Below are 57671 nucleotides of genomic sequence, written 5' to 3' on the forward strand. Positions count from 1 at the left end.
ACCTGCTCTATGCAGCGGTCTCCGCGAAGGATGTGTTCTATCTTGTAGGAGCCTCGCTCAAACGGCAGGCTCGGGCGACGAGTGAGCGACTTTCAGAAAGTCAGGCACGTGCGGTTTCTTCATATGCAGCCGCCTGCATTACGAACATGACCGAAGTGGCAACCGCAGTCGGCATGGATGTTTCCGACATCTGGCTTGCGCGGAAATACCAACGCATACACACAGACTTTGAAGATTGCCTGGTGCTGGCGGCGGCACAGCGCGCCCGGGTTGACTACCTTGTAACCAGCGACGAGAGTCTCCTTCGCCATGCGCCCGTGGCGGCGCTTTCGGTAGCAGACTTCCTTGCGCTGGTGGGGTAGTAGCTGGTCTCTAACGTGCATTTTCTTGCCACTCCGTCACAAGCTGGAAACATGATGTCTATACACTGAACCTTCGTCTCTTATTACCCATGTGCCACCATCAAGGGGTCATTCATGTTTGACATCTTCATGTCTGCACTTTCCACGTTGAATAACAATGTGCTGTGGGGCATCCCCATGGTTGTGCTCATGATTGGTACAGGCATATTTTTGTTTTTTGTCATCAAAGGTGTTGTATTTACGCGTTTCAATATTGTGATGCGCTATACCACCAAGACGCTTTTTCATCGTTCGGATAAGTCTGAGTTGGAACATGGTTCGATTTCGCCGTTTCAGGCAGTATGCACAGCGCTTGCAGGAACGCTCGGCACCGGCAACATCGTTGGAGTGGCACTCGCTGTTGCTACTGGCGGTCCTGGATCTCTTTTTTGGCTGTGGTTGAGTGCGCTTGCGGGTATGGTTATCAAGTACTGCGAAGTTACACTGGCGGTGGCCTATCGTACCCGCAATGATCGCGGAGAGATCGTAGGTGGCCCCATGTATTACATCTCGCGTGGTTTAGGCGCAACGTGGCTTGCCATATTGTTTGCAATTTTTGGCTTTCTGGCATCATTTGGTATCGGAGCGAGTGTACAGGCCAATTCACTTGCTGGCAGCGTAAATGCAACTTTTGGTATTCCGCTTCCCGTTATTGGCGTTGTGGTAGCTGTGTTTGCTGGACTGGTGCTTATCGGTGGCATTAAGCGTATCTCTCACTTTACTGAGGTACTCATACCCTTTGCAGCTATTTTCTACCTTGTTGGTGCTTTAGTAGTGCTCGTTATCAACGCTGCAGAAATCCCAACCGCTATCGCTCTGATTTTCCAGGATGCTTTTACAGGTACCGCTGCTATAGGTGGTTTTACAGGCGCTACGGTTATGTATGCATGCCGTATTGGTATGTCGCGTGGTGTATTTACTCATGAAGCGGGTATGGGTTCAGCACCTATTGCACATGCTTCTGCTGACACCGACCATCCCGCCCGTCAGGGCCTATGGGGAACCTTTGAGGTGTTCTTCGATAGCATCGTTATGTGCACCATAACGGGTCTTGTTATTCTTACTTCTGGTCTTTGGTGTGCCGATCCCATGATGTCTGAAGGCGCTATGAGCTCAATGGCTTTTGGACAGAGCATTCCTGGTGGTCAATATATTGTGACTGTTGGACTTATATTCTTTGCATTCGCAACCCTTATTGCGTGGTACTACTATGGTGAGAAGTGCGTCGAGTATCTCTTCCGCACGCATCGCGGTGGTCGCGTGGTAATTCGTATCTATCAGGTAGCCTATGTTGCCATGGTGTTTGCGGGATGTGTGGCCAATCTCGATGTGGTATGGGAATTTGCCGATTGCTTTAACGGACTTATGGCCATCCCTAATCTTATTGCTCTTATTGCACTCGCTCCTGCAATTCGCCGTCTCTCACAGGATTTTTTCCGAGATCCTGATCGTAAGCGTCCTCGTGATACGGACTACAGCAGCTTGTTGATATTTCATGATAAGTAGCAGGCATGAGGGAATAATTCGTGCTCTCTTTCGCGGCGATCTTTCTGATGAGACTGACGCTGACTTTATACAGGAGATATTCCGAACATAGACTATTCACTGAACCCTTTTAGTGAATACGGAAACCCTATTGAAATTAGTAAATACGGTTTTGATAATTTCCGGAATCACCGAGGAGAATGGCGAGACGTTTTTGCAATGGATAAGCTCAGTCAGTCGGGCTTCAAAGTTGCAACAAGGCAGAAAAGTGCACCAGACGGTTATTCAAACATTGACGTCACGATTGACGGTGAGTTGTGGGAGATAAAGAGCCCCCAAGATACGAAAGAATCAAACCCGGAAAGCCTGCGATTTGTTGAGGGAAACCTTAGAAAGGCTGTCGAACAGTTCCGCAGCCAATATGACAATAAGTCAGGGAAAACTAAATTACAACGGGCCTGCTAGAGTCGTCTTTAATTCATATTACAAATCTCTATCAGACGAAAAAATAGAAGCAGAATTATCAAATTGTGTTACTAAAGGCGTTGTCGATGAGGTTTTGTTCGTTAGAAAAGATAGGCCCATAAGAAGATTCAAAAAATAAGAGAAAGCCCAGTCCCTGTGCAGGGCCAGAGCTTCCTCTGATAATGCTTTTTATACTACATTCCATGATAGTTTAACTTCAAAATATCTAATTCCGGTTCCAAGAGTCGAGATTCGAAGCCTTGGCGAGAGTACAACAATAAACATATCCCGTGGGAGGAAGGGTTTGCCGTCCCGAAAACGGCCCTCTGGAAGTAGACACGCAACGCTTCTTGCCATTCAGAACTTGGCCCCGCACGGGACTTTTTTCATATCAAGCCGTCCTTTGGGGTGGCTTATTTCATGCCGCGACTCCGCACAGAGTCAAGACACATGCCACACGATGTGGGAATGGATCACAAATGGTCGAGAACAACTCACAGTAAATACAGCCTACAGAGGGAAATCAGAACGGTTTGCTTACCAGTCAGAATGCCACTGCTCCAAAATCCATATGTGAAGATACATACGATATGACTACAACTTAAAGCTATTAAAATGAAGGAAAGAAATATTTCTTGAGGAACGCAATGCTTTAGTACGTTTCCATTCCCATTAGTGAATCTCTTCTGCGCTATTTCTACTATCCAGAGAGAAAGGTAGGCCATCCAGGCATAGTGGAATTCAATAGACTTATGGGGGATTTTTCCGTTTTGGAAGAATCAGATATGGATTATCAGAAGTATTACGCTTTATGTCAAAATGACAGCTTGTTGAACAAAATGAGTCCGGGAACTTTCGCGAATCAGGCATGGATGGTGCTAACACTTCAAAGCACCGTGCTTATTAAGGCTTCTTTGGGAGTCTTTTTGTCTTATAAACCACGCTTATCGAAACGTTGCTTCGTACCACTTATAAGTTCTTTTGTAGTTAGGTAAGCTAAGACAACAAAAGAGCCCAGAAGGGCTCTTGGCAAGTCAAGAAGCTGTCTGAACAGCGCCCGAAGGTATTTTTGGCTAGGCCGTATTTTGACTTGCAGTGGCATCTTGACTGGTAATCAAGATGTGATTATTTTAGCACGACATTTCCGGAGGCAGGCTATGAATTTACGCAAAGCAACCAACTATAGTATTGGCCTTGACTTAGGAACTGGTTCTGTTGGCTGGGCAGCTATTGATGAAGCAGGCAATCTTCTTACATTCAAGAAAAAGGCAGCCTGGGGGAGTAGGTTATTTCCAAGTGCAAACCCTGCTTCTGTAGCGAGAATTCATCGTGGTCAGCGGAGACGCTATGAACGTCGCCGACAACGACTTGATCTTTTACAAGCACTGTTTTCAGAAGAAATGCAACGTATCGATCCTGATTTTTTTGTCCGCATGAATCAATCACGCCTTCATCCGGAAGATCGAGCAGAAGGAGGTGGCTATCGCTGGCCGTTCTTCAATGATTCGGATTTTACCGAAAAAGACTATTACAAGAGGTTTCCGACGATTTATCACCTTCGGTCATATCTTTGTCTGTCTTCCGAGCGTGCTGATATTCGTTTAATCTACCTTGCATTTCACAATATCGTTAAATGCCGTGGTAATTTCCTTTATGAAGACATGCCAAGTTTAAGTGCTTGCAATTCCGATATGACCAGTGTAATTGAACGTTTTAGTATTGCTTTGCAAGAATGGTGCGATAGCCTGGGATTCGTTTTTAGTAATTGCGATATTTCTGGACTCGTTACTGCCCTTCAAGAGGGATCAATTTCTAGACGAGAAAGACAGGAGCGCGTTCAGGGGTTATTGGGCATTTATTCAACCGAGGATTCGAAATATGCTAAGGCACTTGCCAAGGGTATTTCAAATGCAGTTGTTGGGCTTGAGGCCACGTTTTCTCAGATGTTTCCCATGGATTCCGAGGAATCGTATAAATTTTCGCTTGAGAGTGAGGAGAAGGTTTCAGAGTATATTGACGCCTCAGCTTGTCCAGATGAAGCGATTTCCTTGTTTGAATCTATTCGAGCGGTCTACTCAGCTTTTGTTTTGTCAAAAATACTGAGACATTCTAATGGGGGAACTATATCCCAAAGTAAGATAGCTGAATATGAGAAATACAAAACAGATCTGGCATTGCTTAAGGATCTTATTAAAACTTATGCACCGCAGTCCTATAAGGATTTCTTTGGCGGGACCTATTATCCTGGTACTAAGCGTTATGACCCAGTACATTCAGGACCGTATACAAGGTACAATCTTCAGCATGGATCCGGTTCATATCAAGAATTTAAAAAGGCAGTGAAAAAGCTACTTGATGAGACCGATGCAATTTTGGACTCTCGATATGGACAAATGCTTCAAGAGTTTGATGAAGAAGCGTTTTTATGGCGGTTAAAGACAAGTGATAACGGGAGCATACCGTATCAGCTTCATCTTGAGGAAATGACAGCAATCATTGAGCATCAGGCACCTTTTTATCCCTTCTTGCAGAAAGAGCGTAAAAAGTTAGAGTCACTTGTTTCGTTCAGAATTCCTTACTACGTTGGTCCACTTACAACTACAAACGCCGCAAAAGATAGAGATGGACACAATCGATTTGCTTGGGCCGAGCGTAAGGCGGGCAAAGAAGACGAACGTGTATACCCCTGGAACTGGGATAAAATAATTGATAGAAACAAGAGTGCTGAGAAGTTTATTCGTCGCATGACTGGCATTTGTACCTATCTCCAGGGTGAACCGGTACTTCCAAAATCCTCACTACTGTACGAAGAGTTTTGTATGCTCAATGAGTTCAATGGATCTCATTGGACACAAGATGGGGATACCCAACATCGTTTTGATGAACAGGATCGACAAGGCATAATTCGTGATTTGTTTAGAAAGCGCAAAGTAACTTATAAACAGGTTGAAGATTGGATGTGCCAACAAGGGCATTTCAACGTACATGTTTCAGGCGGACAAGGCGAGACAGGTTACGAGTCAAAGCTTTCTTCTTATATCTTTTTTAGCAAGGATATTTTGCATGTCGATGAAATCTCTCTGCTAGATTACCCAATGATTGAGGAGATTATCCTCTGGAACACTCTGTTTGAAGATCGTTTGATCTTGCGTGAAAAGATTGAAGAGAAGTATGGCGATAGACTTGATACAGATCAAATTAAAAAGATCTGCAAAAAACGTTTTACCGGATGGGGAAGATTATCAAAAAAGCTCCTGACAGGCATTAAAGCGAAAACGGATTTGGGCAACAAATCAATAATGGATATCCTTCGCGAGGGGAATTCAAATAATGGAGCACGAGCACATACCATGGTGTTTATGGAAGTGTTGCGAGATGATAAGCTGCGCTTTCAGGATTTAATTGACGAAGAGAATCGGAAGCGTATTTCGAGTGGGATGGGTCTTGCTTTGGAGGAGCTTCCTGGTTCGCCTGCTTTGCGCAGGAGTGTAAATCAAGCACTGAGAATCGTTGATGAAATAACTGGTATTACGAAGTGTGCGCCCGCCAATATCTTTATTGAATATACTCGTAATGACAATATGGAAAAGAAGGGTACCCGAACTAAGAGGCGCTATGATGCACTCACAGAGGCAGTTAGAGCATTTAAACGGGACAATCCTGATTTATGTCGGTCAGATCTGCTCAGTGATTTAAAGGAGACAGGATACGCAAATCTTGATGAGCGACTTACGTTGTACTTTATGCAGGGTGGTAAGAGCTTATATTCAAGAAAACCTATTGATATCCGCGATCTGGGTAATACTTCTCATTATCAGATTGATCACATTATCCCTCAATCATATATGAAGGATGACAGCTTTGAGAATAAAGCGTTGGTTCTAAGTGGTGAAAACCAACGTAAATCCGACGCAATGCTCATCGATGAAAGTATTCGCAAAGAGATGGGCGATTACTGGAGAGCACTTCATAATGCAGGACTTATAGGCAATAAAAAATACAACAACTTGATGCGGTCCACCATTTCTGATAATCAAATGAGGGGTTTTATTGCGAGGCAACTCGTAGAAACAAGCCAAATAGTTAAGTCTGTGGCACTCATGCTTGAATCGAAGTACCCTACTGCTCATATTCACCCTATTAAAGCATCGCTTTCTTCGCAGTTAAGGGATACGAATGGATATGTGAAGTGTCGTGAGGTTAATGACTATCACCATGCTCATGACGCATTACTTGCTTGTGAGATTGGTCGCTTTATTACATTACGACATCCTGACATTTTTAATGAGCCGATTAAATATGCTCATGCTATGAGAGAGTTCATAAAAAGACAGAATCAGATGCTCAAGCGTAGTACGCGCGCTCCAGGAAACGCACCTTTTATCATTGCGAGCTTTATGAAAAATGCCGTTGATGAGGAAACGGGAGAAATATATTGGGATGCAGCTTTTGAAACCGAGCGTATACGCAGGTATTTAGAGTATAAAGACTGCTATATTACTCGAATGCCCGAGGAGACAAGTGGCGAATTTTGGAAAACGACAATTTACTCTCCATACGGGGGCAAGCGTGCTGGCACAATTTCGCTCAAGCAAGGCCTAGCAGTTGAAAAATATGGCGGATATTCTTCGATTGAGTATGCTCATTTTGCCTTGTATCTAGCCAAGGATAAAAAGGGTAAAGATAAGCTAGTTCTAACTGGTATTCCGATTCCAGTGCTGCGCGATATAAGAATTAATAGTAGGACAATTGATGATTTCTTCCACGAGGATGCTCGGAATAAAGGGCTGGTATTTATCCGATCGGTACGTGATCGTTTGTTGAAGTATTCAAGAGTTAATGTGGGCAAGGATGAATATTATGTTCCTGCACTTGATGCACTTTATTCATCTAAACAGCTGGTGCTTTCTGCAAAGATGATTCGTATAGCTGCGTTGTCGTGTGATAAGGAGACTGAGGATAGTGCAATTGAACCTGACGATCTTGTTGAGCTATACGATGTATTGACAGAGAAATTAGACTATCTGTGCTCTAAGTTTTCAAATGTTTCTAAAGTGTTACTCTCAAAGAGAGAAGTGTATCTAAGGCTCCCAATTAAAGATAAAAGGGTGCTTATTAGTAATTTATTAAAGTTCTGCAAGGCTTCAACTTCGCGAGTTGATTTGTCTCTAGTTGGAGGACCAAAGCATGCAGGACGCATTCAGGAAACCTCATTAACAGCTTGTCCTGAGAAAGTAATTTTAATTGATCAATCGGTAACCGGAATGTTTGAGCGGAGGATGAAGCTTGAGCTTTAGAACTGTATTTATCGAGAGTAGCTGTCGTCTTTCCTATAAGAGTGGTTATCTTGTTGTGCGTAAAGAGAATGAACTGGTTAAAGTGCACCTTTCGGAAATCTCTTCAGTTATCCTACAGTCGACTCAAGTGTATATAAGTGCCTATTTGCTTTCGGAGCTTGCAAAAAACAAAATATCTCTTGTGGCTTGTGATGAGAAGTTTAATCCAATAGGAGAGTATTTACCGCTGTATGGTGCACATAATGTAAGTGGAAGATTATCTAAACAATTGACTTGGGGTGAGCCAATCAAGAAACGCGTTTGGCAGAGAATTGTAAAAGATAAGATTCGACACCAGGCAATATTTCTAGAAGAGCGCGATTATATTGAAACTTCTAAACAGCTCAAACGTATTGCTGATGAGGTACGGTCAGGTGATGTAACAAACCGCGAAGCTCAGGCCGCTCGTATATATTTTTTAACATTATTTGGACCCAACTTTAGTCGCGATGATGATAGTCCGGTAAATGCAGCGCTCAATTATGGCTACGCTATCCTGCTATCTATTGTTAATCGGGAGATTGTTTCACGGGGATATTTGACTCAATGTGGTATTTGCCACCGAAATGAGTACAACCAGTTCAATTTGGCATGTGACTTCATGGAACCGTTCAGACCGATTGTGGATCACATAGTAAGTGATTTTCTCGGTGGAGATTTCGATCGGGATATGCGGCGAGTACTAGGCGATCTTGCCAATTCAACATTACGGTATCGTGGCGGTATATATCGTTTAGGCTCAGTGGTATCGCTTTATGTTCAAGACTGTCTTAATGCGCTGAATAAAAAGATTGTAATTGAAGAGATTGAAGATTTTGCTGCACTATGAACGGGAAACTTAGGATCCGCTATATGAGGCTTATTGTATTTTTTGACCTTCCAGTTGAAACTGCTGTCCAGAAGAAGCAGTATCGCCAGTTTAGGAAGTTCTTAAATCAGGATGGATATCTCATGCTTCAGGAATCGGTCTATGCAAAGCTAGTTATTAATGAGGGGGCAGCTGGAGCAGCCGTAATGAGGCTTCGGAAACACTGCCCACAAAGCGGGTTAATTCAGGTGCTTAAAGTAACAGAAAAACAATTTTCTACGATGGAATATATAACTGGAAATCGGGATAGATACGATGAGGTGGACACTATGGAAGAGTTCTTAGTGCTATGAAAATATGTGGTATGGGTTTAGAGTCACCACTTGAGATCTATCCTGGCGAACCAACGATTTTGGAAATACATAATAAAGTCCTATTTTCACGTGTATGCCAATCATTGACTACATGTGACATAAGTTCTGCTCCTGAGTCATTTTCGGTCTGGAGTGAAGATGAGGAAGAACTACATATAAATACGGCATTTATAAAAATACAGACTCCTCTGGATTTACCCTGGGATGACAAAGCATTATCTGTGACACTTTACAGACTAGTTGAGCAGCGATTGTATGAGGAATTCGAAACAAGAGAAGAAATAGAGCAACTTGCGCGAGAAATAAACTCGCATATTAATGAGTTTTCTTTGCAGGTAGAAGGTAATTATGGGTTTACTATTGAATGGGATTTACGACGGTATCTGAAGGCTTTTGCGTTTAGGCCGATTGTTGATTCCTCGGCATCGATCTTTGATAACTTGATACTGTTTCTTGAAATATGTTCTGATATGAAAATAAACCAGTCACTTCTATTTATTAACCTCAAACTTTTTTTGTCAGAAAATGAGCTGAAAGAATTCTACAATCAGGTGTTTTTTCTCGGTTTGAGGGTACTAATGCTGGAGTCTATTCCAGATAATAGAGTATTCCTAAGAGAAAGAAAAAGATGCATTGACCTGCATTTTTTAGAAAGCTAAACCTTAATTATCAGTTGGATCCCTTCTTCTAGCAGAGGAGAATTTGCTCTAACGGTTTTGGAGCAGTGGCATTCTGACTGGTAGTCAAACTGCGTGGCGCTCTGGCTTGCCGCCGACGCGGTTTTGGAGCAGTGGCATTCTGACTGGTAGTCAAACGGACAGCATGAGGCTGAGGCAGATTCTGCGGTTTTGGAGCAGTGGCATTCTGACTGGTAGTCAAACTGGCCGGGGACCAGTCCACCAAGGCCACGCGTTTTGGAGCAGTGGCATTCTGACTGGTAGTCAAACCTTCCTGCGCAGCTCAGCGAGCACCTTGTTGTTTTGGAGCAGTGGCATTCTGACTGGTAGTCAAACAGCCTACGCCCTCGGAGAGCGGGCGGGTGTGTTTTGGAGCAGTGGCATTCTGACTGGTAGTCAAACTGGGCCATCCCAAATATCACGGTATGTAAGTTTTGGAGCAGTGGCATTCTGACTGGTAGTCAAACAGTCGTCGGTGCCGTACTTGCCGCCCGAGGGTTTTGGAGCAGTGGCATTCTGACTGGTAGTCAAACGGCCATGGGCAAGGCCATCAAGGACGTGACGTTTTGGAGCAGTGGCATTCTGACTGGTAGTCAAACCTGCGCGTCGAGTACCCGCCACGCCAGACCGTTTTGGAGCAGTGGCATTCTGACTGGTAGTCAAACAGGTTTTCTTGCCCATCACACCATCAATCGTTTTGGAGCAGTGGCATTCTGACTGGTAGTCAAACCCGACGTACTTGCTCGCTTCACTGAGGTTGTTTTGGAGCAGTGGCATTCTGACTGGTAGTCAAACGCGTCCTCAGACATTTGAAGGTTATCGTTCGTTTTGGAGCAGTGGCATTCTGACTGGTAGTCAAACATGATTGTCCGCTATCTACGCACTGGGAAGTTTTGGAGCAGTGGCATTCTGACTGGTAATCAAGCTTAATGTTCGTATACGCAAGTATTTACTTGCGTATACTTATATCTTTCAGTTTGGAGGTGTTAGCTGTGAGAATTGATCGAGTCATACTTGATGTTGTAGAACACTCCACCATGACGGGGGAGCAAGTGAGCGCTGCTCTTGGTAAGTCTCGTGCTTTTGTCTCAGTAGCAGGTGGCAAGGGTAGATCGCCGCGCCTCGATACTGTGGCGGATGTTGCTGACGTGTGCGGCGTGGATGTCGTGCTTATAGATCGAGAGACTGGAGAGAAGATAGGCGCTATAGAGCCACCAAGGAGGGGCCAAAATACATAGAGACATGGATTTAGTAAGAGACATACTTGCGACCTTGGCTGATGCTCCCGGTCCTGTCGATACTATCTTCTGGACCTCTGACAGCGTTTTGGAGCAGTGGCATTCTAACTAGTAATCAAACCGTTGGGGATATGAGTCAGGATTATCGTTTGTCTTCTCAGCGATTTGAGCAATAACAGATTGATGCTCCTATTTAGTGATTGCCCTGCTTATAGACCCTGAACACCAAGCTGGCGTTCTATAGAAAGTGACCCAAATTCCAACAAGGAGTTTGGGTCTCTAAAAAGCGTACTTTGTTCTTTCTTGCGCTATGAGCGCTTGATGAATGCGCAGTATCCCTTATAAGCTTCGTAAACGTCGGCTTTGTTGGAAACTTCCCACAGTGAGTGCATAGAGAGAACAGCTACACCAGCATCTACAACATTCATATCGTATTCGGCAAGAATGAAGGCAATGGTACCACCTCCACCTGCACCAATGCGACCAAGCTCACAGGTTTGGAAGGCAACACCAGCTTCATCCATAATGTCGCGAATCTCAGCAAGATATTCTGCATCGGCATCGTTTGATCCGGCTTTACCGCGCGAGCCGGTGAATTTGTTAAAGCAGAGACCATGTCCCATAATGGCGGCATTTTTCTTCTCAAAGCGATCTGCATAGAGCGTGTCAAAACCAGCAGATACATCAGAGGAGAGCATGCGCGAATGTGCCAGAGCTCGACGCAGCTTAAGGGTGCCGCCTTCACCAGCGAGTTCCATAATCTCAGCAATGCAATTCTCAAAGAAACGGCTTGTCATGCCAGTGGCACCTACAGAGCCAATTTCCTCTTTATCCACGAGAAGGGTAACGGAAGTGCGCTCAACCTCAGGAACTGCAAGTTGTGCAGCAAGCGAGGTGTATGCGCAAACACGGTCGTCTTGGCCGTAGCCCAAAATCATCGAGCGGTCGAGGCCCATCTCACGGGCAGCGCCTGCGGGTACTACCTCGATTTCAGCGGACAAGAAATCTTCTTCGTCGATGTCGTACTTCACTTTGAGAAGATCTAAGAAGAGCTTTTTGACAGGCTCTTTTTCTTCGTCTCCCTCTTCAATTGTGACAGGACGACCTCCCACAATAACGTCAAGGTTCTCGTGATCAACTGCTTCGCTTGCAGGTTTCTTCATCTGATCGCCGGCGAGATGAATAAGCAAATCAGAAACACAGAAGACAGGATCGGAAGCATCTTCTCCCACGCAAACATCCACCGTGGTGCCATCCTTTTTGCATACCACACCATGCAAGGCGAGAGGCGTTGCTACCCAGTGATAGGCTTTTACGCCGCCGTAGTAATGTGTGTCCAGGTAGGCCATGTCGCCAGCCTCATAGAGCGGATTCTGCTTTATGTCGAGGCGAGGGGAGTCAATGTGAGCTCCCAAGATATTCATGCCTTCCTCAAGGGGCTTGGTGCCCAGATTTACGAGCATTACTGTCTTTTTGTGGTTAACAGCATAGACCTTATCGCCGGCAGAAAGCTTACGTCCCTCAGCGACAACTGTTTCAAGATTGACATATCCTGCGTCCTCAGCGAGCTTTACTGTGGCTTGCGCACACTCGCGTTCAGTTTTATTTTCGCTGATAAACGCGCGATAATCTGCGCAAATCTGTTCAAGTTTTTCAAGTTCATCTTGGTCGTAGGACTTCCAAGCGTTCGGACGCTCCATGGCATACCTCTCTTATTTTGTATGGGAGAACTCCCGCCAGTAATCCGATTAAGATCTAAGGGAGATAGTAGCATGGCTCTGTGTTGGACTCTGTGTCGCTGGTTTCTACTTCTTAGCGCCACAAGCACAATATTGGTAGTCCACGTAGGTTTCTGTTTTATATGAGCCGTGATCTTCCTGGTGGGATCCAACCTGGACTTTCTCGGTTTTGCTGCGGTTTACGTAGTTGCCAATATATCCTTCGTTTCGCATTTTCTCGATAATGAGGCTCTTGAACGCGTCATAGTCTGCATCTGTATAGAACCAGTATGTCTCTCCATCGCTGTACCAATTTCCATCGGAATGCTGTGTATAGAGCTGACCTCCTCGAATGGTTTGTGTTTCGTAGTCGGGCACCGTAACCATATTGGATACCCACACTTGTCTGGAGGCCGTGTGATCTTGCCATGTATGCGTATGAGAGCTGTTCCCAGTATTATTTGAATCATCGCTCTTGCTTGCGGAAGTACCTGCTGCTTTTTTGTTTGTTGAGCTTTGCTTGTTAGACGATGAACCATTTTGTTGGCTGTTTGATAAATGAGAAGAAGTGGTGGAAGAAGCTTGTTTGTCTTTATTGTTTTCAGTTTTATCTGAGGTTTTCTCTTTTTGTTGATTGTTTTTAGTCGTTACCTGGTCTTTATTGTTGTCGGAGTCAGTGCTTGTTGTAGCTTCAAGGGCATTTTGATTCCAGTTATTGTCTGTTCCTGTATCTGGTATTGCAGGGAAACCAACAACAATTAACACCAACGCCAAGCATAAGCCGATTATTCCAGCTCCTGTCGCGATAGCTTGTTTCTTATGTGTCTTTAGCTGATCAAGGAGGTTTTTCATGAGGAGCACCCTTTCGTCAGGATCCCTATAGTGGGAAGTGTTTCTCGATACCCTCATCCTAGGAACCGTGTTTACGCTGATATAGTGTTTTTGGTAGCGTGAAAAAAGATTTGTCCTGCACATGATGTGATGCTTTACACCAAAGGAGAACATGCGATACGTATGATCGGTTTAGGAACACTTCTCAATGTTGTGCTTATCTTGGTAGGTGGGGCAGTAGGTCTTTTTGATGGTCGTCTTATCGCGCCTCATGTGCAAGAGGGCTTGCTTAAAGCAACGGGAGTAAGTGTTATCTTCATTGGCCTTGCTGGTGCACTACAAGGCATGCTCTCCATAAATAATGGAGAGCTCGTTTCTGGTGGAACAATGCTTGTTGTTGCAGCTCTTGCGCTTGGCACGCTTATAGGTGAGCTTCTCAATATCAACGGTGCACTTGAGCGCTTTGGGGTATGGTTGCGTCGCGTTTCCGGCAATACAGAAAACAAACGTTTTCTCGATGCTTTTCTAACAGCTACTTTTACCGTGTGTATTGGGGCAATGGCAGTTGTGGGTTCTATTCAAGACGGCATTCTTGGCGACTGGTCTACCCTTGCTCTTAAAGGTGTGCTTGACGCACTGATAATTGCCGCAATGACTGCATCTATGGGTGTTGGATGCCTGTTTTCAGCTATTCCTGTTGGAATTTTGCAAGGTTCTATAACCTTACTTGCACGTGCTATAGAGCCCATCATGACCGATGTTGCTCTCGCGAATCTTTCTGTGGTGGGATCGATTCTTATCTTCTGCGTGGGCGTCAACCTTGTCTATGAGCGTACCTTTAATACCGCAAATATGCTTCCCGCTGTTGTAGTTGCTGTTGCTCTTGCCTTTATCTAGTACCGAAAAAAATGAGGGTATGCGAATTCACTTGAGATGAGATTATCCAAAAATAAACTGTGTACTATCAAAACAGGAGCAAATACAGGTCACGGATAAAACAATTTGTGATGCAGCGATAATTTAATGTTGCTCCCAAAATGGACAATCCATACTTCTGAACAGGAGTTTTTCATGCAGTACCGGATAAACCCACGCAATGGTGAGAAAATCTCTGCGCTTGGTTTGGGCTGCATGCGTTTCCCAGGTCCTCCAGGACATCCTGACCATAAGCAAGCGCGAGCTCTCATTGCTCATGCATATGAGTTGGGTATCAATTATTTTGACACTGCCTATCTATACCCCGGTAATGAGGTGGCTGTTGGTTCGGCGTTAGGAGAGCTTGGCATACGTGACCAGGTCTTTATTGCTACAAAACTGCCACATGGTTCCTGCCACTCTCAAGAAGACTTTGACAAGTTCTTTTCTGAACAGCTTAGAAGACTTCGCACGAGCTACGTGGATTACTATCTCATACACAATGTAACAAGTCCTGCTCAATGGAAACGTTTGTGTGAGCTGGGTATTGAGTCGTGGATTGCGCAACAAAAAGCAGCTGGACGGATTAAACAGATTGGCTTTTCGTATCACGGTAGTAGGGGCGATTTCCCCGTCTTGCTCGATGCCTATGATTGGGACTTTTGTCAGATTCAATACAACTACGTTGGCGAGAATTACCAGGCTGGTACAGCAGGTCTTAAAGCTGCGGCAGAACGTGGGCTTGCCGTGTTTATTATGGAACCGCTTCTCGGTGGACGTCTAGCGGATAAGCTGCCCCAAAATGCTGCAAGTATTTTCGAGAAAGCTGCTACGCCTCAGCTTGCAACGCCGGCTGCATGGGGGCTTTCCTGGGTGTGGAATCACCCAGAGGTGACGATGGTGCTTTCTGGTATGAATACCATCGCTCAGCTTGATGAGAATGCAACCCTTGCCGATCATGCACTGCCAGACTCATTTACCCCACAGGATCATGCGGTTATCGAGCGTGTTCGAGAGGTGTTTGAACTCAGTAATCGAGTACCTTGCACAGGATGTAACTATTGCATGCCGTGTCCTCAGGGAATCAATATTCCCGGATGCTTTGCTGCGTACAATGCAAGCTTTGCATATGGATGGTTTACCGGGGTAAGCCAATATTTCACTGCAAGTGCTATCCGCACTACACAGCCCAAACTTGTGAGCAATTGTATTCACTGTGGTGCCTGCGCTCGCAAATGTCCACAGCATATCGATATCCCTGCGCGTCTGGTTGAGGTAGGACATCGCTTTCAACCTGGACCGATCGGTTGGGCGCTGGCGCGGTTTGCTCAACGTAAAAGGCAATAACAGACCGCGCGCATTAACTGTTCCGACTATTTAACGTATTCCACAACCTCATTCATTGGTCGACGCATCTTAGGATGCGGGCGGTGGCTCGGATCGTGCACGCCAAACTGAACTAAGATTGACACACCCCATTGCTCAGGATCAAACAACTGATGGTCAACAAGCACCTTGGTTAAGGCTTCACGGTTGTATCCCTCAATAGGGGTGGCGTCGATACCCATAACTGCTGCTGCGGTGAGCATATTAGCAAGCACAATATACGTTTGCTTGCTTGCCCAATCAAAGAGTGTGCGCTCGCTATCCAAAACATGAAGATCATTTTGTTGGAATGAGTTGAAATGCTCTTTGAGCGTCTCGATATCGGCGTCTGTCATGCCTTTAACGTGCTGATTAATGTTGTAGAACCAGTCACTTTCAATGGTGACACCGCGTTTGGCTAAGATAACGATTGTACGATCTGCGTTCTTCTTGGCACCCCAGGATGCTGCCAAAATCTCTGCGAGCAGTTCCTTGTTTTCAATAACTAAAAACTTCCATGGTTCCAAGCCAAAAGAGCTAGGAGAGAGTCGACCTGCTTCGAGGATAGTATTAAAAGCCTCGTCTGAAATGTGCTCTTCGGGGTTATAGCGTTTGCAGGCAAACCGCTTTTTCAAGGCATCAAGGAGAGTAGTGCCAGCGTTACGTGAAGAGGAATCCATACCTGACCTCCTTAGAGGGTTTACCAATTGAAATGGATATTCCCTTACTGTTCCAGATCTTACAACCTCGTTGAGGATTTTGGTGACTTCGATGCAGCTGATGCTGTCTTCAGTGCCAGCAGTATTTACCTAGTCTGTTAATAACTGGGTGCGTGTCACTGCTCTTCGGTCTTCTCGCTGGATCTCCACGGTATGATTGGCCTTATATTCAATCTCATGCGAAAGGGTCTGTATGCTTACAAGGCGCGTCATACCATGTCTTGATGTTAAAGATGGCCGCGTTGTGAAAGGCGTCAACTTCGTGGATTTGCGCGATGCCGGAGATCCGGTTGAGCTTGCGCGCGCCTATGACAGAGAAGGCGCAGACGAAGTAGTGTTTCTCGATATCACGGCAACGTCAGATAACCGTGCCACTACCATAGATTTAGCGAGTCGAGCAGCTGCTGAACTACGCATTCCATTTACCGTGGGTGGTGGCTTTCGCGATGTAGCAGGATGCCGCACGATGATTGCAGCTGGGTCAGACAAGGTGTCGGTAAACTCAGCCGCTGTTCGAAATCCAGATCTTATTACGGCTGCTGCTACTGCATTTGGCAGTCAGGCTGTTATCTGTGCTATCGACGCAAAACGAGTAGGTGAACCCGGACGTCCAGGAGCGGATCGTTGGGAAGTATATCTGGCAGGTGGACGTGAACCGACAGGTATTGATGCTGTGGCATGGGCGGAGGAAGCCGCGCGACGTGGTGCCGGTGAAATATTGCTTACCAGTATGGATCGCGATGGAACTAAAGAGGGCTTTGACCTTGCGCTTACTCGTGCTGTGGCACGAGCAGTACCTATTCCGGTTATTGCATCGGGTGGTGTGGGCACGCTCGAGCACTTCGCAGAAGGTATTCTGGAAGGTGAGGCCGACGCTGTGCTTGCCGCTAGTGTGTTCCACTTCGGTACTTTTAGTATCCGTCAAGTAAAAGAATACATGGCCAGTCAGGGCATTCCAGTTCGTCTGGATTTTTAAGTGTGAGAGGAGTGCACTGTTGTGGCAACACCAAAGAGAGAGATTATTTCGCCTGACCAAGTAACATTTGACGATAAGGGTCTTGTACCTTGTGTGGTGCAACAGTACGACACGGGCGAGGTTCTTATGGTTGCATGGATGAACGCGGAATCGCTTCGCCTTACGCTTGAGACAGGCACAACCTGGTTTTGGAGTCGCAGTAGACAAGAGCTTTGGAATAAAGGTGCTACCAGCGGTAATATGCAGAGATTAGTGGAGCTATGGGCTGATTGCGATTCAGATACCCTGCTTGCGCGTGTAGATTCGCCAGGCCCTGCTTGCCACACCGGTGCACGCAGCTGTTTCTTTAAGCAGTTTATGTATCCCGCGGGCACCTAAACATATTCAGTAGAAGCTGCAAATTACCGCATATAACGGAGGAAGTATGGGAGTTCGCACAGCAAACGTACACGAGGGCAATATCGGAGAAACCCTTACGGGGCTTGCAGCAGTCATTCATGGCCGTCGTGAGGCATCGCCTGAGGAGAGTTACACTGCCCGCTTGCTTGTTGGTGAGGAAGACTCTCTGCTCAAAAAACTAGCTGAAGAATCGAGCGAGATTATCATGGCGTGCAAAGATCGCGACCATGACCATATTCGTTATGAAATGGGAGATCTTGTCTATCATCTCATGGTAGTTATGGAGCGATACGATATTTCGCTCGGCGAGCTTGCCGGTGAACTTGACGCCCGTAGACACTAGCTTCTTGCTATCTCTTACGACTGTAATTGCGTACCATAGTACTGCTTAACACATGCGAAGGAGTACTTATGGCAAGGGATGCTTCTACACGTTCTACGGGTTTATCCGCACACTATTTGGATCCATCAAAAGCAGTCGCTTTTTTCGATATTGATGGCACGCTTGTATGGCGTGACTTTGAGGCTCTCGCCAGCGGTGGTTCAGCTGAAGGAGTTGTAGGCTCCTTTGGTGCAGCCCCTACGCCTGCAGTATACGATGCCTTTCGTCGTATGACAGCACGCGGACACGCTTCCTTTATTTGTACTGGTCGTCCCCTTTGTATGATTTATCCTTCGCTTCGTGAGTTGCATGCAACGGGAATTGTGGCATGTGCTGGTGCGTATGCCGCTGTTGGCAACGAGATAATTCGTGATGAGCATATCGACCCAGAACTTGTTATGTGGGTGTTAGAGCTTTTCTCCCAAACTGGTGCGAATGTTCTTATGGAAAGCAATACGCATAGCATTGAGCTATGTGCTCCAGGGGTTGCTCCGCTGTTCCCAGGGTCTGATGCTACAGAGTCCATTGCTGAGGTGGCAGATCTAGCTCATAGAGCACCTTTCGCAAAATTCTGTGCGATGGGTTTGTCTCAAGAGACGTTGGATCAGCTTCGTCCCGAGCTGGAAAAGTTTTTCACCATTTGCGATCTCCAGGGCGGGGTTTATGAGTTTTCCCTCAAGGGAGTTGATAAAGGCACCGCTATTACAGCGGTTCTTGAATATTTTGGCCGTTCTGACAATCGCATCAATACCTATGCGTTTGGCGATTCAGAGAATGACTTATCTATGGCGCCCGCAGTTGAAACGTTCGTAGCTATGGGAAATGCATTACCCAATGTACAAGCCGCAGCAGACTATATCACCGATTCTTCTGCCGACGATGGCGTGGTTACAGGCTTAGAGCACTTTGGGGTCATTTAACTGACCCCTTTAGTGGCTACTCCAATGGCATCGTTTCCCATGAGCCATCGGCATGCGGTACCTCAATTTCACGGTAGCCTGCGGCTGCGGCATAGGCGTATGCATCACGAATACCCCATGCTATGTCGGCGCTGGTATGAGCATCGGATCCAACGGTGATAGGAACTTCTGCTCGTTTGAATGCACGAAGAAGTTCAGGAGCTGGATAATAGCCTCCGACAGTTTTTCTCAAGCCGGCAGTAGATACCTCTATGCGGCGATGCGTGTCATGAGCACACTCTGCCATCCGCTTATAAAGCGGGGTAAGGTTCATTGTGGCTGGATACCCTTCGTTGCGGAAACGTGCGGCTAAGTCTGGATGGGCCATCGTGTCAAAGTTCAGGGGAGAGGCGCACGCTAAACACCAAGCATCAACATATCTGCGCCACACTTCATCAGCGCCTAAATCTTCCCAAATAGATAGATCGTTTACATCATCAATCCATCGACCATCAACCCAGTGAATTGATCCTAAACGTACAACTGCTCCTGAGCTCCAACGTTCTGTATTGGCTTCGCAACCCTCATACCAGTCACATTCAAATCCATAAACAACTTCAACAGATGGATGGCGCTCGGCGGCAGCGGCGAAATCGGCAGCACGACGAGATAAGTCTTCCTCATGAACACCAACCTCTTGCTTAGGATCCATTTCAGCAGGAAGGGTGAGATGATCCGTGGCAACAAGCACCTTGCATCCCGCTGCTTCGGCAGCAGCTACGTTGGCCTCAGGAGAATCTTGCCCATCAGAGTAAAACGTATGAGTATGACAATCTACGATTGGTGTCATGAATCCTCCTCGTTTTTCACCATGAACTACGTGTAGGATAGGACAAACCATCCCGGCATCTTTTATAAGCTTACAGTTTTACTAGCATTTCGACTCGAAATCTGAGGGTGCTATGAGAGAAGAGATTGCATCACTTCAAGGTGGTCTTATAGTAAGCGTGCAAGCCTATCCAGGAGAACCTTTACGAAACCCTGAGACGATGGCTCAAATGGCACGCGCTTGCGAATTGGGTGGTGCAGCAGGAATTCGTTGTCAAGGTCTTGCCGATATAGCTGCTATTCGAGAGCGTGTATCTATTCCCGTTATTGGCCTATGGAAAGCCGGTAAGGAAGATGTTTATATAACCCCAACTTTGCGCCATGCCCGTGCCGTGTGGAATGCAGGAGCTGATGTTGTGGCTCTTGATGCTTCAGATAATCCGCGGCCAGATGGTCGTACATTTGAAGAAACTGTTGCTGCACTCAAAGAAGACGATGTGGCACTTATGGCAGATTGCCGCAATATTGAGGATATTCGTCGTGCAGTAGCGGCGGGATGTGATCTTGTTTCTACAACCCTTTCTCATGGCACCGCTGCCATTGATTGTGGTCAGGCGGATGGTCCAGATATAGCTCTGCTTACTCAGGCGGCCAGAGAATTTCCCCAGGTCCCGCTTGTTTGTGAGGGACGCGTGCATACACCTGAAGATGTTCAAGCTGCACGCAAGGCAGGTGCTTGGGCAGTTGTAGTGGGAACCGCCATCACGCATCCAACCACACTGACGAGTTGGTTTGTGGATGCTCTGAGTTCGTAGGTTTGTGGACGCACTCAGGCGAAATATCAGGTAGTACTTCAGAGAATGGCAGAACGTGGGCTTGGAACAAACCCCTCAAAAATGACAGGCGCTCCTTCACTCTCTGAAGTAATCATGGCGTCCTTACTGCGAATGGTCCACGTTACAAGACGTACGCCTAGTTTGCTGCAAACAATCTGTACGGCGGCATTGTGTCTATCTTCAAATCGATATGATACAAAGTCGGGTCTTCCGATCGGGTTGCCCAACAGAGCTGAAGCACTCCAGCGTAAAAATAAGGATTGGTCTTCGGTCGTGTCGTCTTGAAGAAAATTCTCCGACAGCTGGCCACGGATAATGTCTGGCCGATGGACTCGCAGCCAGAGTAAAACACGCGGATCAAAACTCTCGATAACATAGCGCACATTGCGTTTATCGAGAGCCTTTACGGCCTGTTCGGTCAGTGCAAAAGCATTTGATCCATATGTTTTGAGCTCAATAATAATTGGTGCGGGCATCGTGGCAGCTGGTGTGGTGGCATCCCATTCAAAGATTTGGAGGACCTCGTCAAATAGAGGAATACGTTCATTGGTGCCGGCGAGGCGTAGCTTTGAGAGCTCCTTATACTCCATTTTTTCCACAATGCCTTTTGTGCCACACATGCGGAATACATCTGAGTCATGAAAGACTACGAGAGCGCCATCCTTGGTAAGATGCACATCCAACTCGGCACCAAAACCATAATCGCGTGCCTGCTCGAAGGCGGGGATTGAGTTTTCTGGTATACCCTGGGTTTTGTCATGCAGGCCACGATGCGCATAGCGATAGTGGCATATCTGTCGCCAGCGGTTTTCAATAAGTGCATCTTTACGCGGCGAAAAAGACCAGACGGTAGCAGCAGCTCCTGCCGCTGCTGCAAGAGTACCGAGTGTTGTGGTGGCTGCAATTTCTAACGGCCGCTTTGTTCGTGCCATGGCACTCCAACTTTCTGTAGCTATTCCTCAGAAATACGTTTTATGTCGAACGATGGGGCTTAAAACGACGTGTCAGTTGGCTCAGGATAATAACGGGCAAACTTACGATGCTGGTTTTTCTCGGTGAGCTCAACATCCAAGCGTCTACGTGGTGCCATATCGGCTGCGTAACGCTGAGGGTCATAGACTTTGCCAGCTGCGACCAATTCATTAACCTCACGCGCTAGCTCCGGATCGCGCACATAGCGACGTACCAATGAGACGGGGACAAGCGTATAGAGGATCTTTTCATCAGCTTTGAAGCAGCGCTTGCCTTTGCCATCTACAACGTCGGTAACGAGCGCGCGCATAGGGTTTACACCCGCTGCGCACACATAGAACGAATTGCGTCCAATGCGTGGGTTAACCTCGAGAAAGAGGATGCGCCCGGTGGCAGGATCACGCTTAATGTCAAAGTTTGCAAAGCCCTGATAGCCCACAGAGGAGAGCAGGCTGGCTGCACGATCCCAAAGATCAGGCATGGGGCGTGTAATCATAGCAACGGGGTTACCGAGCATTGAAGGCGCATGATCTTCCAGAAGAACCTGAGCTGATCCAAAAAGTTGTGGTTTGCCGTTTGAGCCCATGTAAATTGTGAGACTATCCATATAGGTATCATCACCGCGGATGAGTTCCTGTACGAGGAAATCTCCGGTAAAACCATCCGAGCGCAGCTGATCCCAGAGTTCATCAAGCTCAGACTGCTTTTCGATGAAATAGACCTTCTTAAACCCATGAAGGAGCTGGCCAGCATACTCGGAAGAGCGGGCTGGTTTAGCTACCAGGGGGAACGGAATTGCGGTGGGCGCAATCTCGTCTGTCCCGGCAAGTGAGACAACCTCAGTGAGTGGTGTATCTAAACCGTGTTCTGCACAGAGCTTAGCAAAGGTTGCTTTATCCGAAACCAAACGAATGGCCTCTTCGTTTGGGATGGGGCATACGCAGTTCTCAGGGAACGTGTCTTTGCAATGTGACAGCACGCTGATAAGAGCATCGGTATTGCCAATAACAACACAGGTAGCGTCGCTTTTTTCCTGTGCAAGTGCTGTTACTACACGAGAAACTTCAGTCTCATCTAGACGCTCCACGTGATGCACAGAAACAATGCTTGAATGGGCGACTGCAGCTATGGGCGCAGAGGCCAAAATGTGACTCTGCACATGAAAAGCCTCATGAAACTCACGAGCGAGTGCATAGGAGCCAATGTCGCCACCAAGAATGATGGGAACAAGATCTTTCCGTGGCTGGTTGCGGCGGGCTTGTTCTGCCTTAGCTTGTTTGCGTTCGCGCCGTGCTGCTATTACGTGGCGTGCGCTGCACAGTGCGCCATAAAATGCCTGTTTTATAGGGATGTCGCGATCGGGGGCAACCTCGAAAACCTCTTTGGAAAACTTCGTCTTAAACTCGTTGAGTCCCATGAGTGAGGGGGAGAAGTCGCTGCCAATGGCCATCATGTCGTAGTCGGTGCATCCAAGCTTGCCAAGCTCAACACATTCGAAGAGCACAAGTTGGTCTGTCACATGAAAACGCATGGTCTCATTGCGCGAGGCTCCGTAATAGCGTACTGCTCGTGTGCCGGAGATGGTTACGATAGACCACGTAACGACACGGCCATCAATACGTCCAGCAAATACTCGGCAATGCTCAGGCCCAAGCATTGAAATCATATCTTGATAGTCGGAAAGTGGCGCCGGAGTAAAGCCATCTCGCTTGCCTGTCTCACACATCACTTCGTGATACTCGGCAAACGAGGCAAGTGCAAGATCTGTTTCATCTGCACAGGTAGCAGGGCTCTCTCTTAAGGCTTTGCGTACATCACGACGTCCACGAGGCTTCATACGCGCAAGAATATCGTCCTGATCGCCAGCAAGATCAATAATGACGGTCCGATCATAAGGAATACCCGAAAGCACGGGGTGACACTCGGGCAAATCTGCCTTAACAGACATGCGGATAAAGGCAATATGACGGTCGCGCTTGTGGACATAGTTGCGAATAGCCTGCACAACTGCTTGCTCAAGTTCTGGTGTTGGAGTTTGGGCCCATACAGGAGCATGGTGTGCTCGCAGATAGTGATAGCCATGAGTTGCATAGTCGGTAAACGAAACAACGGCAATAACTTCACTCTTGTCTTCTATAGCAATGCAGCCCCATGGAGTGCGTCCATCAATGGTGGCTTGATAGTTTGACCATACGGCAGTCTGTTCTATAGGAAGAGGTTCAGACCATGTGCTTGCGATTGCCTCAAGCTCCTCGATGGTAATATCTTTGATTTGCATGCTATCCCTCATGTCAAGTATGTATGCTATGCAGCTTTGTTACTCAAGCGCAATATTCTACTCGGGTGTTACAGACTGCAGACGCAGGACGTCTTCAAGATAAGGGTATGCATGGTAAAACCAGAGTTTGCTCAAAGTAATCTGCAGCCAAAAGGAGGGTGTATGGCGCAAGCTTCTCACAATGAGCACTTAGCCAAACTTGCTTCTCAGGTGGCACAAGTTCCCACTGAGCCAGGCTGTTATCTCTGGAAAAATGCTTCAGGCGACGTGCTTTATGTTGGGAAAGCGAAGAATTTACGCGCGCGTATGCGTCAGTATGTGCAACTATCCGATGAGCGGCCGATGGTGCCGCGTCTTATGGCTGCGACAGATTCATTTGATTATGTGGTCGTAGGCTCAGAACATGAAGCACTTGTATTGGAGCGCAATCTTATTGCGCAATATCGTCCGCCATTTAACGTAGATCTCAAGGATGATAAAAGCTATCCCTTTATCGCCATCACCGAGTCTGATGTATTCCCAGCCATTAAATATACGCGCGAGCATCACCGGAAAGGCACGCGCTACTTTGGTCCTTATACCGATGCGCGAGCAGCGCGTGAGACGATAGATACTCTTCGTAAAGTAGTGCCAATCTGTCTTGCAACCTGTGCAGAGTGGAAACGTGCGAAACGCATGCTTGATAGAGATCCAACGCAGGCAGCAATTGCAAACATGGTACTTGCTGAGAAATGTCGTCCTTGCTTTGACTATCACGTTGGACGTGGGCCGGGTGTTTGTGCAGGCATGATAGATACGGTGGAATACGCTCGTCATGTGGCTCAGGTTGAGCGTTTTCTTGAAGGACATCGCTCGCAGATTGTTGGGGAGCTTACCGAACAGATGCAGCAAGCAGCGGCTGACTTAGATTTTGAACGTGCTGGACGCATCAAGGGAAGGCTCGAACGAATCCAGGCGCTCGATGACAAACAACAAGTGGTGCTTCCTTCAGCGGTAAACCTTGATGCTATTGGGTTTTATCGTGAGGAAACTATCAGCTGTGCCTGTGTGTTTGTTGTACGCGAGGGTCGAACAATTCGATCGGTTGAGTTTATCCTCGACAAGGGTTTGGATGTTGGAGCAGAAGAGCTCGCGGAAGGTTTTTTGAAGCGCTACTACGATGAAACCTCCGACGTGCCCGCAGAGGTTGATCTGGATTGTGAGCTTGCGGATGCTGCTGTTATAGCGGAATGGCTTACCGAGAAGCGTGGCCATGCTGTACACCTACACCGTCCTCAACGTGGTGAGAAACGCCATCTACTTGATATGGCTGCTACAAATGCACGTCATGCCCTGGTGCGTTACATGGTGAGAACAGGCTATGCAGACGATCGTACCAATCAAGCATTGCTTGAGCTGGAAAGCGCACTCGCGCTTGAAGGCCCACCTTTGCGCATTGAGTGCTTTGACATCTCTACGCTCCACGGGCATTTTACGGTTGCTTCTATGGTGGTGTTCACCAATGGACGTGCGGATAAGTCACAATATCGTCGCTTCAAAATTCAGACCCCACTCACTGAAGCCAATGACTTTGTGTCGATGTCAGAGGTGTTGGGTAGACGTTACGCACCTGATCGAATGGCTGATGAGCGTTTTGGAAAGCGTCCTGATTTAATCGTGGTTGATGGCGGTAAGCCCCAGCTTACAGCTGCGGTAAACCAGCTTCAGGAACTTGGTCTCGATATTCCGGTATGCGGCTTGGCAAAATCTGATGAGGAAATTTTTGTTACGTGGGACGAAGCGCCGGTTGTGTTGCCTTCCGGATCACCCTCGCTGTATCTCATCAAACAGGTTCGTGACGAATCCCATCGCTTTGCCATTACTTTTCACCGAGAGCTGCGTGGTAAGGCCATGACGGTTTCGGTACTTGATGATGTTCCTGGTGTAGGGCCAAAACGCAAACGCCTTCTCATGCGCCATTTTGGTTCTCTTAAACGTCTTCGTGCAGCCTCTGAAGAGGAGATAGCTGCAACAGAAGGGATTTCGGAAATGGTGGCTCATGCTATTTGGCAAGCACTTCATGAGTCACAAGATTTTTGATTGGAATTGCTTAATTATGATTAGTAATGATGAAAAATGACCGTTTATGACTGATTTTTGACCGTTTACCCCGCATTTGAACAATTTTGAACAAATCTGATTGAAATTGATTGATAATGATGCCACCGATCAAGGAGGATTGATGTTGTCCCAGTTCGCCCTGCACACAGTCTCCTGTGCTGCCGACCCATACATCCAATCATGATTGCTGAAGAGCGCCTTGCGCGCATTGTAGGAATGGTTGAGAGCATGGGTACGGCAAGCGTGAACGATCTTGCCGAAGCACTTCATGCCTCTGAATCAACTATTCGCCGTGATTTGGATAGGCTTGATCAAGAGGGTCGTCTCATTAAGGTGCGTGGTGGCGCTACGCTCAATAGATCCTCCATTCCAGGTGTTCTCCGCGATTCAACCATCACTGAGCGTTCGGCGCTTCATGTGAAAGAAAAAACAGCTATTGCAACCTATGCAGCAACTCTCATCGGTCCCGATGATTTTGTCTACCTCGACGCAGGCTCTACGGTTGATAAGCTCGTTGATGCGCTTGCCCCGACGCAAGCTCATTTTGCAACAGACTCTATTTCGCATGCCACAAAACTAGCGGCACGTGGATGCGATGTTGTTGTTATAGGAGGAGAGCTAAAAAGTGTTACCGAGGCTCTTGTTGGTCCCGATGCGTTGGCAACAATAGGGCGCTATCACTTTACCGTGGGCTTCTGGGGTGCAAATGGCATTACTGTTTCGGCTGGCTACACCACGCCTGATAGAAACGAAGCCATCATAAAGCAGGTGTCAATGGAACGAACCGAACGGCGTTATGTTCTAGCCGATGCTTCCAAGTTCGGGTGCCTGAGTCTCGTTGAATTTGGTGCATTTGATACAGCAACAATTCTTACTGCAGGTAATTTAGCTGAGGAATACCAAAACTTCGAAAACGTTGTGGAGGTTAGCGCATGATCGCAACTGTTACGTTTAACCCAGCACTTGACTACATTGTTCGCGTAAGCGACATGCGACTTGGAAGTATTAATCGCGCTACGTACGAACGGGTGCTTCCTGGTGGTAAGGGCATCAACGTTTCCATTGTGCTTGGAAACCTTGGCCATGAGAGTCGTGCATTGGGTTTTGTAGCAGGATTTACTGGCAATGAGCTTGTGCGACTGTGCCGTGATGCTGGTGTTTCTTGTGATTTTGTCCATGTTAACGAAGGTATGACGCGCATTAACGTAAAGGTTAAAGCTGCAGAAGAAACCGAACTTAATGGACAGGGACCCGCAATTTCAGCCGAGAATGTCGATGAGCTGCTCGCGAAGCTCGATCAGCTTGTTGAAGGCGACACGCTCGTTATTTCCGGTTCGGTTCCTACCATACTTCCTCATGACATGTATGAGCGCATCATGACAAGGCTTGATGGTCGTGGAGTGCGCGTAATTGTAGATGCTGAGCGTGATTTGTTAACGCGCGTTCTTCCACTGCATCCTTTCCTAGTAAAACCAAACAACCATGAGTTGGGCGACATTTTTGGGGTAGAGCTCAAGACCCGCGACGAAGTCATTCCGTATGCCAAGAAATTGCAGGAAATGGGCGCTGCTAATGTTTTCGTTTCCATGGCGGGTGAAGGTGGCGTCTTGGTTGCAGAAACCGGGGAAGTTTTCCAGAGTCCCGCAGCAACGGGAACTGTTGTCAATTCTGTGGGAGCTGGCGATTCTTCTGTAGCAGGCTTTATCGCAGGCCTTATGGAGACAGGCAGCTATGAGCAGGCATTCCACATGGCGCTTGCAACTGGTTCTGCGAGTGCCTTCTCTGAGGAGCTTGCTACCCGTCCAGAGGTAGAGGCACTGCTTGCGCGTAACGCGTAACAGCTCATCTGTAGACAATCTCGCGTTTGTTGTCCCCTGACATATGTCTGGGGAAGGGGACGCGTGTGTCGATAGATAGGAAATGAGAGGTGGCACGACCTCTCTTATGGAGAAAGGGAGTTGGAAATGAGGATTACCGACTTACTCAAACCTGAAGGTATCAAGATTGGGGGTGCCCCTGCTAACAAGGACGAAGCGATTGATGAACTCGTTGACCTTATGGCAAACGAAGGCAACGTTATTGATAAGGATGCATACGCCGCTGCTGTTCGCGAGCGTGAAGCACAGTTCTCTACAGGCTTGGGTGATGGCATAGCTATTCCTCATGCAAAGACCGATGCAGTTTCTGCTCCTGGGCTTGCAGCTATGGTGGTGCCAGGCGGCGTTGACTTTGATTCTGCTGACGGGGAGCCAGCAACACTGCTTTTCCTGATTGCAGCTCCAGCCGGTGGTGCCGATGTGCATCTTGAGGTATTGAGCCGTCTGTCTACACTTCTGCTTAACCCAGACTTTTGTGCAAGCTTGCGCGCTGCTCAAACGCCTGAGGAAGTCCGCGCTTTGGTGGATGCCGAAGAAGATCGTCATGTGGCAGAAGAACAAGCGAAGGCTGCTGGTGCAGCTGCGCGCGATGCTGCTGGCTATGACATCGTTGCTATTACGGCATGCCCCACAGGTATTGCTCACACCTACATGGCTGCTGAGTCTCTCGAGAAGAAGGCAGCCGAGATGGGCATCCGCATTAAGGTTGAGACCCAGGGCTCAGGCGGTGCCAAGAACATCCTTACTGCCGATGATATTGCTGGCGCTAAGGGCGTTATTATCGCTGCCGATAAGAACGTTGAGCTCGACCGTTTTGACGGCAAGCAGCTCTATAGCTGTTCAGTAACACGTGGCATCAATGAGCCCGAAGAGCTTATCAATATTATTCTCGAGAATCGCGCTCCGATCCATCAAGGATCGGGTGCTGCTGTAGCGAAGACCGAGAGTGCTGAAAGCGAAGGTATTGGTCGCCAGATTTATAAGCACCTGATGAATGGTGTTTCTCACATGTTGCCGTTCGTTATTGGCGGCGGCATTCTTACAGCCATTGCGTTTCTTGTTGACCAGCCCGGTCTGGGTACCGCTGCATATGGTTCCTCTATTCCGGCAGCTGCATTGTTTAAGACAATTGGTAATGAAGCCTTTGGTTTTATGTTGCCTATCTTGGCCGGCTACATTGCTATGTCTATTGCCGACAGGCCTGGTCTGGCACCTGGATTTGTAGGCGGTATTTTTGCAAAAGTTGGCTATGACTTTGCTTATCTGAGCACACTTGATTCCTCAGGTCTTGTTTCCGGCGGTTTTATTGCTGCATTGTTTGCTGGTTTTGCAGCGGGCTATATTACCTTGGGTATTGAGCGGGCATGCGATAAGTTACCCAGCTCTCTTGAGGGTATTAAACCTATGCTCATTTATCCTATCTTGGGTATTTTGGGTATTGGTGTTGTTATGCTGGCGCTCAACCCGATCTTTGCGCTTATCAACACCGCACTCAACAGCTTCCTGAAGGGCCTTGGTACCAGCAATATTGTTCTGCTGGGCCTTGTTCTGGGCGGAATGATGTCAGTTGATATGGGCGGCCCATTCAACAAGGCAGCATATGTCTTTGGCACCGCTGCTCTTGACCCTGCCAGCGGTCTTGGCACGACGGGTCAGATGATCATGGCTTCTGTTATGGTTGGCGGCATGGTTCCTCCTCTGATCATCGCTCTTTCAACGACCTTCTTTAAGAATCGTTGGAGCAAGACTGATCGCAGTGCGGGCATTGTGAATTACATCATGGGTCTGTCGTTTATCACCGAGGGCGCAATTCCATTTGCTGCAGCCGATCCTGGTCACGTGCTTCCATCTTGCATTATCGGATCTGCCATTGCCGGTGCCCTCTCTGCATTATTTGGATGCACTTCGCCCGCACCCCACGGTGGCGCCTGGGTAACACCAATTATTGGCAATGGTCTCATGTGGCTGCTCGCGGCAGCAGTTGGCTCGATCGTCGGTGCGCTTATTCTTTCTCTTTGGAAGCGTCCACTTCCACCTGAGGAAACTGGTCTTTCTAAGTAAACAGGTTTACAGAGCATGATAGCGGGGAAAATCTGTTTCCCGTCAGATGCAAGGGGACATCTTTAGGGATGTCCCTTTTCCGTTTGCGTGAACTTTATCGTATGCTTGCTAAAGAATCTTGAGAGGGGGCAATTGTGTCTACATCTGAAGTAGCGTCTGTCTCTGTACCCGATGTGGTTGTTATTACTGGTATGAGTGGCGCGGGCCGCACTGAGGCAATGCATGTTTTTGAAGATCTTGGCTACTACGTTATAGATAACCTGCCACCAAGATTGATAGCAACTTTAGCCGATCTTGTAGGCATTAACTCTGGCGTAGGGCGACACCTTGCCATAGTGTGCGATCTCCGCAGTCAAGGCCTTTTTGACGAGCTGCTTGACGTGCTCGATGAGCTTCGTTCTCACGAGATTTCGTACAGTTTGCTTTTCTTGGATGCTTCAGATGAAGTGTTGCTTCGCCGTTTTAGCGAGCGTCGTCGTCGCCATCCTATTGCCCTTGAAGGGGAGGCGCTCGAAAGTGCTATAGCGCGCGAACGTGCTCAGCTTTCTTCGGTGCGCGATCATGCAGACGTTGTGCTGGATACTTCACACCTCGCTACTTCAGAACTCAGAGCAACGCTTCATGCCCATTATTCTGAGCTTTCTGATCAGCGGCTGATGGAGGTGCGTGTTTTTTCCTTTGGATTCAAGTATGGTATGCCTGCCGAAGCCGATGTTCTTATCGACGTGCGATTTCTTCCTAACCCATACTACGATCCAGAAATGCGCCCTCTTACGGGTCTCGACAAGAAGGTCTCGGATTATGTATTAAGCAGACCTGAAACTAAGCATTTCCTTACCGCTTGGGAAGATTTGCTCGCTACCGTGATGCCGGGATATGTTGCAGAGGGGAAGTCTCGCCTTTCTATAGCGGTTGGGTGTACAGGAGGACAACATCGATCGGTAGCACTTGCCTGTGCAACTGCTGAATTTCTGACAAAAGAAGGCTATGAAGTAACGCTTACTCATCGCGATCTTGCACGAGCTGGGCGGTCATAGCTTATGGGAAAGCATATGCGAAAACGTGTCGTCTCATTAGGAGGTGGAACGGGTCAGCCACAGGTCATCCAAGCGTTGAGAATGCTCAATTACGCCATATCAGCCGTTGTTGCTATGGCGGATGATGGGGGATCTACTGGTGTGCTCAGGCGTGAAATGGGCATTGTTCCACCGGGCGATATCCGCAACTGTTTGGTGGCACTTGCCGCGGATCCCACGGCTCCGCTTGCCCGCTCGTTTCAACGTCGCTTATCAGGTCATGCATTAGGAAATCTTATACTTGCGGTTCTCAATGAAGAAGCTGGTTCGTTTTCTGAAGCAGTTGCCATTTGTGAGCGCATGTTGGGGTGTGTAGGTTCCGTATTCCCTTCGACGGAAGAGTTTATTGAGCTACGCGGTATTACACGTGACGGAAGGACCATCGCAGGCGAAGATATGATTGGCCATGGTCCTTGCACCCTTTCGCGTGTGTGGCTTGAACCATCAGCACCGCAGGCATTCCCACGTGCTGTGGAAGCAATCCTTCAAGCCGATCTGGTTGTTATGGGACCAGGCTCACTCTTTACCTCAATTCTTCCCAATGTATTAGTGCCTGGGATAGCCGGGGCTATTAAAGCTACCCATGCTACGCGTGTGTTTGTGTGTCCGAAGGCTGACACTCAATATGAAACATGGGGTCTTGCCGCCGATGAATATGTAGAGGCACTCTTTGATCATGGACTCGACGGCTGTGTTGATGCCGTTCTTGTACATCGTGAACCTCCCGAGGGTGGGGTGGTTACGCGTGCGTTTTGTGCACTTACAGCACAGGACTTAGCTGCTGGAGCGGCTCGTCGAGCATTTGAGGCAGCTAGAAGGTCTCCGCACTCCGAAGATGTACTCAAACATATTCATGCGGTACGTGCCCATGATGATGTGCTGGAGCATTTGCGCTCAATGGTACCTGTAGTGGTAACGCGTGATTTTTCTTTGGAAGGAGCACCTACAGCTCACGACCCTGTAAAACTTGCCCAAGCCATACAGGGGGTGAGTGAATGTCGTTCACAGCTGAGGTAAAAGACGAGCTCTCTCGTGTTGAGGGTACTTGTCCCGATTGCAATATTGCGCAGCTTTCAGCTCTTGTGCGAATTTGTGGGACGCTGTCATACCGAGGGCCTGGTCACTATTCTATTCGGATTGCTACTGAGACAGGTGCGGTGGCACGTACCATTATTAAACTGGCTCATAAAGCACTTGACTTGGACACCACACTTACGGTTCGTCGTTCTGTGTTACATAAAACGCGCAATTACCTCATTGAGATTCCCGATCAACCTAAGTTGCCCGTATCGCTTGTGCGTCTCGGCATTTTGGATACAAGCTTGCGACTCATGACTGGAGTGAGTGAAAAAATCATTGCCAAACCGTGCTGTCGCGCCGCGTATTTACGAGGGGCCTTTATGGCAGGTGGTTTTGTTGCCGATCCTCGAGGAGATTTTCACCTTGAAGTAGCCGTTACTGGCGAGAGTTTTGCTCAACAGCTGCTTGCAATTGCCGACTCTGAGGGAGTGTCTGCCAAGCTTAATCATCGTCGTGGTGCGTATGCGATGTATATCAAAAATTTCGGAGCTATTGTTCTTCTTTTACGAGCGATGGGCGCCAAACGTTCGGCGGCAGCAGTTGCTAATGTTCGTCGCATGAAATCAGTAAAAAATGACGTAAATAGGCGTGTTAATGCAGAGATAGCAAATCAAGCACGGTCAACTGGAGCTGCGGCAGACCAGCTTGCACTTATAGATAAAGCAGAGAAGCGCATTGGACTGGAGAAATTACCTCCGGCAGTCCGGGAATTCTGTGAGTTGAGGCGTGCCTATCCCGAGTTGTCATTGCGCGATCTCGGTCGCCAACATGATCCAGCTCTTTCTAAATCGGCGCTCTATCACCGTTTGCTCCGTTTGCAAGAACTTCTGAAGCAAATTGAGGAGTCTGATGTACAAGAAGATGCCGATCTGACAACAGAATGACTACATATTTATAGACAAAATCGTAAAAATGATAAGCTGTTTTAGTTTGGATTTTTGTTCACGTGTCAGAGACACGTCGAATAGCGGTACTATACGAATAGTGTTTCGTAGGCGGTGGTCTGTGCGCGGCGCAAAGGAGCGCCGGCGGGCCCCACGAAAGGAGAAAGCATGGCAGTAAAGGTTGCTATTAACGGCTTTGGTCGCATTGGCCGTCTGGCTTTCAGGCAGATGTTTGGTCACGAGGGTTCTGAGATTGTTGCTATTAACGACCTCACCTCTCCCGATATGCTCGCCTACCTCCTGAAGTACGACTCCACCCAGGGCAACTACGCTCGCGACCACGTGGTTACCTCTGATGAGGATTCCATCATTGTAGACGGCAAGAAGATCACCATCTACAAGGAGGCAGACGCTAAGAACCTTCCTTGGGGCGAGCTTGGCGTAGACGTCGTACTTGAGTGCACCGGTTTCTATACCTCCAAGGCTAAGGCCCAGGCTCACATCGATGCCGGCGCTAAGAAGGTTGTCATTTCTGCTCCTGCAGGCAATGACCTTCCCACCATTGTTTACAACGTCAACCATGAGACCCTGACTGCAGAGGACAACATCATCTCCGCTGCTTCCTGCACCACCAACTGCTTGGCTCCTATGGCCAAGGGCCTCAACGATCTTGCTCCCATCGTTTCCGGCATTATGACCACCATTCACGCCTTCACCGGCGATCAGATGCCGCTCGATGGCCCGCAGCGCAAGGGCAACAAGCGTCGTAGCCGCGCTTGCTCTGAGAACATCGTTCCTAACTCCACCGGTGCTGCTAAGGCAATCGGCCTGGTTCTTCCTGAGCTTAACGGCAAGCTCATCGGTGCTGCTCAGCGCGTCCCGACGCCCACCGGCTCCCTCACCAACCTCTATGCTGTCGTTGACAAGACCGTCACTGTTGACGAGGTCAACGCTGCTATGAAGGCTTATGCAGAGACCATTCCTGAGACCTATGCCTACAACGAGGACGACATCGTTTCTCGCGACATCGTTGGTGAGACTCACGGTTCCATCTTCGATGCCACCCAGACCATGGTTCAGGATCTCGGCAACGGCCAGAGCCTCGTTCAGGTTACCGCTTGGTACGACAACGAGAACTCTTACACCTCCCAGATGGTCCGCACCATCAAGTACTTCGAGAAGTTCATCTAATAGAACGCTCTCTTGTAGCTTGGGGGCGCGGTCGCAGCTCACAGGGCCGCGGCTGCGCCCTTTTTTAGTTAATCGTATTGCGAAGGAGAAATAATGGCCTTCACCAAGAAGACTGTCCGCGATGCGGATGTTGATGGCAAGCGCGTGCTTATGCGCGTTGACTTTAATGTGCCTCTGAAGGACGGCGTCGTTACTGACGATACGCGTGTTAAGGCTGCCATCCCCACCATTCAGTACCTCAAGGAGCACAACGCCAAGATCATTCTTATGAGCCATCTTGGTCGTCCTAAGGGCGATGGCCCCGAGCCCGAGCTTTCCCTTAAGCCCGCAGCCGATAAGCTCGCTGAGCTTACTGGTTATGAAGTCAAGTTCGTAGACGATACCTATGGCGAGAAGGCAAAGGCTGCTGTTGACGCTCTCGAGCCGGGCGATATTCTCGTTCTCGAGAATGTTCGTTTTGATAAGCGCGAGAAGAAGAATGATCCTGAGATTGCAAAGACCCTTGCTTCCTATGGTGACATCTTCGTACTCGATGCCTTTGGCACTGCTCACCGTGCCCAGGGCTCTGTCGTAGGCCCAGCTGCTTATCTTCCTGCCTATGCAGGCTTCCTGCTGGAGAAAGAGGTCGATACTCTGACCTCCATCTTCGCTGAGCCTGAGCGTCCATTCGTTGCTATCGTTGGCGGCTCCAAGGTTTCCTCCAAGATTGGTGTTCTCGATCACCTTATCGATTCTGCCGATACTCTCATCATCGGCGGTGGCATGGCTTACACCTTCTTCCTTGCCAAGGGTTATACCGTTGGTACCTCCCTCAAGGAAGAGGACTGGGTTGAGCGTGCTGGTGAGATGCTCAAGAAGGCTGAGGAGAAGGGCGTTAAGATCCTGCTCCCGGTTGACAACGTCGTGGCCGATCACTTTGGCGAGGATGCTGTAGGCGAGGTTGTTGATTCCGACAAGATCCCTGATGATCGCATGGGCATGGATATTGGTCCTAAGACTCGTGAGCTTTACGCTGATGCCATCAAGGGCGCTAAGACCGTCTTTTGGAATGGCCCGATGGGCGTATTTGAGATTGAGCAGTTTGCTGCAGGTACCGAGGCTGTTGCTCGTGCCGTTGCAGAATCTGATTGCACTTCGATTATCGGCGGTGGTGACTCCGTCGCAGCTATTAACAAGTTCAACCTTGCTGATAAGATGAGCTGGATCTCCACCGGTGGTGGCGCTTCTATGGAGCTCGTTGAAGGCAAGGCTCTTCCTGGAGTGGAGGCGCTTCTCGATGCGTAACCGTATGATTGCTGGCAACTGGAAGATGAATAAGACCTACACCGAGGGTGTTCAGCTTGCTCAGGACCTCGCTGAGGCTCTGAGTGATGGCACCGGCAATGTCGATGTAGTGGTCTGCCCTCCGACAGTTGATCTCAAGGGTGTGTCGACTGTTATCGATCAACAGTCTGCTCCTTTTGCTCTTGGTGCTCAGAATGTTTACTGGGAGGAGTCTGGTGCTTACACCGGCGAGACTGCCCCGAACATGCTCGAGGCTGTTGGCGCAACGTATTGCATCATTGGCCACTCTGAGCGTCGCGATTATTTCCACGAGACCGATGAAGATGTGAACAAGAAGGCTAAGACCCTTATGGCTCACAACATCGTTCCTATCTCTTGCTGCGGTGAGCCGCTTGAGATTCGTGAAGCTGGTACTCACGTTGCTTATGTCGTCGATCAGATCAAGAAAGACACCGAGGGTCTTGAGATTTCTGATCCCGCAAAGTATGTCGTAGCCTATGAGCCCATCTGGGCAATTGGTACCGGCAAGACCGCTACTGCTGACGATGCTCAGGAAGTTTGCGGTGCCATTCGCGCTACGCTCGCCGAGATCTTTGGTCAGGAGACAGCTGACGGCATCCGTATTCTTTACGGCGGTTCTGCTAAGCCTGAGAACGTTGCAGGCTTCCTCGAGAAGGAAGATGTTGATGGTGCGCTCGTAGGCGGCGCTTCCCTTAAGGCCGATTCGTTCTCCGCGATGGTTAAGGCGGCTATGTAATGAGTGATGTTCGTACTCCAGCCCTGCTGGTGATTATGGATGGCTGCGGTCTTGCTCCTTCGGGCGAGGACAATGCTGTCTCCAAGGCTCATAAGCCTTTCCTCGATAAGCTTTGGGCTGAGTGCCCACATACAACGCTCGGTGCATCCGGCGAGGATGTTGGCTTGCCTGATGGCCAGATGGGCAACTCTGAGGTTGGACACCTCAATATCGGTGGTGGTCGCATTGTCTTCCAGGAGCTGAGTCGTATCAACAACGCCATTGCAGATGGCTCTATTCAGACCAATCCGGTCCTCGTCGCCGCAATGGATGATGTTGCTGCCTCTGGTAAGACATTGCATCTGTTTGGCCTTACCTCTCCTGGCGGTGTCCATTCCATGCAGTCTCACGGTGAGGCGCTTGCCCGCATGGCTGCTGAGCATGGTGTCAAGCACATTCGTTGGCACGCCTTTATGGATGGACGCGATGTTGACCCGCAGTCTGGCGCTGGCTATGTAGAGCAGCTTGTGGATTATCTTGCAAAGCTCTCTGAAGAAACCGGTGTCGATGCTCGTGTTGCTACTGTTTCTGGTCGTTATTGGGCTATGGACCGTGATAACCGTTGGGAGCGTATTGAGCGCGCCTATGACGTTATTACTCAGCCTTCTGACGCTGAAGCTGACCCTGTTGCCGGTATTCGTGCTTACTACGAGCGTGATCCGCGCGGTGACGAGTTTATCGAGCCGTTCGCATGCCACAATGAGGGTGTAGCCGATGGCGATGCGGTTATCTTCTTTAACTTCCGTCCTGACCGTGCTCGTCAGATGACGCGCGCCTTTACCGAAGACGGTTTCGATGGCTTTGAGAAGAAGGTAGCTCCGAAGCTGAGTCACTTCGTTACCATGACGGAATATGATGACTCCTTCACCAACGTTGAGGTTGCCTTCCCTAAGACGTTCCCCGAGAATGTTCTGGCCGATGTTCTGGCTGATGAGGGCCTCCGTCAGCTCCATACCGCGGAGACTGAGAAGTATGCTCATGTCACGTTCTTCCTGAATGGTGGCGTTGAGGAGCCGAAGAAGAATGAGGAGCGCGTGCTTGTTCCTTCGCCCAAGGTTGCCACCTATGATCTTAAGCCCGAGATGAGCGAGCCTGAAGTTACTGAAGGCCTGGTCAAGGCTATCAACGAGGATCGTGCTGACTTCTACGTTGTTAACTATGCTAACTGCGACATGGTCGGTCATACCGGCGTCTTTGACGCTGCTGTGAAGGCCGTAGAAGCTGTTGATGATGGTCTTTCTAAGGTCATCCCTGCCATTCTTGCAAAGGGTGGCTTTGCTCTTATCACAGCTGACCATGGCAACGCCGATCACATGTTTGATGTGGTTGATGGTGAGAAGAAGCCATTTACTGCCCATACTACTAATCGGGTTCCATTGATTTTTGTCGATGAGAAGCCGGTAGAGCTTGCTGGTATTGAGGATGGGCGCCTCTCTGACATTGCTCCTACGATTCTTGCCATGATGGGCATTGATCGTCCTGAGGAAATGACAGGAAGAGTGCTTGTGAAGGAATAACTCCTTCAAAACTGTGGTAAGCTTCTAATTTGTCGTGTGAGGCATAAGGGGTCGGTATCGCACACGCGGTGCCGACCCTTTCGCAAAGGAGATTTACCTGTGAATCCGCTCAATATCATTTTGCTTATTATTTGGGCCCTGTCAGCCATTGTGCTTATTGCTCTTGTTCTTATGCACTCTGGAAAGGGGACAGGCGTTTCAGATATGATCGCATCTTCTCTGTATAACGCTTCTACCGGCTCAAGTGTTCTCGAGCGCAATCTTGATAGGCTTACAATTATTGCTGCAATCGTATTCTCTATTACGATTTTGGTGTTTATGTTCACGTTCCCCCAGGGCACTATTGTTTAAAAATTTTTCCAAGCGATACAAAAAAGTTCTTGCAATGGATGACATCGCTTGGTATATTATTCCCCGTTGACAAACGAATGTCGGAGTGGCGGAATTGGCAGACGCGCTAGCTTGAGGTGCTAGTGACTAACTAACGGTCGTGCGGGTTCAAGTCCCGCCTCCGACACCATTGAATTCATCAGCCCCTTTTGGGGCTGTTTTCTTATCTTGTCATTTTCCTACTTTTCGCTCATACCATTACACTCTTGGGTAAACCTATTTCTTATCGGGTGCTACTGGAGGTTTGTGGTGGGAGAGAATAGTTTTGTTCAGATTGATTGTGTAGGTAAACAGAGTTTGCCTGGCCTTCTCATACGTCTCCTCGAACTATCTTCCGATGGAATAGTTGTTACCAATGGTGCGCAGCGCAGGCTTATAGGACAAAAAGTGTGCTGTCGAAACGGTCGTCTACGCAGGTGGGCGGCCGTTTCCCATACCCTTAAATCTTGCTCACCCCTTTTAGCACTCGGACAGAAAGTGTGCTGTCCGAATCGGTGCCGTCGCAGGTAGGAGCCGGAAAATCGAGCTGTTAAATCTCTCGGACGGGAGGGCTCGATGAAAAGGGTGAAGTGCCCGTGCTGTGGAGCGGCGATGCGCAGGAACGGAAGGACCACGGCGGGCGCGCAGAGATGGCGCTGCGAGTCCTGCGGGGCATCGAGGACCGTCTCGTACGACGACAGTGCCGCCTGGCTCGAAGAGTTTCTGGCGTGGCTGCTCTCAAAGGCGAGGCAGGCAGACATGCCCGGTCAGGGGCGCACGTTCAGGAGGAAGACCTCCGGATTCTGGCGGGTGTGGCCCATGCCCGAGCCGACCGGTGAGGTCCACAGGGTGCTCTTCCTCGACGGCATCTGGCTCGACCGGAACCTCGTCGTGCTGATAGCCTACGACGGGGAGCATGTGGTTTCGTGGTACATGGCCGAGTCGGAAACCTCAAGGGCCTGGGAGGCGCTCATGGCGCCCATCCCGGCTCCGGACGTGGTGGTGTGCGATGGAGGAACAGGGTTCGCTTCGGCGGTCCGCCGGACATGGCCGCGCACGAGAGTCCAGAGGTGCCTGTTCCATGCGTTCTCGCAGGTGAGGAGGTACACGACGACGAGGCCAAGGCTCCAGGCCGGCAGAGAGCTCTACGCGCTTTCCATCGAGCTCATGCATCTGGACACCCTTCGGCAGGCCGATTGGTGGGTCGAGCGCTATCTTCAGTGGTGCGGGTTCTGGGCCGACTTCCTCGAGGATGTCTCCTTCATCGACGGGAGACGCGTATTCACACACGAGAGGCTCAGAAAGGCCCGCTCATCACTCTCGAGACTCGTCTCCCAAGGAACGCTCTTTACCTACCTTGATCCGACCCTGACCGCAGAGGGTCCACTGCCGCGTACCAACAACCCGATCGAGGGCGGCGTCAACTCACAACTCAGGGATGTCCTGCGCAACCACCGCGGGCTGTCACTCATGCGTCGGGTCAAGGCGGTCTTCTGGTGGTGCTACATGCACACCGAGAGCCCAAGACCGGCAAGAGAGCTTATCCGCTCCATGCCAACTGACGACGATATCGACTTCCTCTATAGGACCTACTCGCTATCACCCAAGAGAGAGGATGGGGGTCCAGAATGGGGTGATCGAGCCGTGTGGGAGGAGCTGCACCACAAGGACCCGTACCCGTTCTGGCTAGACTGACAGCACACTTTTTGTCCTATAAGCCCGTTTTTACGCAATGTATAGGATGAAATCATCAAAGAAAGAGTTGTGGCGAGGAGTGCGCTATGGCAAAAAGATGCTCAATATGCGGTAAGAAGATAGGCTTAATGAACCCTTACGCCCAATTCCGTGATGCATTGGTGTGCGAGTCATGTGCAAAAAAATACGGAGCACCTCTACCAAGCGATATTTGGTGGGCTCTCGTGGATACTGCATCAATCGCTAAGGTTACTGATTTAAGAGCAGATATTGAGGCAATCATTGCAAAGCATAGGTACTCTGAGCGCCTCGAAGCGTGGAGTGAAATCAGCAATAAGATAGGTTTATGGCTCATCAAGAACCCTGATGATGGGTGCTTGCTTGTATGGAAAAACGAGTTTGTAACAACATATGAAGCCCATCCGGGCGACGCACAAAACGGTATGTACTTCGACGATACGCATGGACGTCTGTACTGGGGAAGTGCATCGCCGAAGGATGTAAGTGTTCGTTCAATGAGATACTATTTTTGTCCCTACGGCGCAATTACTGGGTTTGAAATACTTGAAAATAATGAGCAGATAGCTCAAGGCGGTATTGGTCGAGCAGTTGTTGGTGGCCTGCTTTTTGGTGGAGCTGGTGCGATTGTTGGCGGTATAACCGGCAGAAAACAGCAAACACTACTCACTTCAATGAAAATCAAAATTGAGAGAGACGATCCATCCGATCCAGTAAAATTCCTTCCGCTCTATAGCAATGGCAAAGGCTTGGAAGGCGGCGCCGCCGAAAGCGTGCGTGAAGCTGCTCATTCCATTGCTACAAAACTTCAGCAGATAGTTACAGCAAATGAACGAGGTGTAACTTATCAAAGACGTAGAAATGTGATTGTAGAGATTGCTAACGGTGCTGAGCCGCTTGATCTTGTTGGAATTAAGCATCCTGATTTCCCTCCATATGTTCCAGCAGGGTCTTCAAAGAGTGCATTGCCCGAACCTACGAATGAGGCTCCAGCAGAACAGACAACGCCTGTTGCTGCAAAGGTTGAAGATCAAGATGATTCTGCTGCAGATACAACCGCTGAGCATCCTGGATTGTTCTGTCCTGTTTGTGGCTCACCCAACCCACAGAACGCTCACTTCTGCACCAACTGTGGCAATCCGCTTCCTGCCTTGCTCCCTTCTGACGTCACTCCGGTGAACGCGACTCAATCCGGAGTGACGTCATCCGAACAAGAGACCGACGAGGAACAAGCGGCATTACCTACCGATACCGTGCAAGATGAGAGCCCGGAGAAAGAAACTGTCTCTGAGGAACAGCTTTCTGATATTGATAGAATTCGTCGATATAAAGAACTGTTTGATGAAGGAATTCTCACTGAAGAAGAATTTTCTGCTAAGAAGCGCCAAATATTAGGGATCTAAGAGACTAATCAGTTGCCGCAGATGCTGCGAAAGGGGTTGCTATGTTCTGTAAGAAATGTGGGTCAGAGCTTCGACCAGGAGCGAAGTTCTGCGGTATATGTGGTGCACCAGCTCAAGCGCAAGAAGCCAATGCAGGTCAAGACATCAATGAGGATGTTGAGCAATCACAGGGAAACTTACAAACTCAGGCAGGTCAAGCGCGGCATCGAAGCCGCCGCCGCATGCCTATGGCACTTATCGTAGTCATCGTTATCCTGGCACTGGCCACCCTTGCTTCTGCTGCCTACCTTATCTACACGCAGGTATTCAACCCTAACCCACCTGCACAGGAGCAAGTTGTGGAAGATGTTTCGGATGATGAAGAGGATGCTGAGGCCGAAACAGAGGATGCTACAGAGGAACAATCTGAGGAAGCGCCCGCCGAGACAGAAGAAGCACCTGCTGAGGAGGCAGCTCCGGAAGAGGAAGCCGCTCCGGCAGAGCCCGTGTCTACCCATGATTATGAGAATGAATACTTCTCTATTGATGCACCGGATAACATTGCTTTTACAGGGTCTTCATCTGGAGGAGCCTACACGTGGTGGATATCTGGTCCTGTGGATGATGGCAATGGCAATTTGGTATGGCAAGGCGGTATGACGCAAGAGGTTACTGAGTATTACTCCAACGGCGGCGGCTTTACGATAACCATTGGCCCGAATGTTACGAGCGATCCTTATATGGACTATGGCACTACTTCTGGCGGCCTTCATGTACAAGTGAGCACAGCTGGCGGAAGTTCAATTTACAACAATTACTATGGGGAGCCGTCCAACCCTGAGCAGCTTCTCCACCTCACGGTCAAATAGCAAGGAGAAGCAGCATGATTAAGTTGGCAAGAAAAAAGACTCACGATCAGCAGCTGTCTGAAGGAATGCCTGCTGTTTCAAAAACTTCAGAGAGCCAAGACATGAAAGATGAAGGCACGCAACATGAGACAAAAAGCCTTCTACCTTACATTCTTAGTGGTATAGCGGTGGGTGTTTGTCTTCTCATCATCGGAACTGCAGGACTTGTGGCATACGATCGTGCCACCAATCCAATTTGGCACCCAGAAGAAGAGAGTGCTACTACTGATTCCGCTGATCAGGACGCTGCTACGGATGAAGATGCTTCCTCTGAGGAAGGCGAGGCCTCTACAGATGCAGCTACCACAGATGATGCTGCAGCAGAAGCTGTAAATGCCGAAGAAGCAACATCAGCTGAGCAAACAACCCAACATGCTTATGAATGTGACTACTACTACGTAGACGTTTCCGATGCCTGGAAAGATTCCTTTGAAGTCGAAGAACAGGGTGGAGAAGGGAACTGTACTTTCTCTATTAGTCTTGATGGTGGTTTATTGCCAATGACGACGGTTGCTATCGACCAATCTGATGCTCGTTTATCAGGTCATCAGGAGGATGTAGGAACTACTTCCGATGGACATACCGTTACTCTAGCTCATGCTGCAACTCCGTTTATCACTGGTAAGATTACACCGGAAGGCGGCGCAACTATCACCCTGAAATAATAGGGGCCCCGATGAAGAGAGGAGAAGCCATGTTCTGCCCAAAATGTGGTAAAGAAATACCAGATCAATCGACATTTTGCTCTCACTGTGGGGCAAGCGTATCAACAAATAATTCATCAAAAGGTTCCGGCTCGTCTGCAAATAACTCACAGAAACCTAAGAAAAAGACAGCTCCAATAGTTGCTATTGTTGCGGCGGTGGCTGTGCTCGCCATTCTTGCTTTTGTAGTTGTTCCAAATGTATTTGGACAGGGAAACCCTCAGACTTCTTCTAAAGAAAAGACTGAGCAGAAAGCTGATAACGATAAAAAGGCTGATAACAAAAAAGCCGATAGCAAAGATGAGGATTCTGAAGCATCTGATAAGAATTCGGACGGTACAACCAAGAAGCGTTATGAAGACTTCACCGTAAGCGACGTAAAAGTTGTTACTGAGGGAGTTAAAACGCCAGAGATTACGTTTACGGTAACTAACAATACTGATCAAATCGCTCAAAATGTTAGTGTAAGTGCAGAGGCTACGTATAGTTTCCTTGATAACTATGGAGACGAAGATACTGCTGAGACAGGCTTAGATGTTATCAGCACAGAAAATGGCAACTCATCGCTTCCCTACGTCTTTCCCGGTGAGAATGAATTCACGCTTGTTCCTTCGGACAGAGATAATATTGTTGCTACGCATTCCAGCGACTATACCAAGGAAACACAGAAATACACGTTGAAAGACGTGAGTGATGTTACTGTCAATGTTGATGGCGGATCATTCATTGATGCAAATCAATATGCAGTCTTGTCACCTGATGAATATGATGTTGATCTCAAGATGTCAGCCGGATCGGGCTATTCTCCAGAACTTACGGTAACCATTACAAATAACACCGACTACAAGTGGCGTAGTGTATCAGTTTACGTTGTCGCAATTGGCAAAGACGGTGAGCTTGCACAGGTTCCAAACGGTTCTTCAAATTCCGACGCATTTCATTGTGGACCACTTTCGGAGCAGTATTTCAATCCCGGTGAGAGCAAAGAGATGAGTGATGGATATTCTAGTACGCTCGATGTTGATCATTTCGAAGTTCAACGGGTGATTGTCCAAAAAGAAATGGGCAAGTCTTCAGATGACTAATAGGGTGCTGATCAGCAATCTCTTTTGAAATTGAGAGATGTAGCTCACTGAATTTACTGATAAGAGATCGAACAAAGAGAGGCGTCAGAATCTTCTGGCGTCTCTCTTTCATTTTGGGGTTGACGGAACTTCGAGAGGTACGACAACACGGGCAGTAAAAAGGCCATGCTTGCCTTCGGCTGAAAACTTGCCATCATGTTGAGAAGCAATCCTATCTACAATTGCTAAACCCCAGCCATGTTTATCGAGCCCGCGTGCTCGTTTGTATACTGTCCTCATTGTGGTGTCGTAAGGGTTTTGAACTTCAATAAAAAGGCAATCCGCTTGGTATGAAATAGTTGCAACGATTTCTCTGGTGTATTTGTTGCCACTCATTTTTTGAGTAGCGGTTATTGCATTGTCAAGCAGGTTGCCAACGATAGCAACAAGCTCAATATCTGATAGCCCATCTGATGAATTACCGCACTTACATGAAGGGATGGGTTGGGAAATACTCAATCTCAAGGGAATATGCAACTTCTGACAAACTGTTTGTTTGGCTGTGAGTAATGCATTGAGAGCTTGGCTTTCGCATAGGGAGCCTTTTGGTGGCGCTACTGCCTTGTCTACATTCGCCATGAGTGTGCGTGCAGAATCAAGATCTTTTTTCTCAATCGCATGATGTATTTCATCCAAGAAGTTATCTATGTTGTTTTGCATGATCGTTGCAACATTGGTTTGGTTGCGAATTTCAGCAAAATAGTTTTGCTGAGATGTGTAGAACTCGGAAAGTTTCTGAGCGCGAAAGCGTTGAATCTCGATGTCAGTAAGTTGATGCAAGAGGTGAGGGGTTATAAACGCTCCTACGATGCTACAGATTGAAGTGACAACAAGTAGCGTGGGAGTAAAGGCAAAGTGCTCTACGAGCAACCAAGAAAAAAGAGTAATGACAGCAAGACATACGACATAGCCCAAACATAGTAACCTCATCTTTCTGGGAGTGTTCTTAAGTGCTCTCCCTATAAAGAGAAGTGATGCAAGGAGTGTAATAAGGGTTACACAAGCATCTATGGACCATAAACTCACAGCTTACTCCTCTGTATTTTGAGACTCGTTTTTCGTGCTCTCCTGTAGACGCTGGATGTATGAAGCCGCCTCTTTCGTTTCGTCAAGGTCGAGCAAGCCATGTATTACTTGCAGATGGTTCCTCATATCGTGTCGCATACGTGACACTTTGGCAGTTTCTGCCTCAAGCGCTTGAGCTTCTTTCAGCTCTGCATCGATAAGGTTTGAAAGCGCTTCAGCATGAGCTTCGATACGCGCTGCTTCGCGCATCTGATAAAACGTACGTGCAATAAGAATGTCGAGCATTACATAGGTGCCGGTAAGAATTGATGCAACAACAAGAATTTCAGGCCTGTTTATCAGAGGGCTTGGATAAATTGCCAAAAGAACAAACATGCTCGGAAACTGTGCTGCTACAAAAGGAAGAAATAGAGACACGTCTCTCATATGAGCGGAATGGCTGAATATGCGCGGAGTATTTTGAGCATCCTGTGACACTTCCTGCACATCTGAAGTGTGTAACCAAAGGTGAGTAAGACGAATAACGCCCCATGCAAAAAGAACTCCAAGGACAAAACTAGCAAGACGAACAGTAAGAAATGCTGAGAAATGTATTTGAATTTCATAATATGACAGGGATGGAGCACCTTGGGTCAGAAAGCTCCAAAGCATCGTGCAAATTGGTTCTAGTAATATTTGGCCCTGAATTGGAGCAAGGGTGATAATAATCCGAGGAAGTACACCCAAGGAACGCTTCCAGAAAAACCATGGCAAAACAACTCGTAATAACAGCGAAAAAGGTGCAATAACAGGAGCGATAGGTGACTCCATAACTTGCAATATAGTAACGACGGTCAGAATAAGCGTCTGACCTGTAAGGAAAATTGTACGATGCCGCATAGGCAACGCTACGGCTTGCATCCACACGAATGGGAGGGTTGCCAAGAGGGTGGATATTTTCATTATCACTTTGAGAACCAAAAGATCCATGTAACCTCCCACGGCATACAACACCACAATATCCTATTATGTGTTAGTTGCTGCATGTAGGTCGGAGAGGTAAATGTATCGTTTGGCAATTCTTGAGGATGATTCCACTCAACTCGATTTGCTCGACAAGATTATTCAGACAACCAAGTATGGCTCTGAGATAGAAACAGCGCGTTTTTCAAATGCTGCTGAGCTTGAGCAAAGCCTTTTGGATGGCGCGAGCTTTGATATTGCCTTAGTCGATATTCGTCTTGCTGACACCGCATCAAATGAAAATATTGAGCCTGCTGAAACGGGCATAGATGTCGTGCATAAGCTGTTCGTTGCTACCAATACGCAGGTTATTTATGTAACTGGCTATGATATGTATCATTCAGATGTGTATAAAACACCCCATGTGTTCTTTTTGCTTAAGCCTGTTACGGCCGAACGAATGACACAGGCCTTAGAAGCTGCGCTGTTACAGCTTAAAAACATTGCTGAGAAGCCCTTACGGCTTCGTGTAGGGCAGGATGAAGTGGTCATAGAGCCGCATACCATCCGTTATGTGGAGAGCCATCGTCGTCAATTACATATCCATACCGTAAATGGTGAACTTGTCACATATCTGCGGCTCGATACTCTTGAAAATATGCTTCCTTCAAGTTTTGTGCGATGCCATAAAAGCTATCTTGCAAACCTGGATTACGTTACGCGCTATCGCGTAAATGAGCTTGAACTAAATGATGGAAGCATTATACCGGTAAGCCAATCTCGCCGAGCAACCGTACGGGATTGGTTTTTTGACCACGTTCGTGGAACACGATAAAACCTTCTTAGTTTTTATTACATCAGACTGATTGATTCTGACAGAGCATCTGCTTGAGAGCTTTTCTCAACGTAATATCCCACAAAACGCAATAGCTGAATAAAGCGTTGGGGGATACTATGCTGTGCCAAAATTGCGGGCGCGAGATTGAGGGTAATTCGGTTTTTTGCCCGTTTTGTGGCACGAAATGTGAGTCAACAGGTTCTGATGGCAAAACACGTCAGCTGGATACGTTGGTTCTTCCGAACCAACTTCCTCAAGACGACACTGATGAACTGAACAATCGCATAGATCAGCAAGAAAAAGCAGCGATCGACAGCAGATCTTCTAGGGAGCTCCTTGTCTTTATTATTATTTCAGCTTGTGTTGCGCTGGCCGCACTTATTGCAAAGCCCTCGTGGTGTCGCATTTCTCTGAGCGATGGGGCTTGTGAGGAGCTTTCGCTTCCTTGGAGTGAGTACCCCTATTACACCGTGCTTATCGATGCGGGTGACCACGTAATTGACGTGCGAAGTGGAGATGACAGTTACGGCGGAGTTGCTGTTTATGCTGTACGTCCAGACGGTTCAGGCCCAACCGATTATGTGACTGCTCCCGCTCTATGACACAGGCAAAAGCAATGAATCACATCAGTGGATTATAGGTAGGGAGGCGTTAAAGCATGTATTGCATCAAGTGCGGAAAACGTATTCCAGAACAATCAAAGTTTTGTCCGTTCTGTGCCACAAATCAGTTACATCCTGACTTGGATGATGAGCTTGAGGCTTCCGACGATCAGCTCGCGAGTGCGGATGATAAGAATCAGCGTGAATCATCTCGCGACATGCCTCGTAATAAAGCCTCCGGAAAGCATGGGCGTAAAGCCGTTCTTATCGCAGGATTTGCCGTAGGGCTTGTGGCTCTTGTTATAGGAATAGTTATCGCTTCTCAAAGCAGTCTTTTTAATCCGGCGGTTAGAGAAGAGCAGGACGCTTTTAAGCAATTAGTTACTTCTGATCTGGAAGGGACGGCTTCACAAATTGGTTTGGCTTCTGATTGGAGTTCTGGCGAGGAACCAGATGTTACGTCAGTAACGATCGATCAGATTGAAAATAGTAAACGAAACACCGATGGGGCTGATATGCGCTCAGTTGATGCCACCGTTGTGTATGAGGATGGCACACTCAGGACAACCTCAAAATGGAGTCTTGTCTATACGCGCCCCAATTCTTCTGAAGAAAACACAGATTGGACGATGGATGACATTCTAGAAACTGAGCGCACGACAGAACCAATGGGTCCTATTGCAGATGAAGCTATCGTGGAACATGGACCTTCTTTACTTGAGATGGCAGGCAAGAAAGTTCATGAAGACAGCCATGGGAAACAAGTTTTTCTAGAAGATCTGTACAAACAAAATGTCACGTTTTCAGTAACGAGCAATACTACTGGCCCAGACGGTGGTGAAGTAGAGCTTGCTATTTCGGCCCAAGATGGAATCTTTTCTTATGCAGGCACGTTGACCGCCACGTTTGTTTGGGATCGTTCAGATTGGGCGGTAACGTCTTGCGTAGCTGACGATGCAGCATACGAAATGAGCCTCGATGGGTTTATAGGCACCTGGCAAGGTGAGTTTGAGTCAACGGAACATAACTCTGTTATGGATGCTGGCGCCTGCTATGGAGGGCGTGCAAATCCTGTGCGTATGGTAGTAAAGAGCGTTGATAGTAATGCTCTTACCGCCACGGTAGACCTGTCATTTCTTTTCCATGATCATTACAGCCTCGCCAATGATGCAGAGACATCTGAAGGCGATACGGTTATTACAGCCAATGATGTTCTTATCAGCATTAATCCGAATACCACTTCGTTTTACCAGATATATGAAGGTAAAGGCTATGAGGTGTATCTCAAGAATTCCGAGGATGGAACGATTCAAATGAAAGTTTCCACGACGGCTCTTTGGCGTGAAGGAGCCCCTTGGATGCTTGCTTGGCGAAATGATGTGTTCACGATGAATCGAGTAGAGCCAGAAAGCTAACTAACCAGAAAGCTAAATACGACTGAGTTTGGAGGAGGACATATGTATTGTCCACGCTGCGGAAAAAAGAACGTAAAGGGCGCAACATATTGCTCTTTATGTGGGATGACGTTACCTAAGATAGAAAAAGCATCTTCTCATAGGGAGGACACAGATACTCGAAAAACGCCTACAGCTAATGATCAAACATCTGACAAAAGCCAGAAAGAGCTCGAAATTGATCAACATGTACAATCTGTTACACAGTTGAATAGCCGAGCAACCTGGCTTGCTATTAGCGCAGCGTGTCTTGCTCTTTTCCCACTTCTACCTCAGTTTAATATTGCTGGAGCAAATCTTTCGGCTATCGATTTAATAAAAGCTATTGATAAGATTGTGGAAATAGCACCTAGTGGAACTTCTGGCATCGAAGCTCTCAGTATTTTCGCTGCTGTATATATCTTAATGTGGATTTTAGCGGCAGTTGTTTCGTTTTTAAGCTGTTATGAAGTCTTTTCAAAAAAGCGTGCAAACAGTCTTAAAAGCACGTTCTTGATTGATGGAATCCTGTTTCTCATTCCGGTTATTGCCTCATTATTCATAAGTGATTCGCTTAATGGGTGGAGCATCATCTCCCCAACATTTGAAACATTTTTGGGAATCATCATGTCTGTCATTGGATTTTTAGGCTCATCAAGGGACGGGCTCTATACAAAAACTATTCCTCTGATGACTCAAAATACTATGCTTAACACACCTCTCTCTGGGTCCAATTCTTCCAACCTGTCGACAGCTTCCTCTACGGCTTCAAAGACAGCGCTACATTCAATAGCCTCAGACACGTCACAAGAGACTATCCCTTCGCAAACAAATGTCTTGTCAGATTCTTTTGCGATACCAGTATCTGCTCAGCGCATATGCGATGCTTCAAGTACTGCCCTTGTAGATGAGCTTAAGCGGCGAGGTGTTTTAGGCGAAGAAGAGGTAATAGCTTTGAAGAAGCGCATGATGGGGCAGTAGGAGACACGTAGTATTTACCTCAAACCCAACGGGCAGTATGCTCGAGATCTGTGCGAGCATATTGCCTGCCTGGAGTTACAAGAATCTTCAGGCAACTTGAAATATAAGAAATGAAAAAAGGCCACCTGAGAAGGTGGCCTGAAACATTTGGTAGCCCGTACCAGATTCGAACTGGTGATCTCCGCCTTGAGAGGGCGGCGTCCTGAACCGCTAGACGAACGGGCCATTCAATTATTGGCAGGACATGGCTGGGATGGAGGGAATCGAACCCCCACTGACGGAACCAGAATCCGTTGTCCTACCGTTAGACGACATCCCAAAGGACTTGTCCTGCTGCGCTTTTGCCTTGGCTCGGCGCGAGAAAATACTCTACTGTACTGAGGCGGTTATGGCAAGAGTGAATTTCAAACATTTTTAAAATTGTGAACATTTTGTCGAGCTGATTCCGTCAAGGCGGATTCTGCCCACAATCAGTTGCAGTTATCAGGGCCATACAAGCATTAAGTGTTTAACCTAAAGTTCTCAGCGGTATTATGTAGTAGTCAGGCCCAAGACCGCCAAGCGTGGAAGCGGTAGGGTGTCACCGAACCGAGGAGTCCCTATGACTGATTCCCGGGATTTTGAGCGAGACACTCACAGGCGCAGGCGCGGTCTTCGTACGCGCGTTGCAAATGAGGATGAAAACGCTCGTAAAGCCCGCTCAGGTGCAAAGTTTCTTGCGCTTGTTGTGTTGGTCTACATCGTATATCTCGTGGTAACAGGACAGATGTCGTCCTTTATCGACGCGCTTTCCAGCGTTGATAAGACATGGGTATTCCTCGCGTGTATCTGTTACGTGTTCTATTTCATCTTTGGTGTGGGCGCTTATGTGGTAGCGGTTTGGATGGATCCAAACTCGCCGGTAGGCATCCGTGACCTTATGAGTGTTGAAGCGTCAGGCGTCTTTTTCGGCAACCTTACACCCATGATGGCGGGTTCTGTTCCCTCTCAGATTGTCAGGCTTACTCGTACGGGGCTCGACCCAGGAGAAGCGAGTGCAACGCAATTTACCCGATTCATCATGTTTCAGTTTGGCGTGGTTCTTTTTGCTGCTCTTGCCCTTATCGCTAAGCTGGAGTTCTTCTTTGAGACCTATGGCAACATTGTTGTTCTTAACCTTATTGTCTTTGCTGCGCACGCTCTTGAACTCGCGCTGCTCTTTGCGGTGTGTCTCTGCCCGGGTATTGTAAAACGCACTGGCAACTGGGGCATTCGTTTTCTTGCTCGCCATAAGCTACTGCGCAATCGTGAGCATTGGGATGAGATGGTCAATGTTCAGGTCGATGAGTTTTCTGCTGCCTTTAAAGCAGCTGCCCGTCATATACCTGGCATGGCTGTAACGCTTCTTGTAACCATGTTGCAGCTGGCGAGTTTATATATGATTCCTTGGTTTGTGCTGCATGCTTTTGGGCATGATGCAGACTTTTTCTCTTGCTTAGCCGCTGGATCAATGGTGCAAATGGTATCTACCATCGTTCCACTTCCGGGAGGCACAGGCGGCGTAGAATCAGGATTTGCACTGTTTTATGGACCACTCTTTGGTTCTGCCGCTACGGCCGGTTATCTTGTATGGCGCATCATTACCTTCTTTGCACCTACCATTATCGCGGCTCCTCTTTTGGGTTTGCGCTCCAACGGGGGAGAGAGTATTCGCCATAGGTGCGATAGGTTGGTGAACTATATCCGCACTGGTGGAGCTGTCTCTATGCGCACTCGCCGCCGCAGAGGCAGTAAACACTCAACGGTATCTGTTGGCATGAGCGGTGCAGCCGCAAAGAAGCTTACTCAGAAACAGAAGTCCAAAAAGTAAGTCAACAATTAGTTGTGATTGCAAGCGCTGCATCCTGCACAGAGTGAGCGTGCCGTTGGTGTGGCCGCAAGGCCTCCACGCGCTGTTTCACGCAACGAAGAGGGTAATGCGTGACCTACTTCGGACATGGTATGTACCGCTTCATCAAAGGGCACGAGAGCGCTTATTCCTGAGAGCGCAAGCTGAGCAGAAGAGAAAGCAGCTGCAACACCTATTGCATTTCGAGTCTGACAAGGAACTTCTACAAGTCCGCCAATAGGATCACAGACAAGGCCGAGTAAATTTGAAATGGCCAGGGAACTTGCGTCAAGTGCTTGCTGGGGTGTACCGCCGAGCAACTGAGTAAGAGCGGCGGCTGCCATGGCTGCTGCGCTTCCAACTTCTGCCTGACATCCACCTTCTGCACCTGCTACGCAAGCAGCGGTTTGAATATTCATGCCAATGGCAGCAGCACAATAGAGCGCTTCGAAGATTTGCTCGTCAGATGCATTGAGATGGTCTGCTAGGGCAAGAACACAGCCAGGAACAACGCCTGCAGAACCGGCGGTTGGTGCGGCAACAATAACTCCCATACCAGCGGATCGCTCAAGAACAGCCATAGCACGGGCAACAGCGTTTGTCTGCACATTCCCCATAAGGGCTGAAGCCCACTTCTCAGCTCCCTCAAACACAAGCTGTCCTTCTCCTCCAATAAACCCACCGAGTGAGCGACGTGGATGAGAGAGCGGCTCGTTTGTCTCAATCCTCATGACTTCAAGCACGCGCGCCATCGCGGCACGTGCTTGCTTTTCTCCAACAAGACAGGCTTCGCGCTCTGCCATGACACCACCGATAGAGAGGTGGAGTGCTGTACAGGTTTCTAAGAGCTGTTTGCCATCGTCAAAGAGTTCAGGTGCAGTTATGCCGGGGCCAAGACCTGTTTCAGACCGTGGGGTTTCGATAAAGGTAGCGCGATCAACGTGGTCAAGGCGTCGGACCATTGGCAGTACGGCATCGTCAGGGGCACCATCCATTTCAAATACGGTAAACGCCTGGCCACCGGGTTCCATACGATAGGTGCGACAAAAGGCAATGTTTGCGCCAGCATAGGCAAGGAGATTAGTGAGAGCAGCTAGTACTCCAGGTGCATCTCGGTGCGCAACAAAGAGTGTGCTGTAAGCTCCTGTAACATCTACACCCACACCGTCGATACGGCTGATGCGTATCTTTCCGCCGCCAAGACTTTCGCCTCGTACTTCTGCGTGATTGCCGCCTTCATCATCCATAAGAATGTCGACAGTATTGGGATGGACGGTAGCGTCGTCTCCTGCCTCTTCAAAAAAGTATTGCAAGTTGGCTTGTTTGGCGAGTTCGAATGCATCTCGTATGCGTTCATCGTCGGTTTCAAGACCGAGAATACCTGCAACAAGTGCGCGATCTGTTCCGTGGCCCTTATAGGTATGAGCAAAAGAATTCCAAAGCCTGAATCGCACGCAAACGATGCGCTGTTCAAGTAGGGAAGCGGCAACCTGCGCACACCGCAGAGCACCCGCGGTGTGCGACGAGGATGGTCCAACCATAATGGGTCCGAGGATATCAAAAGCAGAAGTGGCTGCCAGCGTTTGAGCATGTGTAGATACAGGGGTAACTTTCTCTGTTGGCATTGCTCGTATCCTCGCTTTTCTTGGCGTTGTTGGAACAGATGGTGTGAAAAAGGTTTTAGAGCGCCATGGTGCGTGCACGAGCAATGCGTGCGAGGCAATCGTCGCGTCCAATAAGTTGCATTGTGGTACCAAGCGGGGGAGAGACAAGATTGCCACAAATTGCTGCTCGAATAGCTTGGAAGACAAGGCGCTTCTTCATGTCGAGCTTTTCCGGAAGTGGCTCGAGAGCAGCATCTATAGCAGTCTCGGTCCAGCAATCCTCGGACAGAGTTCCCAGCGCTTGTTGAGCAGCGTCAAGCACAGATCCCATACCTTCTTTTGCAAGACCTTTGGAAACAGCTTTTTCATCATAGGCAAGCGTATCGGCATGAGAAAAAATCATGCCACAGACGGATACCACTTCGCCGAGATGTTTAACACGTGGCTTCACAATGCTTGCAAGCGTAAGCCACCAAGCCTCATCACGATCTTCTGGTTTGGTAATGAGTCCTGCATCAATGAGCTCGGGTATCAGGATGGTGTTGGCAAAATCCTGGTCGGTCATGGCGTTAATGTATTCCGCATTCATCCAGTCAAGCTTTTTCGGATCAAATGTGGCGGGATTTTTAGAAACATGCTCAAGCGAGAAGGTCTTTGCAAGTGCTTCGCGCGGAACAATAGTTGTTTCTCCATCTGGAGACCAACCGAGAAGAGCGAGGTAGTTTACGAATGCATCGGAGAGATAGCCTGCATCGCGGTATTCTTCCACGCTTGTTGCACCATGGCGTTTAGAGAGCTTTTTGCCGTCAGTGCCCAGAATCATGGAGATGTGTGCAAACACAGGCACTGGAGCGCCCAGCGCCTCGTATACCATGACTTGCCTCGGCGTGTTGGAAAGGTGATCGTCTCCACGAATAACGTGGGTGATCTTCATGGCTGCATCATCAACAACGGTGGCGAAATTATAAGTAGGTGTTCCATCAGAGCGGAAGATAACAAAATCGTCTAACTCGCGTGCAGCAAAAGTTACCTGTCCATGCACAGCATCATTTACTACAACATCGCCACGATCGAGAGGAACTTTAATGCGCCAGACATGAGGCTCACCAGCTTCTATACGCTTGCGAGCTTCATCCGGATCAAGGTCGCGACAGCGCCTTTGGTATCCCTGGAATGGATCTTTGCGTGCGCGTGCCGCCTGGCGATCCTCTTCGAGCTGTTCTGGTGTGCAAAAACAAGGATACGCTGCGCCTTTTGCAATGAGCTGCTCAAGTGCTTCTCGATACATAGCAGCGCGCTCTGTTTGGGCGTAGGGACCAAAATCTCCACCTACCTCTGGACCTTCATCCCAGTCAAGACCAAGCCAACGCATGGCGCGCAAAATGATTTGCGTGTTCTCTTCGGTTGAGCGCGTAGGATCGGTATCGTCGATGCGAAGAATAAACGATCCGTGATTTGCGCGGGCAAACGCCCAGTTAAAAATTGCAGTACGAGCGCCGCCTACGTGAAGTTTTCCTGTGGGGGAAGGGGCAAATCGAACGCGAACCGGAGTGTCTGGCATGGAATTCCTCTCGTTGGAGTTACCTGAGCTTGAGCTCGTTGGGTGTCATAGTTTATAAGACCATAAAACGCAATGCATTACAGGAGCGTTCTGATCTTCTGGTCACAGGCATTATATTGCTCTAGAACACGATTGAGCTCATCTCAGATCGCTTTGTACAGAGCCTACAAGAGCTTGTAGATTTGATAGTCCTCTTCATCTGGTAGAGGTCTGGTGTATCGTCTATGCTTCATTGAATCCGTTGCTTTGTTCGATTATGCATGAGCTGCACGGGTAGGATAGAAGTTATGCGGAATGGTTTTGATGGAATGGTAACGGCCATCAAGCAATCGTCTAAGGAGTGACGAACTATGCAGGATATCTCTCGTTCCACCTCGAATTCGAGTTATCTGTTTACGTCGGAATCTGTCACCGAGGGCCACCCCGATAAAATTGCCGATCAGATTTCGGATGCCGTGCTCGATGCAATCCTTGAAAAAGAAGCTGTTCTAGAAAAACAGGGATATAAAGATCATTCCGGAATTCCTGCTCGTTTAGATCAGGTGCGCTGTGCTTGCGAAACATTGGTTACAACGGGAACCGTTATTGTAGCGGGTGAGATACGTACACAGGCATACGTTGATGTTCAGCGCATTGCGCGTGAGGTTATTCGCCGCATTGGCTATGATCGCGCAAAGTATGGTTTTGATTGCGAAACCTGTGGCGTTATCAATATGATTCATGAGCAAAGTCCAGATATTGCACAGGGTGTAGATGAGAGTTTGGATGCTCGTTCTGGGGCGGGTGATCCACTTGATTTAATAGGCGCTGGCGATCAGGGCATGATGTTTGGTTTTGCTTGTGACGAAACAGATGTGCTCATGCCAATGCCTCACTATCTTGCAAGTCGTCTTGCTGAGCGCCTAGCTGCCGTGCGCCATGATGGCACGCTTCCGTATTTGCGCCCTGATGGCAAAACACAGGTTACTGTGAGATATGAAAATGGACGTCCTGTTGCCGTGGATACCATTGTTATTTCTACGCAGCATGCAGCTGAAATTGATTCGATGGATCAAATCCGCGATGACCTCATTGAGCATGTTATTGCTCCTGTTATGGCTCAGGCAGGTATAGATTGGGGCAACTCGCGGCTTTTCGTAAATCCTACGGGAAGGTTTGTTGTCGGCGGACCTATGGGAGATACCGGCCTTACGGGTCGCAAGATAATCGTCGATACGTATGGAGGCATGGGTCGCCATGGAGGAGGGTGCTTCTCCGGTAAAGACTGCACGAAGGTAGATCGATCTGCGGCATATGCGGCACGCTGGGTTGCGAAAAATGTTGTAGCGGCCGGGTTGGCGCATCGCTGTGAAATTGAGCTTGCCTACGCTATTGGTGTGTCACGACCTGTTTCCATTACAGTTGACACACAGGGAACAGGATCTTTTAGTGATGAGGCAATCGCTCGCGCAATTAACGAAGTCTTCGATTTGCGTCCGGGCGCTATTATTCGCGATTTGGATTTACGTCGTCCCATTTTTGAGAAAACAGCTGCGTATGGTCATTTTGGCCGTGAAGATGCTGATTTCACCTGGGAGCGTACCGATCGCGTCGATGCTCTTCGTGAGGCCTGCAAAAACGCATAATGCAGGTATCAATAATTGTTTAACCTTATAAACATTGTGAAGCTCCTATGACAATCTAGGAGCTTCAGCGTCTCTTGCTTCATTTTAAAAGTTAGTTAGTTAGACTAACTAACTGTTCTGAAGCAGCATCTCTGTGAATGAAATGTTTAGAGGAGGCGCACATGTCTGTGATGAGCGAGCAGAGCATTCAGCATCACGAATCTTCTTCCGAAGATAACTTTGCTGTTGCATCACCTTTTGTCGCACATCAAGCCTCTTCATCTGACTATGAGTCTCGCTCAGATACTTCCTCTGAAGAAGTGTGGACGGGCACTTCTGCCGACCGCCATGCCCGTGTGGCTCGTGCGAGCGCCGCTAAGGCTGAGCATATTGCGGTTGAGGTGAGCGATCTGCTTTTCTCCGTATACAATTCAGAAGAGGGTCTTGTGGGCGGTTTGTCCATGGGCGAAACAAGGATCATACAGTTCGTTGGCGATGAAACCTTGGGGCAAGGGCGTAGCGTTACGGTAAGTGCCATCGCTGCTGCTGTTGAAGTGAAAGGTTCTTCAGCGACCGCAAGTGTCAATAAGCTTGTGCGGAAGGGTCTGCTCACAAAGACACGCAGCAAAGACGATGCACGATGCGTAAATGTTGCACTCACAGGCGAAGGCACTCGTCTTTATCGAGTTCGTCAAGGGTTTTATCGCAATATGGCACGCGCCATTACAAAGGGCATGTCATCGCGCGACGTTGATCTTTTACTGGTTGCTCTTGGACGTCTTGAACGTTTTTATCGCAGTGACCGTACAGACAAGAGCTCGAAAAGTGAACACACCAGCGATAGCAACTCTGCGCGTCGTATGGGTGACGAGGGGAGGGCCTAAATGGGCTTCCGCATCCTAGGAACGGGCACAGCCCTTCCTGAGCGTGTGGTTACAAATGATGATTTGTCTGAGTTCTTAGATACCTCTGACGAGTGGATCAGCCAGCGAACTGGCATTAAGACTCGTCATGTATGCACCACCGATTCGCTTGACGACTTGGCTACTCGCGCTGCTGAAGAGGCTTTGTCTTACGCCGGCGTTGATGCATCGGAGCTTGACTTAATTGTCTGCTCAACGACATCTCCCGACCATATTGTTCCCGCTCAGGCAACAGCTGTTGGCGAGCGCATTGGTGCTGCCTGTCCTTCGTTCGATGTTGCTGCTGCATGTGCGGGCTTCATTTTTGCCCTTGATGTTGCCG

The 57671-nt window shown here is 48.3% G+C and carries 50 protein-coding genes, 3 tRNA genes and 1 CRISPR repeat array (2 of these 54 running past the window's edge); of the genes, 41 read left to right on the forward strand and 12 right to left on the reverse strand.

Annotation, left to right across the window (positions count from 1 at the left end; all coding sequences use genetic code 11):
• The 8 genes from ACQY6Y_RS06820 to ACQY6Y_RS06855 form a co-directional block, all read left to right on the forward strand.
• Positions 1-362 carry the 3' portion of a type II toxin-antitoxin system VapC family toxin gene (locus ACQY6Y_RS06820; RefSeq protein WP_428379559.1) on the forward strand. 121 nt of this gene lie to the left of the window's left edge, so 362 of the gene's 483 nt are visible here — the last part of the coding sequence; its start codon lies beyond the left edge, outside the window; the stop codon is at positions 360-362.
• 114 nt (positions 363-476) lie between these two features.
• Positions 477-1907 (forward strand): alanine/glycine:cation symporter family protein, encoded by a 1431-nt coding sequence (locus tag ACQY6Y_RS06825; RefSeq protein WP_428379560.1) that lies wholly within the window; start codon positions 477-479, stop codon positions 1905-1907.
• A gap of 198 nt (positions 1908-2105) precedes the next feature.
• A complete protein-coding gene (locus ACQY6Y_RS06830; RefSeq protein WP_428379561.1) occupies positions 2106-2351 on the forward strand; it encodes a hypothetical protein in 246 nt (81 codons plus the stop codon).
• A 1157-nt stretch (positions 2352-3508) separates the two neighbouring features.
• A complete protein-coding gene (gene cas9 / locus ACQY6Y_RS06835) occupies positions 3509-7648 on the forward strand; it encodes a type II CRISPR RNA-guided endonuclease Cas9 (RefSeq protein ID WP_428379562.1) in 4140 nt (1379 codons plus the stop codon).
• On the forward strand, positions 7638-8516 hold the full coding sequence (gene cas1, locus ACQY6Y_RS06840; protein WP_428379563.1) for a type II CRISPR-associated endonuclease Cas1: 879 nt from the start codon (positions 7638-7640) through the stop codon (positions 8514-8516). Before cas9 ends, cas1 begins: the two co-directional genes overlap by 11 nt.
• 23 nt (positions 8517-8539) lie before the next feature.
• Positions 8540-8848, forward strand: coding sequence for a CRISPR-associated endonuclease Cas2 (gene cas2, locus ACQY6Y_RS06845; protein ID WP_428379564.1), 309 nt, complete (start codon positions 8540-8542; stop codon positions 8846-8848).
• Between the two features lie 11 nt (positions 8849-8859).
• The gene (csn2, locus tag ACQY6Y_RS06850) at positions 8860-9528 is read left to right on the forward strand and encodes a type II-A CRISPR-associated protein Csn2 (RefSeq protein WP_428379565.1); all 669 of its coding nucleotides are present in this window, start codon (positions 8860-8862) and stop codon (positions 9526-9528) included.
• 54 nt (positions 9529-9582) lie between these two features.
• Positions 9583-10472: direct repeats of the CRISPR family, unit length 36 nt; unit sequence GTTTTGGAGCAGTGGCATTCTGACTGGTAGTCAAAC.
• 66 nt (positions 10473-10538) lie between these two features.
• Positions 10539-10784 carry a helix-turn-helix domain-containing protein gene (locus ACQY6Y_RS06855; RefSeq protein ID WP_428379566.1) on the forward strand — a complete coding sequence of 82 codons (246 nt, stop codon included), beginning with the start codon at positions 10539-10541 and terminating at the stop codon, positions 10782-10784.
• A 308-nt stretch (positions 10785-11092) separates the two neighbouring features.
• Here ACQY6Y_RS06855 and ACQY6Y_RS06860 read toward each other — a convergent pair whose 3' ends face one another.
• The gene (locus ACQY6Y_RS06860; protein ID WP_428379567.1) at positions 11093-12484 is read right to left on the reverse strand and encodes an aminopeptidase; all 1392 of its coding nucleotides are present in this window, start codon (positions 12482-12484) and stop codon (positions 11093-11095) included.
• A 105-nt stretch (positions 12485-12589) separates the two neighbouring features.
• On the reverse strand, positions 12590-13354 hold the full coding sequence (locus ACQY6Y_RS06865; RefSeq protein ID WP_428379568.1) for a hypothetical protein: 765 nt from the start codon (positions 13352-13354) through the stop codon (positions 12590-12592).
• 162 nt (positions 13355-13516) lie between these two features.
• On the opposite strand from ACQY6Y_RS06865, the gene ACQY6Y_RS06870 reads away from it, so the two are divergent.
• Both ACQY6Y_RS06870 and ACQY6Y_RS06875 read left to right on the forward strand, forming a co-directional pair.
• A complete protein-coding gene (locus ACQY6Y_RS06870; RefSeq protein ID WP_428379569.1) occupies positions 13517-14230 on the forward strand; it encodes a DUF554 domain-containing protein in 714 nt (237 codons plus the stop codon).
• Between the two features lie 174 nt (positions 14231-14404).
• The gene (locus ACQY6Y_RS06875) at positions 14405-15595 is read left to right on the forward strand and encodes an aldo/keto reductase (protein WP_428379570.1); all 1191 of its coding nucleotides are present in this window, start codon (positions 14405-14407) and stop codon (positions 15593-15595) included.
• Between the two features lie 26 nt (positions 15596-15621).
• On the opposite strand, the gene ACQY6Y_RS06880 is transcribed toward ACQY6Y_RS06875, so the two are convergent.
• Complete coding sequence (locus ACQY6Y_RS06880) at positions 15622-16293, reverse strand: NAD(P)H-dependent oxidoreductase (protein WP_428379571.1); 672 nt, start codon at positions 16291-16293, stop codon at positions 15622-15624.
• Between the two features lie 232 nt (positions 16294-16525).
• Between ACQY6Y_RS06880 and hisF the strand changes: the two genes are divergently transcribed.
• From hisF to ACQY6Y_RS06900, 4 genes are all read left to right on the forward strand, one after another.
• Positions 16526-17308 (forward strand): imidazole glycerol phosphate synthase subunit HisF, encoded by a 783-nt coding sequence (gene hisF / locus ACQY6Y_RS06885; RefSeq protein ID WP_428379572.1) that lies wholly within the window; start codon positions 16526-16528, stop codon positions 17306-17308.
• A 21-nt stretch (positions 17309-17329) separates the two neighbouring features.
• Entirely contained in the window at positions 17330-17686 is a 357-nt protein-coding gene (hisI, locus tag ACQY6Y_RS06890; RefSeq protein WP_428379573.1) for a phosphoribosyl-AMP cyclohydrolase, read from the forward strand.
• Positions 17687-17732: 46 nt separating this feature from the next.
• Positions 17733-18050 (forward strand): phosphoribosyl-ATP diphosphatase, encoded by a 318-nt coding sequence (hisE, locus tag ACQY6Y_RS06895; RefSeq protein WP_428379574.1) that lies wholly within the window; start codon positions 17733-17735, stop codon positions 18048-18050.
• Positions 18051-18118: 68 nt separating this feature from the next.
• Positions 18119-19009 carry an HAD-IIB family hydrolase gene (locus ACQY6Y_RS06900; RefSeq protein WP_428379575.1) on the forward strand — a complete coding sequence of 297 codons (891 nt, stop codon included), beginning with the start codon at positions 18119-18121 and terminating at the stop codon, positions 19007-19009.
• 16 nt (positions 19010-19025) lie between these two features.
• On the opposite strand, the gene ACQY6Y_RS06905 is transcribed toward ACQY6Y_RS06900, so the two are convergent.
• The gene (locus tag ACQY6Y_RS06905; RefSeq protein WP_428379576.1) at positions 19026-19838 is read right to left on the reverse strand and encodes a PHP domain-containing protein; all 813 of its coding nucleotides are present in this window, start codon (positions 19836-19838) and stop codon (positions 19026-19028) included.
• Positions 19839-19950: 112 nt separating this feature from the next.
• Between ACQY6Y_RS06905 and ACQY6Y_RS06910 the strand changes: the two genes are divergently transcribed.
• Positions 19951-20631 (forward strand): N-acetylmannosamine-6-phosphate 2-epimerase, encoded by a 681-nt coding sequence (locus tag ACQY6Y_RS06910; RefSeq protein WP_428379578.1) that lies wholly within the window; start codon positions 19951-19953, stop codon positions 20629-20631.
• A 38-nt stretch (positions 20632-20669) separates the two neighbouring features.
• Here the strand turns inward: ACQY6Y_RS06910 and ACQY6Y_RS06915 are convergent, their stop codons facing one another.
• Both ACQY6Y_RS06915 and ACQY6Y_RS06920 read right to left on the reverse strand, forming a co-directional pair.
• Positions 20670-21584 (reverse strand): glycerophosphodiester phosphodiesterase family protein, encoded by a 915-nt coding sequence (locus tag ACQY6Y_RS06915; RefSeq protein ID WP_428379580.1) that lies wholly within the window; start codon positions 21582-21584, stop codon positions 20670-20672.
• A 59-nt stretch (positions 21585-21643) separates the two neighbouring features.
• On the reverse strand, positions 21644-23902 hold the full coding sequence (locus ACQY6Y_RS06920) for a GNAT family N-acetyltransferase (protein ID WP_428379581.1): 2259 nt from the start codon (positions 23900-23902) through the stop codon (positions 21644-21646).
• 162 nt (positions 23903-24064) lie between these two features.
• On the opposite strand from ACQY6Y_RS06920, the gene uvrC reads away from it, so the two are divergent.
• The 18 genes from uvrC to ACQY6Y_RS07010 all read left to right on the forward strand — a co-directional run bounded on the left by uvrC (position 24065) and on the right by ACQY6Y_RS07010 (position 43929).
• Positions 24065-25981: an excinuclease ABC subunit UvrC gene (gene uvrC / locus ACQY6Y_RS06925; RefSeq protein ID WP_428379582.1), complete on the forward strand. Its 1917-nt coding sequence runs from the start codon at positions 24065-24067 to the stop codon at positions 25979-25981.
• Between the two features lie 201 nt (positions 25982-26182).
• A complete protein-coding gene (locus ACQY6Y_RS06930) occupies positions 26183-26938 on the forward strand; it encodes a DeoR/GlpR family DNA-binding transcription regulator (protein WP_428379583.1) in 756 nt (251 codons plus the stop codon).
• On the forward strand, positions 26935-27840 hold the full coding sequence (gene pfkB / locus ACQY6Y_RS06935; RefSeq protein WP_428379584.1) for a 1-phosphofructokinase: 906 nt from the start codon (positions 26935-26937) through the stop codon (positions 27838-27840). Before ACQY6Y_RS06930 ends, pfkB begins: the two co-directional genes overlap by 4 nt.
• 126 nt (positions 27841-27966) lie before the next feature.
• A complete protein-coding gene (locus ACQY6Y_RS06940) occupies positions 27967-29940 on the forward strand; it encodes a PTS fructose transporter subunit IIABC (RefSeq protein WP_428379585.1) in 1974 nt (657 codons plus the stop codon).
• Between the two features lie 134 nt (positions 29941-30074).
• Positions 30075-30977 (forward strand): RNase adapter RapZ, encoded by a 903-nt coding sequence (gene rapZ / locus ACQY6Y_RS06945; protein WP_428379586.1) that lies wholly within the window; start codon positions 30075-30077, stop codon positions 30975-30977.
• Positions 30978-30992: 15 nt separating this feature from the next.
• Positions 30993-32033: a gluconeogenesis factor YvcK family protein gene (locus ACQY6Y_RS06950; RefSeq protein ID WP_428379587.1), complete on the forward strand. Its 1041-nt coding sequence runs from the start codon at positions 30993-30995 to the stop codon at positions 32031-32033.
• Positions 32012-32980, forward strand: a complete 969-nt coding sequence (gene whiA / locus ACQY6Y_RS06955) for a DNA-binding protein WhiA (protein ID WP_428379588.1) — start codon at positions 32012-32014, stop codon at positions 32978-32980. The genes ACQY6Y_RS06950 and whiA overlap by 22 nt, the downstream gene beginning before the upstream one ends.
• Positions 32981-33148: 168 nt before the next feature.
• Positions 33149-34171 (forward strand): type I glyceraldehyde-3-phosphate dehydrogenase, encoded by a 1023-nt coding sequence (gene gap, locus ACQY6Y_RS06960; RefSeq protein WP_428379590.1) that lies wholly within the window; start codon positions 33149-33151, stop codon positions 34169-34171.
• A 93-nt stretch (positions 34172-34264) separates the two neighbouring features.
• Positions 34265-35455 carry a phosphoglycerate kinase gene (locus ACQY6Y_RS06965; protein WP_428379591.1) on the forward strand — a complete coding sequence of 397 codons (1191 nt, stop codon included), beginning with the start codon at positions 34265-34267 and terminating at the stop codon, positions 35453-35455.
• Positions 35448-36212, forward strand: a complete 765-nt coding sequence (gene tpiA, locus ACQY6Y_RS06970) for a triose-phosphate isomerase (protein WP_428379592.1) — start codon at positions 35448-35450, stop codon at positions 36210-36212. Before ACQY6Y_RS06965 ends, tpiA begins: the two co-directional genes overlap by 8 nt.
• Positions 36212-37768 carry a 2,3-bisphosphoglycerate-independent phosphoglycerate mutase gene (gene gpmI / locus ACQY6Y_RS06975; RefSeq protein ID WP_428379593.1) on the forward strand — a complete coding sequence of 519 codons (1557 nt, stop codon included), beginning with the start codon at positions 36212-36214 and terminating at the stop codon, positions 37766-37768. Before tpiA ends, gpmI begins: the two co-directional genes overlap by 1 nt.
• 99 nt (positions 37769-37867) lie before the next feature.
• Positions 37868-38119: a preprotein translocase subunit SecG gene (secG, locus tag ACQY6Y_RS06980; RefSeq protein ID WP_428379594.1), complete on the forward strand. Its 252-nt coding sequence runs from the start codon at positions 37868-37870 to the stop codon at positions 38117-38119.
• A gap of 79 nt (positions 38120-38198) precedes the next feature.
• Positions 38199-38288: transfer RNA gene (locus tag ACQY6Y_RS06985), tRNA-Leu, on the forward strand.
• Between the two features lie 425 nt (positions 38289-38713).
• Entirely contained in the window at positions 38714-39832 is a 1119-nt protein-coding gene (locus tag ACQY6Y_RS06990) for an IS1249 family transposase (RefSeq protein WP_428378537.1), read from the forward strand.
• 86 nt (positions 39833-39918) lie between these two features.
• Positions 39919-41253 (forward strand): SHOCT domain-containing protein, encoded by a 1335-nt coding sequence (locus ACQY6Y_RS06995; protein ID WP_428379595.1) that lies wholly within the window; start codon positions 39919-39921, stop codon positions 41251-41253.
• A gap of 41 nt (positions 41254-41294) precedes the next feature.
• Positions 41295-42101, forward strand: coding sequence for a zinc-ribbon domain-containing protein (locus ACQY6Y_RS07000; protein WP_428379596.1), 807 nt, complete (start codon positions 41295-41297; stop codon positions 42099-42101).
• Between the two features lie 14 nt (positions 42102-42115).
• Entirely contained in the window at positions 42116-42805 is a 690-nt protein-coding gene (locus ACQY6Y_RS07005; RefSeq protein WP_428379597.1) for a hypothetical protein, read from the forward strand.
• A 29-nt stretch (positions 42806-42834) separates the two neighbouring features.
• Positions 42835-43929 carry a zinc-ribbon domain-containing protein gene (locus tag ACQY6Y_RS07010; protein ID WP_428379598.1) on the forward strand — a complete coding sequence of 365 codons (1095 nt, stop codon included), beginning with the start codon at positions 42835-42837 and terminating at the stop codon, positions 43927-43929.
• 108 nt (positions 43930-44037) lie between these two features.
• Here the strand turns inward: ACQY6Y_RS07010 and ACQY6Y_RS07015 are convergent, their stop codons facing one another.
• A complete protein-coding gene (locus ACQY6Y_RS07015) occupies positions 44038-44994 on the reverse strand; it encodes a sensor histidine kinase (protein ID WP_428379599.1) in 957 nt (318 codons plus the stop codon).
• A gap of 3 nt (positions 44995-44997) precedes the next feature.
• Complete coding sequence (locus ACQY6Y_RS07020) at positions 44998-45963, reverse strand: Spo0B domain-containing protein (RefSeq protein WP_428379600.1); 966 nt, start codon at positions 45961-45963, stop codon at positions 44998-45000.
• Positions 45964-46036: 73 nt separating this feature from the next.
• On the opposite strand from ACQY6Y_RS07020, the gene ACQY6Y_RS07025 reads away from it, so the two are divergent.
• The 4 genes from ACQY6Y_RS07025 (at position 46037) to ACQY6Y_RS07040 (ending at position 49790) form a co-directional block, all read left to right on the forward strand.
• Positions 46037-46771: a LytR/AlgR family response regulator transcription factor gene (locus ACQY6Y_RS07025; protein ID WP_428379601.1), complete on the forward strand. Its 735-nt coding sequence runs from the start codon at positions 46037-46039 to the stop codon at positions 46769-46771.
• 119 nt (positions 46772-46890) lie between these two features.
• Positions 46891-47376 (forward strand): zinc-ribbon domain-containing protein, encoded by a 486-nt coding sequence (locus tag ACQY6Y_RS07030; protein WP_428379602.1) that lies wholly within the window; start codon positions 46891-46893, stop codon positions 47374-47376.
• 56 nt (positions 47377-47432) lie between these two features.
• Positions 47433-48791: a hypothetical protein gene (locus ACQY6Y_RS07035; protein ID WP_428379604.1), complete on the forward strand. Its 1359-nt coding sequence runs from the start codon at positions 47433-47435 to the stop codon at positions 48789-48791.
• Between the two features lie 42 nt (positions 48792-48833).
• Complete coding sequence (locus tag ACQY6Y_RS07040; protein WP_428379605.1) at positions 48834-49790, forward strand: zinc ribbon domain-containing protein; 957 nt, start codon at positions 48834-48836, stop codon at positions 49788-49790.
• Positions 49791-49938: 148 nt separating this feature from the next.
• Here ACQY6Y_RS07040 and ACQY6Y_RS07045 read toward each other — a convergent pair.
• Positions 49939-50015: transfer RNA gene (locus ACQY6Y_RS07045), tRNA-Glu, on the reverse strand.
• A 20-nt stretch (positions 50016-50035) separates the two neighbouring features.
• A tRNA-Gln gene (locus ACQY6Y_RS07050) sits at positions 50036-50109 on the reverse strand.
• Between the two features lie 282 nt (positions 50110-50391).
• Here ACQY6Y_RS07050 and ACQY6Y_RS07055 point away from each other — a divergent pair.
• Entirely contained in the window at positions 50392-51639 is a 1248-nt protein-coding gene (locus ACQY6Y_RS07055) for a lysylphosphatidylglycerol synthase transmembrane domain-containing protein (protein WP_428379606.1), read from the forward strand.
• Positions 51640-51647: 8 nt separating this feature from the next.
• On the opposite strand, the gene sdaAA is transcribed toward ACQY6Y_RS07055, so the two are convergent.
• Together sdaAA and gltX are read right to left on the reverse strand one after the other, a co-directional pair.
• Positions 51648-53282, reverse strand: coding sequence for an L-serine ammonia-lyase, iron-sulfur-dependent, subunit alpha (sdaAA, locus tag ACQY6Y_RS07060; protein WP_428379607.1), 1635 nt, complete (start codon positions 53280-53282; stop codon positions 51648-51650).
• A 55-nt stretch (positions 53283-53337) separates the two neighbouring features.
• Positions 53338-54822 (reverse strand): glutamate--tRNA ligase, encoded by a 1485-nt coding sequence (gene gltX, locus ACQY6Y_RS07065; protein WP_428379608.1) that lies wholly within the window; start codon positions 54820-54822, stop codon positions 53338-53340.
• A 350-nt stretch (positions 54823-55172) separates the two neighbouring features.
• Between gltX and metK the strand changes: the two genes are divergently transcribed.
• The 3 genes from metK to ACQY6Y_RS07080 all read left to right on the forward strand — a co-directional run.
• Positions 55173-56447 carry a methionine adenosyltransferase gene (metK, locus tag ACQY6Y_RS07070; RefSeq protein WP_428379609.1) on the forward strand — a complete coding sequence of 425 codons (1275 nt, stop codon included), beginning with the start codon at positions 55173-55175 and terminating at the stop codon, positions 56445-56447.
• A gap of 161 nt (positions 56448-56608) precedes the next feature.
• A complete protein-coding gene (locus ACQY6Y_RS07075; protein WP_428379610.1) occupies positions 56609-57310 on the forward strand; it encodes a MarR family winged helix-turn-helix transcriptional regulator in 702 nt (233 codons plus the stop codon).
• Positions 57311-57671: the beginning of a 3-oxoacyl-ACP synthase III family protein gene (locus ACQY6Y_RS07080; RefSeq protein ID WP_428379611.1), read on the forward strand. 653 nt of this gene lie beyond the right edge of the window; only the first 361 of its 1014 coding nucleotides appear in the window; its start codon is at positions 57311-57313; the stop codon falls past the right edge of the window.

It is taken from the genome of Olsenella sp. Marseille-QA0557 (assembly GCF_965119725.1).
Taxonomy (GTDB): domain Bacteria; phylum Actinomycetota; class Coriobacteriia; order Coriobacteriales; family Atopobiaceae; genus Coprovicinus; species Coprovicinus avistercoris.

What these genes read in the sequence shown, in the direction of transcription:
- ACQY6Y_RS06825 (WP_428379560.1), top strand. Translation starts at nt 477, where the DNA reads ATGTTTGACATCTTCATGTCTGCACTTTCCACGTTGAATAACAATGTG.
- ACQY6Y_RS06830 (WP_428379561.1), top strand. Translation starts at nt 2,106, where the DNA reads ATGGATAAGCTCAGTCAGTCGGGCTTCAAAGTTGCAACAAGGCAGAAA.
- cas9 (WP_428379562.1), top strand. Translation starts at nt 3,509, where the DNA reads ATGAATTTACGCAAAGCAACCAACTATAGTATTGGCCTTGACTTAGGA.
- cas2 (WP_428379564.1), top strand. Translation starts at nt 8,540, where the DNA reads ATGAGGCTTATTGTATTTTTTGACCTTCCAGTTGAAACTGCTGTCCAG.
- csn2 (WP_428379565.1), top strand. Translation starts at nt 8,860, where the DNA reads ATGGGTTTAGAGTCACCACTTGAGATCTATCCTGGCGAACCAACGATT.
- ACQY6Y_RS06860 (WP_428379567.1), bottom strand. Translation starts at nt 12,484, where the DNA reads ATGGAGCGTCCGAACGCTTGGAAGTCCTACGACCAAGATGAACTTGAA.
- ACQY6Y_RS06865 (WP_428379568.1), bottom strand. Translation starts at nt 13,354, where the DNA reads ATGAAAAACCTCCTTGATCAGCTAAAGACACATAAGAAACAAGCTATC.
- ACQY6Y_RS06870 (WP_428379569.1), top strand. Translation starts at nt 13,517, where the DNA reads ATGATCGGTTTAGGAACACTTCTCAATGTTGTGCTTATCTTGGTAGGT.
- ACQY6Y_RS06875 (WP_428379570.1), top strand. Translation starts at nt 14,405, where the DNA reads ATGCAGTACCGGATAAACCCACGCAATGGTGAGAAAATCTCTGCGCTT.
- ACQY6Y_RS06880 (WP_428379571.1), bottom strand. Translation starts at nt 16,293, where the DNA reads ATGGATTCCTCTTCACGTAACGCTGGCACTACTCTCCTTGATGCCTTG.
- hisF (WP_428379572.1), top strand. Translation starts at nt 16,526, where the DNA reads ATGCTTACAAGGCGCGTCATACCATGTCTTGATGTTAAAGATGGCCGC.
- hisE (WP_428379574.1), top strand. Translation starts at nt 17,733, where the DNA reads ATGGGAGTTCGCACAGCAAACGTACACGAGGGCAATATCGGAGAAACC.
- ACQY6Y_RS06900 (WP_428379575.1), top strand. Translation starts at nt 18,119, where the DNA reads ATGGCAAGGGATGCTTCTACACGTTCTACGGGTTTATCCGCACACTAT.
- ACQY6Y_RS06905 (WP_428379576.1), bottom strand. Translation starts at nt 19,838, where the DNA reads ATGACACCAATCGTAGATTGTCATACTCATACGTTTTACTCTGATGGG.
- ACQY6Y_RS06910 (WP_428379578.1), top strand. Translation starts at nt 19,951, where the DNA reads ATGAGAGAAGAGATTGCATCACTTCAAGGTGGTCTTATAGTAAGCGTG.
- ACQY6Y_RS06915 (WP_428379580.1), bottom strand. Translation starts at nt 21,584, where the DNA reads ATGGCACGAACAAAGCGGCCGTTAGAAATTGCAGCCACCACAACACTC.
- ACQY6Y_RS06920 (WP_428379581.1), bottom strand. Translation starts at nt 23,902, where the DNA reads ATGCAAATCAAAGATATTACCATCGAGGAGCTTGAGGCAATCGCAAGC.
- uvrC (WP_428379582.1), top strand. Translation starts at nt 24,065, where the DNA reads ATGGCGCAAGCTTCTCACAATGAGCACTTAGCCAAACTTGCTTCTCAG.
- ACQY6Y_RS06930 (WP_428379583.1), top strand. Translation starts at nt 26,183, where the DNA reads ATGATTGCTGAAGAGCGCCTTGCGCGCATTGTAGGAATGGTTGAGAGC.
- pfkB (WP_428379584.1), top strand. Translation starts at nt 26,935, where the DNA reads ATGATCGCAACTGTTACGTTTAACCCAGCACTTGACTACATTGTTCGC.
- ACQY6Y_RS06940 (WP_428379585.1), top strand. Translation starts at nt 27,967, where the DNA reads ATGAGGATTACCGACTTACTCAAACCTGAAGGTATCAAGATTGGGGGT.
- ACQY6Y_RS06950 (WP_428379587.1), top strand. Translation starts at nt 30,993, where the DNA reads ATGCGAAAACGTGTCGTCTCATTAGGAGGTGGAACGGGTCAGCCACAG.
- whiA (WP_428379588.1), top strand. Translation starts at nt 32,012, where the DNA reads ATGTCGTTCACAGCTGAGGTAAAAGACGAGCTCTCTCGTGTTGAGGGT.
- gap (WP_428379590.1), top strand. Translation starts at nt 33,149, where the DNA reads ATGGCAGTAAAGGTTGCTATTAACGGCTTTGGTCGCATTGGCCGTCTG.
- ACQY6Y_RS06965 (WP_428379591.1), top strand. Translation starts at nt 34,265, where the DNA reads ATGGCCTTCACCAAGAAGACTGTCCGCGATGCGGATGTTGATGGCAAG.
- tpiA (WP_428379592.1), top strand. Translation starts at nt 35,448, where the DNA reads ATGCGTAACCGTATGATTGCTGGCAACTGGAAGATGAATAAGACCTAC.
- gpmI (WP_428379593.1), top strand. Translation starts at nt 36,212, where the DNA reads ATGAGTGATGTTCGTACTCCAGCCCTGCTGGTGATTATGGATGGCTGC.
- ACQY6Y_RS06990 (WP_428378537.1), top strand. Translation starts at nt 38,714, where the DNA reads ATGAAAAGGGTGAAGTGCCCGTGCTGTGGAGCGGCGATGCGCAGGAAC.
- ACQY6Y_RS06995 (WP_428379595.1), top strand. Translation starts at nt 39,919, where the DNA reads ATGGCAAAAAGATGCTCAATATGCGGTAAGAAGATAGGCTTAATGAAC.
- ACQY6Y_RS07000 (WP_428379596.1), top strand. Translation starts at nt 41,295, where the DNA reads ATGTTCTGTAAGAAATGTGGGTCAGAGCTTCGACCAGGAGCGAAGTTC.
- ACQY6Y_RS07005 (WP_428379597.1), top strand. Translation starts at nt 42,116, where the DNA reads ATGATTAAGTTGGCAAGAAAAAAGACTCACGATCAGCAGCTGTCTGAA.
- ACQY6Y_RS07010 (WP_428379598.1), top strand. Translation starts at nt 42,835, where the DNA reads ATGTTCTGCCCAAAATGTGGTAAAGAAATACCAGATCAATCGACATTT.
- ACQY6Y_RS07020 (WP_428379600.1), bottom strand. Translation starts at nt 45,963, where the DNA reads ATGGATCTTTTGGTTCTCAAAGTGATAATGAAAATATCCACCCTCTTG.
- ACQY6Y_RS07025 (WP_428379601.1), top strand. Translation starts at nt 46,037, where the DNA reads ATGTATCGTTTGGCAATTCTTGAGGATGATTCCACTCAACTCGATTTG.
- ACQY6Y_RS07030 (WP_428379602.1), top strand. Translation starts at nt 46,891, where the DNA reads ATGCTGTGCCAAAATTGCGGGCGCGAGATTGAGGGTAATTCGGTTTTT.
- ACQY6Y_RS07035 (WP_428379604.1), top strand. Translation starts at nt 47,433, where the DNA reads ATGTATTGCATCAAGTGCGGAAAACGTATTCCAGAACAATCAAAGTTT.
- ACQY6Y_RS07040 (WP_428379605.1), top strand. Translation starts at nt 48,834, where the DNA reads ATGTATTGTCCACGCTGCGGAAAAAAGAACGTAAAGGGCGCAACATAT.
- ACQY6Y_RS07055 (WP_428379606.1), top strand. Translation starts at nt 50,392, where the DNA reads ATGACTGATTCCCGGGATTTTGAGCGAGACACTCACAGGCGCAGGCGC.
- sdaAA (WP_428379607.1), bottom strand. Translation starts at nt 53,282, where the DNA reads ATGCCAACAGAGAAAGTTACCCCTGTATCTACACATGCTCAAACGCTG.
- gltX (WP_428379608.1), bottom strand. Translation starts at nt 54,822, where the DNA reads ATGCCAGACACTCCGGTTCGCGTTCGATTTGCCCCTTCCCCCACAGGA.
- metK (WP_428379609.1), top strand. Translation starts at nt 55,173, where the DNA reads ATGCAGGATATCTCTCGTTCCACCTCGAATTCGAGTTATCTGTTTACG.
- ACQY6Y_RS07075 (WP_428379610.1), top strand. Translation starts at nt 56,609, where the DNA reads ATGTCTGTGATGAGCGAGCAGAGCATTCAGCATCACGAATCTTCTTCC.